General features: G+C 66.5%; 51 protein-coding genes (2 of these 51 running past the window's edge). 24 read left to right on the top strand and 27 right to left on the bottom strand.

Translation table 11 applies throughout. The features are described 5' to 3' along the window. A protein-coding gene (locus QX051_RS12875; protein WP_315776376.1) for a glycosyltransferase family 4 protein crosses the window boundary here: on the top strand, positions 1-487 show its 3' portion. Its footprint begins 584 nt before the window's first position; only the last 487 of its 1071 coding nucleotides appear in the window; the start codon falls outside the window, past its left edge; it ends in the stop codon at positions 485-487. Positions 488-531: 44 nt separating this feature from the next. Here QX051_RS12875 and QX051_RS12870 read toward each other — a convergent pair whose 3' ends face one another. The 5 genes from QX051_RS12870 to bioB all read right to left on the bottom strand — a co-directional run bounded on the left by QX051_RS12870 (position 532) and on the right by bioB (position 6747). After that, on the bottom strand, positions 532-2475 hold the full coding sequence (locus tag QX051_RS12870; RefSeq protein ID WP_315776375.1) for an alkyl/aryl-sulfatase: 1944 nt from the start codon (positions 2473-2475) through the stop codon (positions 532-534). A gap of 82 nt (positions 2476-2557) precedes the next feature. Further along, entirely contained in the window at positions 2558-3823 is a 1266-nt protein-coding gene (locus QX051_RS12865; protein ID WP_315776374.1) for an adenosylmethionine--8-amino-7-oxononanoate transaminase, read from the bottom strand. Beyond that, complete coding sequence (bioD, locus tag QX051_RS12860; RefSeq protein WP_315776373.1) at positions 3820-4452, bottom strand: dethiobiotin synthase; 633 nt, start codon at positions 4450-4452, stop codon at positions 3820-3822. Before bioD ends, QX051_RS12865 begins: the two co-directional genes overlap by 4 nt. Next, positions 4449-5594, bottom strand: coding sequence for an 8-amino-7-oxononanoate synthase (locus QX051_RS12855; protein WP_315776543.1), 1146 nt, complete (start codon positions 5592-5594; stop codon positions 4449-4451). The genes bioD and QX051_RS12855 overlap by 4 nt, the downstream gene beginning before the upstream one ends. A gap of 100 nt (positions 5595-5694) precedes the next feature. Then, positions 5695-6747, bottom strand: coding sequence for a biotin synthase BioB (gene bioB, locus QX051_RS12850; protein WP_315776372.1), 1053 nt, complete (start codon positions 6745-6747; stop codon positions 5695-5697). A gap of 120 nt (positions 6748-6867) precedes the next feature. On the opposite strand from bioB, the gene QX051_RS12845 reads away from it, so the two are divergent. The 9 genes from QX051_RS12845 to soxA all read left to right on the top strand — a co-directional run bounded on the left by QX051_RS12845 (position 6868) and on the right by soxA (position 15166). Continuing rightward, the gene (locus tag QX051_RS12845; protein WP_315776542.1) at positions 6868-7500 is read left to right on the top strand and encodes a GntR family transcriptional regulator; all 633 of its coding nucleotides are present in this window, start codon (positions 6868-6870) and stop codon (positions 7498-7500) included. Positions 7501-7630: 130 nt separating this feature from the next. Continuing rightward, entirely contained in the window at positions 7631-9031 is a 1401-nt protein-coding gene (locus QX051_RS12840) for an MFS transporter (protein ID WP_315776371.1), read from the top strand. Positions 9032-9168: 137 nt separating this feature from the next. Beyond that, positions 9169-9618: a (2Fe-2S)-binding protein gene (locus QX051_RS12835; RefSeq protein WP_315758474.1), complete on the top strand. Its 450-nt coding sequence runs from the start codon at positions 9169-9171 to the stop codon at positions 9616-9618. 10 nt (positions 9619-9628) lie between these two features. Beyond that, a complete protein-coding gene (locus QX051_RS12830; protein ID WP_315776370.1) occupies positions 9629-11812 on the top strand; it encodes a xanthine dehydrogenase family protein molybdopterin-binding subunit in 2184 nt (727 codons plus the stop codon). Between the two features lie 55 nt (positions 11813-11867). Then, positions 11868-13145, top strand: coding sequence for an NAD(P)/FAD-dependent oxidoreductase (locus QX051_RS12825; RefSeq protein ID WP_315776541.1), 1278 nt, complete (start codon positions 11868-11870; stop codon positions 13143-13145). Continuing rightward, a complete protein-coding gene (gene soxX, locus QX051_RS12820; protein WP_315776369.1) occupies positions 13129-13575 on the top strand; it encodes a sulfur oxidation c-type cytochrome SoxX in 447 nt (148 codons plus the stop codon). Before QX051_RS12825 ends, soxX begins: the two co-directional genes overlap by 17 nt. Positions 13576-13581: 6 nt before the next feature. Continuing rightward, entirely contained in the window at positions 13582-14070 is a 489-nt protein-coding gene (locus QX051_RS12815; RefSeq protein WP_315776368.1) for a SoxY-related AACIE arm protein, read from the top strand. After that, positions 14070-14390 carry a thiosulfate oxidation carrier complex protein SoxZ gene (gene soxZ, locus QX051_RS12810; RefSeq protein ID WP_315776367.1) on the top strand — a complete coding sequence of 107 codons (321 nt, stop codon included), beginning with the start codon at positions 14070-14072 and terminating at the stop codon, positions 14388-14390. Before QX051_RS12815 ends, soxZ begins: the two co-directional genes overlap by 1 nt. Then, a complete protein-coding gene (gene soxA, locus QX051_RS12805; RefSeq protein WP_315776540.1) occupies positions 14390-15166 on the top strand; it encodes a sulfur oxidation c-type cytochrome SoxA in 777 nt (258 codons plus the stop codon). Before soxZ ends, soxA begins: the two co-directional genes overlap by 1 nt. A gap of 244 nt (positions 15167-15410) precedes the next feature. On the opposite strand, the gene QX051_RS12800 is transcribed toward soxA, so the two are convergent. The 4 genes from QX051_RS12800 to QX051_RS12785 form a co-directional block, all read right to left on the bottom strand. Next, positions 15411-17066: a regulator gene (locus QX051_RS12800; protein WP_315776366.1), complete on the bottom strand. Its 1656-nt coding sequence runs from the start codon at positions 17064-17066 to the stop codon at positions 15411-15413. 75 nt (positions 17067-17141) lie between these two features. Then, positions 17142-17828 (bottom strand): isochorismatase family cysteine hydrolase, encoded by a 687-nt coding sequence (locus QX051_RS12795; RefSeq protein WP_315776365.1) that lies wholly within the window; start codon positions 17826-17828, stop codon positions 17142-17144. Positions 17829-18076: 248 nt separating this feature from the next. After that, on the bottom strand, positions 18077-18481 hold the full coding sequence (locus QX051_RS12790; protein WP_315776364.1) for a hypothetical protein: 405 nt from the start codon (positions 18479-18481) through the stop codon (positions 18077-18079). A 27-nt stretch (positions 18482-18508) separates the two neighbouring features. After that, positions 18509-19072: an MBL fold metallo-hydrolase gene (locus QX051_RS12785; RefSeq protein WP_315776363.1), complete on the bottom strand. Its 564-nt coding sequence runs from the start codon at positions 19070-19072 to the stop codon at positions 18509-18511. A gap of 1888 nt (positions 19073-20960) precedes the next feature. Between QX051_RS12785 and QX051_RS12780 the strand changes: the two genes are divergently transcribed. Then, entirely contained in the window at positions 20961-21140 is a 180-nt protein-coding gene (locus QX051_RS12780) for a hypothetical protein (RefSeq protein ID WP_315776362.1), read from the top strand. Between the two features lie 142 nt (positions 21141-21282). After that, complete coding sequence (locus QX051_RS12775; protein ID WP_315737124.1) at positions 21283-21627, top strand: hypothetical protein; 345 nt, start codon at positions 21283-21285, stop codon at positions 21625-21627. 705 nt (positions 21628-22332) lie between these two features. On the opposite strand, the gene QX051_RS12770 is transcribed toward QX051_RS12775, so the two are convergent. Further along, complete coding sequence (locus tag QX051_RS12770; protein ID WP_315776361.1) at positions 22333-23370, bottom strand: S1C family serine protease; 1038 nt, start codon at positions 23368-23370, stop codon at positions 22333-22335. Positions 23371-23526: 156 nt separating this feature from the next. Between QX051_RS12770 and QX051_RS12765 the strand changes: the two genes are divergently transcribed. Next, positions 23527-24294: a thermonuclease family protein gene (locus tag QX051_RS12765; RefSeq protein ID WP_315773089.1), complete on the top strand. Its 768-nt coding sequence runs from the start codon at positions 23527-23529 to the stop codon at positions 24292-24294. Between the two features lie 22 nt (positions 24295-24316). Here QX051_RS12765 and QX051_RS12760 read toward each other — a convergent pair whose 3' ends face one another. The 3 genes from QX051_RS12760 to QX051_RS12750 all read right to left on the bottom strand — a co-directional run bounded on the left by QX051_RS12760 (position 24317) and on the right by QX051_RS12750 (position 29002). Then, positions 24317-25648 (bottom strand): sorbosone dehydrogenase family protein, encoded by a 1332-nt coding sequence (locus QX051_RS12760; RefSeq protein ID WP_315776360.1) that lies wholly within the window; start codon positions 25646-25648, stop codon positions 24317-24319. Between the two features lie 81 nt (positions 25649-25729). Next, positions 25730-27517 (bottom strand): chloride channel protein, encoded by a 1788-nt coding sequence (locus tag QX051_RS12755; RefSeq protein WP_315737118.1) that lies wholly within the window; start codon positions 27515-27517, stop codon positions 25730-25732. Positions 27518-27769: 252 nt separating this feature from the next. Further along, the gene (locus QX051_RS12750; protein WP_315737116.1) at positions 27770-29002 is read right to left on the bottom strand and encodes an acetyl-CoA C-acetyltransferase; all 1233 of its coding nucleotides are present in this window, start codon (positions 29000-29002) and stop codon (positions 27770-27772) included. A 601-nt stretch (positions 29003-29603) separates the two neighbouring features. Here QX051_RS12750 and QX051_RS12745 point away from each other — a divergent pair. The 7 genes from QX051_RS12745 (at position 29604) to QX051_RS12715 (ending at position 40317) form a co-directional block, all read left to right on the top strand. Further along, positions 29604-30575, top strand: coding sequence for an amidohydrolase family protein (locus QX051_RS12745; protein ID WP_315776359.1), 972 nt, complete (start codon positions 29604-29606; stop codon positions 30573-30575). 46 nt (positions 30576-30621) lie between these two features. Then, positions 30622-31941: a C4-dicarboxylate transporter DctA gene (gene dctA, locus QX051_RS12740; RefSeq protein ID WP_315776358.1), complete on the top strand. Its 1320-nt coding sequence runs from the start codon at positions 30622-30624 to the stop codon at positions 31939-31941. Between the two features lie 116 nt (positions 31942-32057). After that, the gene (locus QX051_RS12735) at positions 32058-32771 is read left to right on the top strand and encodes an ABC transporter substrate-binding protein (protein WP_315737110.1); all 714 of its coding nucleotides are present in this window, start codon (positions 32058-32060) and stop codon (positions 32769-32771) included. A 477-nt stretch (positions 32772-33248) separates the two neighbouring features. Then, on the top strand, positions 33249-34169 hold the full coding sequence (locus QX051_RS12730; protein ID WP_315776357.1) for a PepSY-associated TM helix domain-containing protein: 921 nt from the start codon (positions 33249-33251) through the stop codon (positions 34167-34169). Between the two features lie 401 nt (positions 34170-34570). Then, positions 34571-36091: an efflux transporter outer membrane subunit gene (locus QX051_RS12725; protein ID WP_315776356.1), complete on the top strand. Its 1521-nt coding sequence runs from the start codon at positions 34571-34573 to the stop codon at positions 36089-36091. Then, on the top strand, positions 36091-37206 hold the full coding sequence (locus QX051_RS12720; protein WP_315776355.1) for an efflux RND transporter periplasmic adaptor subunit: 1116 nt from the start codon (positions 36091-36093) through the stop codon (positions 37204-37206). Before QX051_RS12725 ends, QX051_RS12720 begins: the two co-directional genes overlap by 1 nt. Positions 37207-37239: 33 nt before the next feature. Next, positions 37240-40317 carry an efflux RND transporter permease subunit gene (locus QX051_RS12715; protein ID WP_315776354.1) on the top strand — a complete coding sequence of 1026 codons (3078 nt, stop codon included), beginning with the start codon at positions 37240-37242 and terminating at the stop codon, positions 40315-40317. Between the two features lie 264 nt (positions 40318-40581). On the opposite strand, the gene QX051_RS12710 is transcribed toward QX051_RS12715, so the two are convergent. Further along, positions 40582-41418 (bottom strand): class III extradiol dioxygenase family protein, encoded by an 837-nt coding sequence (locus QX051_RS12710; RefSeq protein WP_315776353.1) that lies wholly within the window; start codon positions 41416-41418, stop codon positions 40582-40584. 2 nt (positions 41419-41420) lie between these two features. Next, positions 41421-41774, bottom strand: coding sequence for a protocatechuate 4,5-dioxygenase subunit alpha (locus QX051_RS12705; protein ID WP_315758446.1), 354 nt, complete (start codon positions 41772-41774; stop codon positions 41421-41423). 123 nt (positions 41775-41897) lie between these two features. On the opposite strand from QX051_RS12705, the gene QX051_RS12700 reads away from it, so the two are divergent. Then, a complete protein-coding gene (locus QX051_RS12700; protein ID WP_315776352.1) occupies positions 41898-42830 on the top strand; it encodes a LysR family transcriptional regulator in 933 nt (310 codons plus the stop codon). A gap of 24 nt (positions 42831-42854) precedes the next feature. Here QX051_RS12700 and QX051_RS12695 read toward each other — a convergent pair whose 3' ends face one another. From QX051_RS12695 to QX051_RS12685, 3 genes are all read right to left on the bottom strand, one after another. Then, the gene (locus QX051_RS12695) at positions 42855-43241 is read right to left on the bottom strand and encodes a VOC family protein (protein ID WP_315741223.1); all 387 of its coding nucleotides are present in this window, start codon (positions 43239-43241) and stop codon (positions 42855-42857) included. 77 nt (positions 43242-43318) lie between these two features. Further along, positions 43319-44596, bottom strand: coding sequence for an NAD(P)/FAD-dependent oxidoreductase (locus tag QX051_RS12690; RefSeq protein ID WP_315776351.1), 1278 nt, complete (start codon positions 44594-44596; stop codon positions 43319-43321). Continuing rightward, complete coding sequence (locus QX051_RS12685; protein ID WP_315741214.1) at positions 44589-45308, bottom strand: RibD family protein; 720 nt, start codon at positions 45306-45308, stop codon at positions 44589-44591. Before QX051_RS12685 ends, QX051_RS12690 begins: the two co-directional genes overlap by 8 nt. Positions 45309-45679: 371 nt before the next feature. Here QX051_RS12685 and QX051_RS12680 point away from each other — a divergent pair, with 371 nt between their 5' ends. Together QX051_RS12680 and QX051_RS12675 are read left to right on the top strand one after the other, a co-directional pair. Continuing rightward, positions 45680-45826, top strand: a complete 147-nt coding sequence (locus QX051_RS12680) for a hypothetical protein (RefSeq protein WP_315776350.1) — start codon at positions 45680-45682, stop codon at positions 45824-45826. Between the two features lie 132 nt (positions 45827-45958). Further along, a complete protein-coding gene (locus QX051_RS12675) occupies positions 45959-46312 on the top strand; it encodes a DUF2200 domain-containing protein (protein ID WP_315776349.1) in 354 nt (117 codons plus the stop codon). 24 nt (positions 46313-46336) lie between these two features. Here QX051_RS12675 and QX051_RS12670 read toward each other — a convergent pair whose 3' ends face one another. Next, the gene (locus QX051_RS12670; protein WP_315776348.1) at positions 46337-47254 is read right to left on the bottom strand and encodes a PaaI family thioesterase; all 918 of its coding nucleotides are present in this window, start codon (positions 47252-47254) and stop codon (positions 46337-46339) included. Between the two features lie 260 nt (positions 47255-47514). Between QX051_RS12670 and QX051_RS12665 the strand changes: the two genes are divergently transcribed. After that, entirely contained in the window at positions 47515-48183 is a 669-nt protein-coding gene (locus QX051_RS12665; protein ID WP_315776347.1) for a hypothetical protein, read from the top strand. A 55-nt stretch (positions 48184-48238) separates the two neighbouring features. Here QX051_RS12665 and QX051_RS12660 read toward each other — a convergent pair whose 3' ends face one another. From QX051_RS12660 to QX051_RS12625, 8 genes are all read right to left on the bottom strand, one after another. Continuing rightward, on the bottom strand, positions 48239-49783 hold the full coding sequence (locus tag QX051_RS12660; RefSeq protein ID WP_315776346.1) for a L,D-transpeptidase: 1545 nt from the start codon (positions 49781-49783) through the stop codon (positions 48239-48241). Between the two features lie 356 nt (positions 49784-50139). Further along, positions 50140-51012, bottom strand: coding sequence for a helix-turn-helix domain-containing GNAT family N-acetyltransferase (locus QX051_RS12655; RefSeq protein WP_315776345.1), 873 nt, complete (start codon positions 51010-51012; stop codon positions 50140-50142). Positions 51013-51374: 362 nt separating this feature from the next. Continuing rightward, positions 51375-52310, bottom strand: a complete 936-nt coding sequence (locus tag QX051_RS12650; RefSeq protein ID WP_315758434.1) for a sugar-binding protein — start codon at positions 52308-52310, stop codon at positions 51375-51377. A gap of 83 nt (positions 52311-52393) precedes the next feature. Next, a complete protein-coding gene (locus tag QX051_RS12645; RefSeq protein ID WP_315773080.1) occupies positions 52394-53491 on the bottom strand; it encodes an ABC transporter permease in 1098 nt (365 codons plus the stop codon). Next, positions 53491-54258, bottom strand: coding sequence for an ATP-binding cassette domain-containing protein (locus QX051_RS12640; RefSeq protein WP_315776344.1), 768 nt, complete (start codon positions 54256-54258; stop codon positions 53491-53493). Before QX051_RS12640 ends, QX051_RS12645 begins: the two co-directional genes overlap by 1 nt. A 46-nt stretch (positions 54259-54304) precedes the next feature. Then, positions 54305-55627 (bottom strand): xylose isomerase, encoded by a 1323-nt coding sequence (gene xylA, locus QX051_RS12635; protein ID WP_315776343.1) that lies wholly within the window; start codon positions 55625-55627, stop codon positions 54305-54307. A gap of 6 nt (positions 55628-55633) precedes the next feature. Then, positions 55634-57082, bottom strand: coding sequence for a xylulokinase (xylB, locus tag QX051_RS12630; protein WP_315776342.1), 1449 nt, complete (start codon positions 57080-57082; stop codon positions 55634-55636). 119 nt (positions 57083-57201) lie between these two features. Beyond that, positions 57202-57671, bottom strand: partial view of a LacI family DNA-binding transcriptional regulator gene (locus QX051_RS12625; RefSeq protein ID WP_315776341.1) — the 3' portion only. The gene runs 559 nt beyond the window's last position; only the last 470 of its 1029 coding nucleotides appear in the window; its start codon lies beyond the right edge, outside the window; its stop codon occupies positions 57202-57204.

Genomic DNA, 57671 nt, shown 5'->3' with positions numbered 1-57671 from the left:
CATGCGCTGCGGGATTCCGCTGAAGATCGCGGCCAAGGTCGATCGCGCTGACCAAGACTATTACGAGCAGACGATCCGTCCCTTGATCCACGACAATCCGCTCGTCGAGTTCATTGGCGAGATCGGCGATCGTGAGAAGCCGGAGTTCCTGTCTGGCGCGCTCGGACTGCTGTTGCCGATCGATTGGCCGGAGCCGTTCGGCCTCGTGATGATCGAATCGATGGCCTGCGGCACGCCCGTGATCGCCTACAACCGCGGCTCGGTTCCAGAAGTGATCGACGACGGCGTGACCGGCTTCATCGTCGAGGACGAGCTCAGCGCGGTCGCGGCCGTCAATCGCCTGCCCGACCTGAGCCGCGCCCGCGTGCGCGAGCAGTTCGAGCGCCGCTTCACCGCGCGCCGCATGGCGCTCGATTATCTCGCCGCGTATCGCAGCCTGATCGACATCGCGAAGCCGCGCATCCGGCTGGTCAGCAGCGCCGAATAGCACGAGGAGGCCGGGCAAGTCGGCAGCCCGGCCTCCGCCTCAACTCAGGTCACGGCGCCTCGCTTCGGCTCGACGATCTCGAACATGCGCGGGAACTCATCCATCAGCGACATCAGCTCGGCCAGCCGCATCGGATTGCCCGCGAAGCTGATCTTTCCGGCGGCGACCGCTTCCGGAAAGCTCGTGGCCTTGGCAATGACCGCATCAAGCGTCGAACGCGCCAGCGTGAACCCCGCATCGGCGGTCGACGCCTGCACGCCGACCGCATAGGTCAGCGCACAATTCTGCAAGGTGAGCACGAAGCGCTCGCCGGTGTCGGTGAACGTCCAGTTCAGCACGATGTGCTTGCCCTCCGCCTTGGGCCCGTTCAGCCTGACCCCGAGCACGTCCCATAGCTGCTCGGTGCGCAGCGCCGCCAGCGTCTCGCGCGGCAGGCCGGGCCGGGCCGGAACCTCCGGCATACCCTGGCGCAGCTCCTGCGCGCCGAACAGATAGGCATTGCGCCAGGTCGCACTCTCGGCGGCATAGCCGAGCTGCTCCAGCGTGTCGGCCAGCAGCGCGCGCGCCTCGGCATTGTCCGGCTCGGCGAAGACGAGATGACCCACGGCCTGCGCGACGAAGCGGAATTCGCCGTTGGCAAAGTCCGCGCTCGCCCGCGCCAGCAGCGCCTCGGCCCCGCCCATATAGGAGACGTATTTCCGGCCGGCCTCGACCGGCGGCAGCGGATCGAGATTGACCGGATTGGCATCATACCAGCCGAGATATTTCTGGTAGATCGCCTTCACGTTGTGGCGGATGTGGCCGTAATAGCCGCGCGCATGCCATGCCCCTTCGAGGCTCCGGGGCAGCCTGATCTGCTCGGCGATCTCGCTTGCGGTCAGGCCATGATTCATCAGCCGCACCGTCTGGTCGTGGGCAAACTTGTAGAGGTCGCGCTGCTCGCGGATCATGCCGTCGACACGGCTCGCGCCCCATATCGGCCAATGATGCTGGCCGCACATCACCTCCGCCTTGCTACCCCACAGTTGCAGCGCCTCGCCGAGATATTTCGACCACGCCAGCGCGTCGCGCACGTCGGCGCCGCGAAACGGCAGCAGGTTGTGGAAGTTGTGCGTGCAGTTCTCCGCGAGGTTCAACAGGCGATAGCGCGGCACGAAGAAATGCATCTCCGCCGGCGCCTCGCTGTTCGGCGCCATCTGGAATTCGAAGGTGAGACCGTCGATGGTCCTGGTGTCACCGGTCGCCATGATCAGGTCGGTCGGCCGCAGCAGCGCAACGGCCCCCGCCGCCATGGTCTTGCCGAGCCCACAATCGACATGGCCCTTCGGACCCTTCGCGAGCAGCGGCCCGAACTGATATTGCGCCCGGCGCAGCATCGCGGGGCCGGCGATGATGTTCTCGGAGACCGCATGCTCGATGAACAGGTTCGGCGCGATCAGCGGCACGCGGCCGCTGGCCAGGGCATCGTCGTCGACCACGCCGCGCGCGCCGCCCCAATGATCGGTGTGGGTATGCGTGAACATCACCGCCGTGACCGGCCTGACGCCGCGGTGCTGGTAGTACAGTTCCAATGCAGCCTGCGCGCCCTCGATCGAGGTCAGCGTGTCGACCACGATCACGCCGGTGTCCCCCTCGATCAGCGTCATGTTGGCTATGTCGAGCCCACGCACCTGGTACACGCCGGGCACGACCTCGAACAGGCCGTGATGCATGTTGAGCTTTGCCTGCCGCCACAGACTGGGATTGACGGTCGGCGGCGCCTGCTCCGCGTCGAGGAAGCCGTAAGGCGCGAGGCTCCAGACGGTGCGCCCCTGCGCCGTCGCCACCTTGGCCTGATCGATCGTGCCGAGAAAGCCGCGGGCGGCATCATCGAAATCGGCGGTGTCGCCGAACGGCAGCGCCTCCAGCAGAGCCTGCTGCGCCGCGCCCACGGCTGCGCTGGCCTCCTTGCACTCCTTGGTGCCATCTCCGCTGACCGGCGCGTTCATGACCGCTTCCTCCGCAACGACGTTGGCACGATGCTAGTGCGCGGGATCGCGGAGCGCAAATCGCGGTCCGCAGAACAGCCCCTCAGAGCACGTGATCGACGGCCTCGTCGATGGCGGCATAGACCGTCTCGACATCCCCGGCGGTGACGCAGTAAGGCGGCATGACATAGATCGTGTGGCCAAGCGGACGCAGCAGGACGTCGCGGTCGCGAAAGAAGGCTTGCAGCTTGGGGCCGACCTCGGCGAGGTAGCCGGGCTCGTCGGCGTGGAGATCGAGCGCGGTGATGGTGCCGCAGCGCCGCAGGTCGGCAAATCGCTCGTCGTAACGCAAGCGGTCGAGGCAGCGCTCCTGCGCGGCCGCGACGGCGGCGATCCGGGCGCGCGTCTGCGGCTGCCGCAACAGCTCGAGATTGGCGCTCGCCGCCGCGCAGGCGATCGGATTGGCGGTGTAGGAGCTGGAGTGAAAGAACGTGCAGGCGCGGTCGGTCGAATAGTGCGCCTCGAAGATGGCGGGACTGCACAGCGTAACCGCAAGCGGCATCGCGCCTCCAGTCAGTCCTTTAGCGTAGCAGGCGATATCGGGGGCGATGTCCGCCTGCTCGCAGGCGAACAACGTGCCGGTGCGGCCCCAGCCGGTCATCACCTCGTCGGCGATGAACAGCACGCCGAACGCCTTGCAGATCCGGTGCATCTCGCGCAGCACCGCGGCCGGATACATCAGCATGCCGCCGGCGCCGAGCACCAAGGGCTCGACGATGAAGGCGGCCGGCAGGTCCTTCTCGCAAAATGTAGCGAGCGCATCCAGAGTCGCCTGTTCCCTGCCTTGCGCTGGAAACGGGACGACGGCGACGTCGAACAGCAGGGGCTCATAGGCCGCATTGAACACGCCGCGCGCGCCGACCGACATCGCGCCGATGGTGTCGCCGTGATAGGAATGCTGCATCACCACGATGCGCGTGCGCGACTCGCCGATGTTCCTGAAATAGCCGAGCGCCATCTTCAGCGCGACCTCGACGCTGGTGGCGCCGCTGTCGGAGAAGAACACGTGCGTGAGGCTCGGCGGCACCAGCGCGAGCAGCCCGGCGGCAACCTGCTCGGCCGGCTCATGGGTATGACCGGCGAAGATGACCTGATCCAGCCGCTCGGCCTGATCCTGGATCGCGCGCACGATATGCGGATGGCAATGGCCGTGCGTGACCACCCACCAGGACGCGATCGCATCGATGATCCGCCTGCCGTCGGCGGTGAAGAGATAGGCGCCCTCGCCGCGCGCGACCGGTGTCATCTCGGGCTGGAGGGCGTGCTGCGTGAAGGGATGCCAGATCGGCGAGGCTGCGTTGCGCGTCATCCTTCGAAATCCGTGCGCTGGAATTGAGTACCGAACACGTGCTGCAGCGATCGCGCCGTCAGCGGCGTGACCCAGGGCAACCGGCCGAGGCGCCTCACCTCGCCGAACCGGCAGATCGTATCTTCGTTGTCGTCGTGGCCGTCGCCGATGAAGGCGATGCCGAGCACGTCGATGCCGCGACTGCGCAGCGCCGCCAGCGACAGCAGCGAGTGATTGATCGTGCCGAGACTGGTGCGCGCGCAGAGCACGACCGGGAGCTGCCAGCGCGCGAAGACATCGAGATAGAGCGTTCCGGAATCGAGCGGCACCATGACCCCGCCGGCCCCCTCGATCACGACAGGCTGGCCGACGGCCTGCGGAGGACGGAGGCTGAGCGGATCGATGCTGATGCCTGCGAGGCGCGCCGCGCGATGCGGCGAGGCCGGCTCGGCCAGCCGATAGGCTTCAGGCAACACGCGGTCGTCGGCGAGTTCGGCGAGCCGCTGGACACGGCGGGCATCCGTCTCCTCGGCAAGGCCGGCCTGGACCGGCTTCCAATAGCAGGCACCGAGCAGCGCCGTGAGGCCGGCGGCGAACACCGTCTTGCCGATCCCGGTGTCGGTCCCGGTGACCACGATGCGCAGCGTCATGGCCGCAGCCCTCCGATCTCGTCGGAGAGCGCATCGAGCAGCGCCGAGATGGCCGCCTCGTCGATATTCAAGGTCAGCGACAGCCGGAGCCGCGCCGTGCCCGGCGGCACCGTCGGCGGGCGGATACCGCGGACGTCGAAGCCCCGCGCCTGCAGCGCTGCAGCCAGGTTCATCGCGCGCGCATTGTTACCGACGATGCAGGGAATGATCTGCGACGGCGACCAGCTTTCACCGAAGCGCGCGGCGATCGCGCCATGGGCGAAGGCGACGAGCTGCGCCAGCCTCCGCTGCCGCTCCGGCTCTTCCCGCAGGATCGCAAGCGCTTCCGCCACCGCCACCGCCATCAGCGGCGACGGCGCCGTGCTGAAGACGAAGGGGCGGCAGCGATTGATCAGCGTGTCGCACAGCACGCGGCTTGCGGTGACCAGCGCGCCGGCGGCGCCCAACGCCTTGCCGCAGGTGTGAACGGTCACGATGCTCTCGCGTCCCTCGTAGGCTGCGGCAAGACCGCGGCCCTGCGCGCCATGGACCCCGGTCGCATGGGCCTCGTCGATCAGCAGAAAGGCATCGTGGCGCTCGGCGATCGCGATCAAATCCGCCAGCGGCGCGAGATCGCCATCCATGCTGTAGAGGCTTTCGACGACGATCCAGGGCCGGCCCACCCCGCCGCCCCTGCGCCAGATCAGGATCGCGTCCTCGGCCGACTGGGCGTTGTTGTGGCTGAACTGGCACGTCTCGGCACGGCCGGCGCGCGCGCCTTCATGGGTGCTGGCATGAACCAGCGCATCGAGCACCAGCAGGTCGTCGCGCTGCGGCAGCGTGGTGAGCACGGCGAAGTTCGCCATGTAGCCGGAGCCGAAGAACAGCGCGCTCTCGGCACCGAAGAAGCGCGCCGCTTCCGCCTCGAGCCGTTCGTGCTCCTCGCAATTGCCCCGCAGCAGGCGCGAGCCGCCGGCACCGACCGGCGTGCCGGCCTCCATGGCCGCGGCGACCGCGCGCTTCATCCGCGGAGCCTGTGCGAGACCGAGATAGTCGTTGGAGGAGAAATCGAGACCGGCCCGTGGACTGAGGCGCCGCAACCGGTCATCGGCCGCGAGTCTCTGCAGACCGTCGGAATAGATCGCCAATCTGTCGGACGGCATGGACATGGCTCCGCTCTGTTTCGGTCAGCCGCAGGCGTGGACCGGCACGACAAGGCAGTTCCGTGGGCGCGGTCGCCCCGAGATCGCGATCAGGCTCGAATCAGGCCGGGGACGGCGCGTCCGCGCTCTCTCTGGCGGCGGCCGGCACGGCCGGGCGCGCCGACAGCGACGAGGTCATGCCGAGACGCGCGAGCAGATCGGCGTCGCGCTGGGCTTGCGGATTGGCCGTGGTCAGCAGCACGTCGCCGATGAAGATGGAATTGGCGCCGGCGAGCAGGCACAGGCTCTGCAGCTCGTCGCTCATATATTGGCGGCCCGCGGACAGCCGCACCACGCTGGCCGGCATCAGGATCCGCGCGACCGCGATCAATCGCACGAGCGCAATCGGATCGGGGCGCGCGGCCGTATCGTTGACCGGCACGCCCTTGACCTCGTTCCACATGTTGATCGGCACGCTGTCGGGATGCTCAGCGAGATTGGCCAGCAGCACCAGCATGCCGAGCCGATCATCGACCTCCTCGCCCATGCCGATGATGCCGCCGCAGCACACCTTGATGCCGGCCTGGCGCACATGCGCGAGCGTGTCGATCCGGTCCTGCAGCGTGCGCGTGGTGATGATGCGATCGTAGAATTCGGGCGATGTGTCGACATTGTGATTGTAGAAGTCGAGCCCGGCCGCTTTGAGCCGCTCCGCCTGCGGCGGGGTCAGCATGCCCAGCGTGACGCAGGTCTCCATGCCGAGACCCTTCACTGCGCTGACCATGTCGCAGACCTGATCGAGGTCACGATCCTTCGGACTGCGCCAGGCCGCGGCCATGCAGAAGCGCTCGGCTCCCGCTGCCTTGGCACGCCGCGCGGTGGCGACCACCTCGTCGCGATCCAGCAGCTTCGTCGCCTTGAGCCCGGTGTCGTAGTGCGCGCTCTGCGAGCAGTAGCCGCAATCCTCCGGACAACCGCCGGTCTTGATGCTGAGCAGGCTCGCCGTCTCAACGCGGGTGGGATCGAACTGCCGGCGATGCGCCGACTGCGCCAGGAACATCAGGTCCGGAAAAGGCAGGCGGTAGAGCGCCTCGGCCTCGTCTCTGGTCCAGTCATGACGGATGGCATAGCCAACCGCCATTCGATCAGGGCCCGCGCCGCTTCGATCTATCATGCTCGCTCCACGCCAAATTATAGATTATCATAGATATTATCTATGATTTCTCTGTATTCGAGCACCGTATCGGACGAGAGCTTCCGCTGCATTGGTTTTTTCGATAGATAATCTATGACTATGCCGGACGAGAATCTCACCACCGCTCAGCGGATCGCCGAAGCCATCACCGACCGCATCGTCAGCGGTGCGCTGCCGCCCGACGCGCCGTTGCGGCAGGACCACGTCGCGCGCGAGTTCAACTCCAGCCACGTGCCGGTGCGCGAGGCATTTCGGCAGCTCGAGGCGCTCTATCTGGTGGTCGCGGCGCCGCGCCGCGGCGTGCGGGTGGCGCCGCTGGATGCGAAGTCGACCAGGGAGATCGTCGAGATGCGCGTCGCGCTCGAGGTGATCGCGCTGCGCAATGCCGCGCCGCGCTATACGCCGACGCATCTCGCCGCGATCGAGCTCGCGCTGATCGAAGCCGACAATGCCGAGACCATTCAGGAGTTCGAGACAGCGAACCGCGCCTTCCACCGCGCGCTGGTCGCGCCCTGCGCGATGCCGCGGCTGCTGGCGAGCCTCGACGGACTCCGCCTCGCGAATTCGCGCCTCGTGCTGGCGATGGCGCGCAATGCCGGCTGGCGTCCGCGCACCAACCAGGATCACCGCCTGATCCTGCAGGCCCTGCGCGCCCGCCAGATCGGCCACGCCTGCGAGCTGTTGACGCGGCACAACCAGACGATCGAGCGGTTGGCACGGCCGGGCGTGTAGCCGGCTTCAACCCGTTCCTTGCGACCGGGCGCATACCGCCATGCGCCCGCGACGGCTGGGGCGCCCGCCTGTTCGAGTGTACATGCTGATCCGGACGCGCCCCGCGAGCCGAAGGTCCCCAAAGGTCTCCATGTCCAACCGCCACCACGCTTCGAAGCTCGCCGGCGACGGCACTGCCGACGGCCTGCCGCCCGGCAAGCGGCCCTGGGCGATCGCCGCGATCTTCACGGCACTGTCGATGGCCTCGCTCGACGTCGCCATCGCCAACATCGCGCTGCCGTCGATCTCCGCCGATCTCCACGTCTCGCCGGCGGAGGTGGTTTGGGTCGTCAACATCTATCAGATCGCGCTGGTGGCGACGCTATTGCCGCTTGGCGCGCTCGGCGAGATCGTCGGCCATCAGCGCATCTATCTCGGCGGCCTCCTGCTGTTCACGCTCGCCTCGGTCGGCTGCGCGCTGGCGTGGTCGCTGCCGACGCTGGTGGTTGCCCGCGCGCTGCAGGGCCTTGGCGCCAGCGGCATCATGAGCGTCAACACCGCGCTGGTGCGCTACGTCTATCCTGGCAAAATGCTCGGCCGCGGCCTCGGCCACAACGCGCTCGTCGTCGGCATCTCCTTCACCTTCGGACCGACCATCGCCTCCGCCATTCTCTCGCTCGGCTCGTGGCCTTGGCTGTTCGCGATCAACCTGCCGTTCGGCCTGATCGCGATTGCCATCGGCCTGAAGATGCTGCCGCGCACGCCGCGCGCCGACCACGGCTTCGACTTCCTCGGCGCCGGGCTCGCTGCGCTCTGCCTCGGCCTGTTCATCACCGGCATCGGCAGCGCCGCGCATGGCGCGACGCCGGCCATGGTGGTGGCCGAGCTGGTCGCAGCGCTCGTGCTCGGCGTCATCCTGGCCCGCCGCCAGGCCGATCATCCCGCGCCGATGCTGCCGATCGACCTGTTCCGCCGCGGGGTGTTCGCGCTGTCGGCGGCGACAGCCGTCTGCTCCTTCTCGGTCCAGGGCCTCGGCTTCGTGTCGCTGCCGTTCTACTTCGAGGACATTCTCCAACGCTCGCAGGTCGAGACCGGGTTCTTCATGACGCCCTGGCCGCTCGCCGTGACGATCATGGCGCCGATCGCCGGCCGGCTGTCGGACCGCTTTCCCGCCGGCCTGCTCGGCGGCATCGGCTTGGTGATGCTCGGATCCGGCATGGCGCTGCTGGCCATGCTGCCGGAGAACCCGAGCATCGCCAACATCGTCTGGCGCATGCTGATCTGCGGCATCGGGTTCGGCTTCTTCCAGGCGCCGAACATGAAGGCCATCATGTCAAGCGCCCCGCCCCATCGCAGCGGCGGCGCCAGCGGCATCGTCGCCACGGCCCGGTTGACCGGCCAGACCACCGGCGCGGCGCTGGCCGCCCTGTGCTTCAGCCTTGCGGGGCGCGAAGGTGCCACCCTTGCCTTGGCCCTCGGCGCAGGTTTCGCCGCGCTGGGCAGCGTGATGAGCTTCCTGCGGCTTGCCGTAGCTCCGCCGCGCGGCCCATGAGCCGAAGCAACTACAACCCCGGCTCATCACAGATCTTCCCGCGCGGCAAACGCATATTCTTGATTTGAAGGATGCAAACGTTCGCGCCACATTGCAGCCTTCTGTTCAACTGGCGAGTTGAACGAAAGGGATCTGCGATGGCAAACCTCACGATCAACGGACAATCCTATGCTCTGGACGTCGAGCCCGACACGCCGCTGCTGTGGGCGATCCGCGAGAACGCCGGACTGACCGGCACCAAATATGGCTGCGGCATCGCACAATGCGGCGCCTGCACCGTGCATCTCGACGGCACCGCCGTGCGTTCCTGCGGCGTCACCGTCTCCGAGGCCGTCGGCAAGCAGATCACGACCATCGAGGGACTCGCCAGCGACGGCGGCCTGCACAAGGTGCAACAGGCGTGGCTGGAGAACGACGTTCCGCAATGCGGCTACTGCCAGAGTGGCATGATCATGGCGGTCGCCGCGCTGTTGAAGGACAATCCGAAGCCGAGCGACCAGGACATCAACGACGCCATCACCAACATCTGCCGCTGTGGAACCTTCGCGCAGGTGCGCGAGGCGATCCACGCCGCTGCCAACGCCTGAGGAGGACGGCATGAACCAGCATGTGACGCCGCGCCTCAACCGCCGGTCCTTCGTCATCGGCACCGCCGCGCTCGGCGGTGGCCTCGCGCTCGGCCTCGACATCCCGTTCGGCGGGCCGCAAATCGTGCGCGCCGCGGATGGCTCGCCCGAGGTCAATGCCTGGGTCGTGATCCGGCCCGACGACACCGTGGTGATCCGCATCGCCCGCTCGGAGATGGGCCAGGGCTCGCTCACTGGTCTCGCCCAGCTCGTCGCGGAAGAACTTGCCTGCGACTGGAGCAAGGTGACGACCGAATATCCGACGCCCGGCCAGAACGTCGCCCGCAAGCGCGTGTGGGGCGATTTCTCCACCGGCGGCAGCCGCGGCATCCGCTCTTCGCAGGACTACGTCCGCAAGGGCGGCGCCGCCGCGCGCATGATGCTGATCCAGGCGGCCGCCGACGAATGGAAGGTGCCGGTGGCCGAATGCACCGCCGCCAACAGCGTCATCACCCACAAAGCGTCGGGCCGCACGACGACCTACGGCAAGGTGGCGGAAGCCGCCGCGAAGCTGACGCCGCCTGCCGACGTCAAGCTGAAGGATCCGAAGGACTGGACCCTGATCGGCAAGGGCGTGAGACGGCTCGACACCGCCGACAAGGTCACCGGCGCGATGATCTACGGCGCCGATATGAAGCTGCCGAACATGCTCAACGCCGCGATCAAGGACTGTCCGGTCACCGGCGGCAAGCTGAAGAGCTATGACGAGGCCAAGATCGCCGGCATGAAGGGCGTCAAGAAGGTGGTGGCGATCGACGGCACCGCCGTGGCCGTGGTCGCCGACACCTGGTGGCACGCGAAGACGGCGCTCGATGCGCTGCCGATCGTGTGGGACGAAGGAGAGAACACCAAGGTCTCTTCGGCGTCGATCGCCAAATGGCTCGCGGAAGGATTGGAATCCGGGCCGGCCTTCGTCGGCAACGAGAACGGCGATGCCAAGGCCGCGCTCGCCAATGCCGTCAGGAAGGTCGAGGCGGTCTACGACTATCCGTACCAGAACCACGCTACCATGGAGCCGATGAACGCGACGGCGGTCTACACATCGGACCGCTGCGAGGTGTGGTGCGGCACGCAGAACGGCGAGGCGGCGTTCGCGGCGGTGCTGGAGGCTTCGGGCCTGCCGGCCGAGAAGTGCGAGGTGCACAAGCTGATCCTCGGCGGCGGCTTCGGCCGGCGCGGCCAGACCGACTATGTCCGCCAGGCGGTGAAGATCGCCAAGGAGATGCCGGGCACGCCGGTCAAGCTGCTGTGGTCGCGCGAGGAGGACATGACGCATGGCCGCTATCACCCGATCACGCAGTGCAAGCTGACCGGCGGCTTCGACGCCGACAACAATCTGACCGCGCTGCACATGCGCATCTCCGGCCAGTCGATCCTGTTCAGCCTGCGGCCCGACGCGCTGGTCAACGGCAAGGACCCCGCGACCTTCCAGGGGCTCGCGCCATCGGGCGAAGCCACGATCGGCTACTCCGTGCCGAATTTGCTGATCGAACACGCGATGCGCAACCCGCACATCAATCCGGGCTTCTGGCGCGGCGTCAACGTGAACCAGAACGCGATCTATCTCGAATGCTTCATGGACGAGCTCGCCAATGCGGCCGGCCAGGATCCGCTGGAATTCCGCCGCAAACTGATGGCCGATCATCCCAAGCATCTGGCGGTGCTGAACGCCGTGGCCGAGAAGATCGGCTGGGACACGCCGGCGCCGGACGGCGTTCATCGCGGGCTGGCGCAGCTCCATGGCTATGGCAGCTATGTCGCGGGCGCCGCCGAGATCTCGGTGATCGACGGCACCAAGATCAAGATCCACCGCATCGTCGCCTCGACCGATCCCGGCTACGTGGTCAATCCGGCGCAGGTGGAGCGGCAGATCGCGGGCTCGTTCGTCTACGGCCTGTCGGCGCTGTTCTACGGCGGCTGCACCGTGAAGGACGGGCGCATCGAGCAGACCAACTTCGACAGCTACAACTCGATGCGGATCAGCGAGATGCCGAAGGTGGAAGCGATCATGATCCCGAGCGGCGGCTTCTGGGGCGGCGTCGGCGAGCCGACCATCGGCGTCGCCGCGCCCGCGGTGCTGAATGCGTATTTCGCTGCCACCGGCAAGCGCATCCGCTCGGTGCCGCTGCGCGCCCAGAACATCACCTTCGCATGACCCGCGTGGCGGCAGCCGTTGGGAACAATGGCCGCCGCCGTGCTATTGCAAGATGATGACGATGTCCCGGCAGCGCACGCGCAGAGAGGTCGGCGGCCTGATCGCGGCAAGCGTTGCCATGATCGCCGCCCCTGCCGTGCTGCGCGCACAAGCGATGGCGCGCGTCATCGTGATCGGCGGCGGCTTCGGCGGCGCCAGTTGCGCCCGCGCGCTGCGCCAGGCGGATGCGAAGCTCGACGTCACCCTGGTCGAGGCCAACAAGACCTTCACGGCGTGTCCGCTCAGCAACGAGGTCATCGCCGGCCTGCGCGATATCAGTGCCCAGCAGTTCGGCTATGACAAGATCGCAGCCGAAGGCGTAAGCGTCGTGCTGCAGACGGCCACGGCGATCGATGCGCCGGCCCACAAGGTCACGTTCGCCGACGGCACCACGCTGGCCTATGACCGCCTCGTGCTGGCGCCCGGCATCGATCTCGATTTCACGGCCCTGCAAGGCTACGATGAGGCCGCCTCCGCCGTGATGCCGCACGCCTACAAGGCCGGCGAGCAGACGCTGCTGCTGCGGAAGCAGATCGAGGCGATGCCGGATGGCGGCACCGTCGCCATCGCGGTGCCGGCCAATCCGTCGCGCTGCCCGCCCGCGCCTTACGAGCGCGCCAGCCTGATCGCGCATTATCTCAAGGCGCACAAGCCGAAGTCGAAGGTGCTGATCCTCGATGCCAAGGACAGCTTCTCGCAGCAGAAGCTGTTCGAGCAGGCGTGGCAGCAGCTCTACGGCGGCATGATCGAGCGTATCCCGCTATCGCAGGGCGGCCGCGTCACCGGCGTCGACGTTGCCACGCGCACCGTCGTCACCGAGTTCGGCAACTACAATCCCGATGTGACCAACATCATCCCGCCGCAGAAGGCCGGCCGCATTGCCGCGCTCGCCGGCGCGGCCGACCGCACCGGCTGGTGCCCGATCGATGCCGCGACCTTCGCCTCGAAGCTCGTCCCGGATGTCCACGTCGTCGGCGACGCCTGTCTCGGCGGCGGCATCCCGAAATCGGCCGGCGCCGCGCAGGCGCAGGGCAAGGCGTGTGCGGCCGTGATCGTGCGCGATCTGACGGGACGGCCGTCGGAGCCGCCGCCGCTGACCGGCATCTGTTACAGCATCGTCGCGCCGGACTACGCGTTCTCGCTGGCAGGCGTTTATCAGCCCAAGGGAGACATCTTCGCCGAGGTCGAGGGCGGCCGGAGCAGCCCGGTCGACGCACCGCGCGAGACGCGCGCGCGTGAGGCCGACGCGGCGACGGCCTGGTTCAAGGCGCTGACCCATGATGCCTTCGGCTAGCTTTGTCATCGCCGCGATCGTCGCCGCCCTGCCCGCCGCTGTCGCGGCGCAGACACTCGCGCCCACTACGATCACCGGCGACGGCATCGCCTCTTCCCTCACCGGACGGCCCGGCGACGCCGCCCGCGGCCGCGCGCTGGTGGTCGCGCGCAGCTCGACCTGCATCCTCTGTCACTCCGGCCCGTTTGCGGAGGTACGCTTCCAGGGCGATCTCGCGCCCAGCCTTGCCGGCGCCGGCAGCCGTTCCACGCCCGCGCAGCTCAGGCTGCGGCTGGTCGATGCCAGCCGCGTCAATCCCGAGACGATCATGCCGTCCTACTACCGTGTCGAAGGGCTGACGCGCGTCGGTTCCGCCTGGCGCGACAAGCCGATCCTGTCGGCGGAGCAGATCGAAGACATCGTCGCCTATCTCGCGACCTTGCGCGAGTGAGCCCATATGATCGGCATGTTCGAATCGTCCCACATCTCGCGCCGCCACCTGCTGCAACTGGCGGGAACGCTGACCGCCGCCGGCGCGCTGCCGCTGGTCACGGTCCGGCCTGCGCAAGCGACGCCGGCGATGCTCGCGTCGGCGATCCGCAATCTCGTCGGCGAGGCCAATGTGACGGTCGGCAAGGTCCGGCTCGACATCCCGCCGCTGGTCGAGAACGGCAACACCGTGCCGATGACCGTCAGCGTCGATCATCCGATGACGCCTAACAGCTACGCCAAGAGCATCCACGTCTTCAACGAGAAGAATCCGCAGCCCAACGTCGCCAACTTTCACCTGACAGCGAGTGCCGGCCGCGCCCAGGTGACGACCCGCATCCGGCTCGCCGACACGCAGAAGGTGGTGGCGATCGCAAGACTGTCCGACGGCTCGTTCTGGTCGGCGAGCGTCGACGTCATCGTGACCTTGGCCGCCTGCACCGAGGAGATGCCGTGATGCCTGCCGCCCTCGTCAACGTTCCCGCCAAGGCCAAGCGCGGCGCCGTCGTCGAGATCAAGACGCTGATGAGCCACGTCATGGAGCCGGGCTATCGCCATACGGCGGCGGGCGAAGCCGTCCCGCGCGACATCATCACCAGCTTCACCTGCCGCTTCAACGGCACCGAGATCTTTCGGGCCGATCTGTTTCCCGCCATCGCCGCCAATCCGTTCCTGTCGTTCTTCACCACCGCGCGCGAGAGCGGCCGCTTCGAGTTCGAATGGATCGGCGACAACGGCTTCGTCGCCAGCGCCTCGGCGGCGATCACGGTCGAATGATGCGGAGCGCGCTTCTCGCGGTCACAGCTTTGCTGGGCGCAGCGTTGCCCGTCGTCGCGGGTGAGATTGCGGAATCCGCGCGCCGCTCCGGCTATGACTTCATGTCGTCCGACACCAGGGCGATGCAGGACGACGACACCGCCAATCCCGCGATGCTGTCGGTGCTCGATGGTGAGACGCTGTGGACGACGAAAGCGGGCACGGCGAACAAATCCTGCAACGATTGCCATGGCGAGGTCGACGTCAGCATGAAGGGCGTCGCCGCGCGCTATCCGGCCTTCAATGCCGCCAGCGCCGCTCCGGTCGATCTCGGCCAGCGCGTCAATCTCTGCCGCAGGCAGCATCAGGAAGCTGAGCCGTTCGCCCCTGAGAGCCGCGAGCTGCTGGCTCTGACAGCGCTGATCGCCCGGCAATCGCGCGGCATGCCGATCACCGCCGGCGACGATCCGCGGCTGGAGCCGTCAGTTGCGCGCGGGCGCGAGCTGTTCATGCAGCGGCAGGGCCAGCTCAACCTCGCCTGCTCCAATTGTCACGATGACAATTGGAGCAAGCATCTTGCCGGCTCCGCGATCACGCAGGGACAGCCGACGGGCTATCCAATCTACCGGCTGGAATGGCAAGGCATGGGCTCGCTGCAGCGCCGCCTCCGCGGCTGCATGACCGGCATCCGCGCGCAAGCCTTCGACTTCGACGCGCCCGACATGATCGCGCTCGAGCTCTACCTGATGTCGCGCGCGCGTGGCATGCCGATGGACGCGCCGGCGGTGCGGCCGTGAGTGCGTCGAACCAAACCACAACGCAACCAACCAAGATCGGATTGATGGGGCAACGGAGCCGCGATGCCCCGCCTCTCCTTCACCGATCCGCATGCGCAGGGACGCATCGGACCGACCCGGATGCGTCGCTGTTCGCCCTGCCGGCGTTCCACCGTCATTCCGGGGCGATCGGCAACGCGAAGCCGCAAAGCGGCTGCGCGTTGACGATCGATCCCGGAATAACGGTGCTCGTGACGTCATCGGACTACTCCGCGGGCGCCGCCTGCATCTCCGCATGCGGAACGTAGCTCTCGGACATGCCGAGCCGGCCCAGCGCGAACAATCCGCCGGCGACCACGACATAGGCCAGCGCCACCGCGGGCGTCACGCCGAGGCCGCCGCCTATGCCGACCGCTTCACCGTGCATGAAGCCGAAATAGGTCATGACGGCACCGGCGAGCGCGAACGCCGCCGCCTTGGTGAAGTCGCGCTCGATCACGAACACACCGATCGCGCCGAGCACGAGCCCGGCGAGAATCGAGCCGCCGCCCATCACCTCCAGCCCATGATACAGCACGCCCTGCTGCGGCAGCGCGGCGATCGCAGCGGTCTTGACCGCATCGACCTTGTCGGCGGCGAGGCCGCCCACGGTCTGCGCCGCCGTCACGGTCGAGGCCAGCATGGTGTCGATCTGCAGCTTGGCCCAGGCGGCGAGATGCGGCGTGAAGGCGAGCACGATCGCGGGCGCATGCTTGACCGGCGTGGTCTGGAACGCCTGCGCACCGATCAGCATGCCGATGTAGAGCAGGATCGGCGAAATCGCGACCACCGGCACGAGTGCGAGCAGCACCGAGATGATGCCGAGCCAGGACAGCACGATCACCATCAGCCCGGTCGCCGCGGAGTAGCCGATGCGGCCGCCCATCGCCTTCCAGCCGGGATGGCCGATATAGACCGCGTTGATGAAGGGGTTGCCCATCATGCAGCCGATCAGGCTGACGACGCCGTCGGCAGTCAGCACGCGCGTGGTCGGATATTCGTCGCCCGCGGCTTCCGCGCTCTCGACGTTGTCCATGGCCTCGACGAGGTCGTAGATGCCGAACGGGATCGCGGTGACCAGGATAACGCCGAGATATTCGAAGCCCGAGAACACCGTGCCGAACGCCGGCAGCGGCACCGAGAAGCCGAAATTGGCAAAGGCATCGCCAACGCCCTTGAGGCTGAGGCCACCGAGGCCGAGACCGAACAGGTTCGAGCCCCAGGCGATGACCATGCCGACCGCGATGGCGACGAGCCCGGCCGGCAGCCCCTTCGGATATTTCACGCCGCCAAACCAGCTCACCAGAATGATCGCGAAGCACACCAGGCCGATCTGCGGCGTCATGTACATCTCGAGCGCCGGGCGCATCGAGATGAAGGTGACGGAGACGCCGGCGAGCGTGCCGAGCAGCGCCGCGCGCGGCGTGATCTTGCGGATGTACGGTGCGACGAAGCCGCCGATCATAAGGATGAAGCTCTGGAAGAACACCCAGACGAGGCCGGCCGACCAGCCCTTCAGCGGATCGCCGGTCTTCAAGGTGATCGGCAGCATGATCACGAAGGTGACGATGAACATGTGCGGCACGCTGACCCCCGACGGCAGCGCGCAGACGTCGCTGCGTCCGGTCCTCTGCGCGAGGCGGTAGGCGAGGAACGCGTAGTAGAAGGTCGACAGGCACATCATCAGGCCGAGCGCCGGCAGGATGCGACCGAACACCAGGCTGTCCGGCATCTTCAGCACGAAGCGCAAGAGCCCGGTGAGCACGAGCATGTTGACGAGGATGTTGGTGCCGAAACCGAAGAATGCGTTCCAATCGCCGGGTGTCCACAGCACCGGCTTGAAATCCGCCTTGACCGCGCTTGCCGTCCCGCTTCCGCTCATCGCCTTGCTCCCCTGTTGCTGTCAGCGCCTACATCGTCGAACTCATCCGTCTCAACTCGTCTCTCGGCTCATCTCTCAGTTCATCGCCTTCAGAACCGCGGCGGAGTCAGCGACCCAGCCGAAGATGCCGCCCTGGGCCTTGATCATCTTCAGGCCTATCTCGTGGAATTCCGGGAAGTAGGACGCGCAGCCGTCGGAGATGACGACGCAGCGATAGCCGCGGTCATTGGCCTCGCGCACGGTGGTGTTGACGCAGACCTCGGTGGTGACGCCGCACACCAGCAGGTTTTCGATGCCGTGATGCTTCAGCACCTCACCGAGTTCGGTGGCGTAGAATGCGCCCTTGCCCGGCTTGTCGATCACGACCTCGCCGTCGACGGGATAGAGCGCGGGAATGATGTCGTGCCCGGCCTCGCCGCGGATCAGGATGCGCCCCATCGGGCCGGGATCACCGATGCGAAGGGATGGCGCGCCGCGCTCGACCTTGGCCGGCGGCGCATCGGACAGATCCGGCTTGTGGCCCTCGCGGGTGTGAATGACGAGCATGCCCATCTTGCGCGCCGCCCCCAGGACGTTCGCGATCGGCGTCACGGCGCGCGCGAGCTGCGAGACGTCGTTGCCCAGCGTCTCGCCAAAACCGCCCGGCTCCATGAAGTCGCGCTGCATGTCGATGATGAGCAGCGCCGTCTCGTCCCAGTCGAGCGCGATCGGCTCGGGCTCGGCGGCGATGCTCACTCCACCCGATGCAATTGAGTCCGCCATGGCGACCATTGCCTCCCCGCGAGAATGGCTCGCAAGTAACGAAGCAAGCGCTGTGCCATTGTGTACAATCGGCTCGCGCTTGCCGCGGATTTGGAAGAGACAACCGTTTCAATGACTTGAGAAAAGGACCTGAAGCTGCTCGATTGCCGGGCAGCCGCCCTCGCCGACGCCTCAGCTTATTTCTTGGGCGGCCGCTGCACGCGGCGCATGGTCCCGATGGTCAGCCCGTCGCGAAGGTGGGCAACCACCTAGGTCGTAAACGTATAGAGCGTTCCGATGACCCGCTTGAAGTAGGCATCGTCGAGCGGCGGCACGAGGTGGAAGCCACCAATCACCGCGTGAACCTTGTCAACTCCCGATGCGCGCTGGGCCTGCCTGATGGTGTTGATGACGCCACGATGGCTGCACGAGGTCAGAATCACCAGACCTTTTCCCTTCAGCAGGAAATTGGTCCCGATCTCGTGCTCGAAGTCGTCCACGACGAACTCGCCGGCGTTTTTCGCCGGCGAGACCTTGTCCGGGAAGCAGCCGAATCCATTGGCGATGCCGACCTTCTCGCGACTGGGACTGAGCGGCTTTTCAAAGCTGCTTTGCGCGATCTTGCCCGTCGTGAACGCATGATCGGCAACGACGGCCGGCCCGTCCGCCATCATCAGGATGAGGTTCGACTCCTTGATGGCCTAGCGATCGAGCGCCCCGAACTGACCACCATTCCCGACGGTCCGCGTGCAGAAACAGTCTTCACCGCCGACGAAGAAGGGCAGATCCTTCTTAAGCTTGCCCTTTGTCGCGGAGAGAAACCCCACCATGCCGCCGAAGTGATCGTAATGGCCATGGCTGAGGACGAGCGCGTCGAACTCCTCGGGCTGGATCTTCAGGATCTCCATGTTGGTCAGCAGCGTGACCGGATTGTATCCGAAATCGACGAGGATATTGCGGACCTCATTGTCACGCTGGGATTCAGCGTGCATCGAGAGGCCCCATTCCCCGACCAGGGTGGCGCGGGGCGGCGCATCCGGTGTTTCATTGCCCTGCATGCGCGCGATCGAGAGGTCACCGAGCTTTTGCGAGATCCCGAAGCGACGGACAATGATGTCGCTGACCATGCGAACCTTCAAGCGATCGACCTGCGGCACGGCTCCGCCGAGTGCCTGAGCCCTTGCGCTCCGCCCGCTCCCGACCAGCGTGCCCACCATCGCGGACACAAAGCCCGCGCCGCCGGCGCAAAGCAGGCGTCTCGACAACGACGGCGATCGAGTCATCAACCACACGGACCAAACAACATGGCGGCCTCCTCTCGGCACGACTTTCGGGTCGGGAGCTTAATCCTCTGGTCCCGGCAGCATTGACATCGGACAATGCGAGGGGCCCTGGAGGGCGATGGAGCAGCGCTTGTCGGGTTCCGTCTGGCCCAAGGCGCCGCCCGGCCCCGAACGCGATGTCCGTTCTTCAGGCCAGAGCCGATCTACCGCGGTCCAACGCCAAGCAGCGGCTTGCGCCCCAATGCGGACTACCGAGATTGAGCACGCCAAGGGCGGTTGGGGACGCCCCCCGGCGCGCATTGAGCAATGTCTGCAGGATTTGGGCACTGAAAATGGTTCTGCCTCGCGCACCGCATACCTTATAAATGATGCGTGGGAAGGCGAGGCTCGAATGACTGACTTGGAAAGCTTCATCGTCAACCAGAACCTGGTTCACTACAAAGCGCTCCTGCGAGAGGAGACGGATCCGCATAAGAGCCGCATATTGCTCCGGCTGATCGAGAATGAAATGGGGAAACTACCCGCCTCCGCGAAGCGCATCGAGATACCTAAGTCGAGATAGCCAAGATGTCCGGCTTTCAATGACCTAATTATACTTTCGTCTCCTCGGTGTGACCGCCCCTGGATCGTTCACCAGTGACACCGAACGAATTGGGCCGTCGAATGTCACATTCGACGGCCCAATTTTCGAGCGCGAGGCGCCGAGCAAAGCTCAACAGCCGATTTTCGTTTGTAAGTAGTGTGAGTTGTCTGTCTGTGGGGGAACTGATGGCGCTGACGCAGAGCGAGTGGTCGCAAACGTATCCTCGCGCCGCATTGCGGGGTGTTCTGGCGGACGCTGCAAGAACGATACCCGAAGCAAAAGCGGACACCTTCCTTGATGGCATGCCTCGCCGAGAAGATCTTGGCCTCGGCGGCTGACGGCCAAGAGACGCCGGTCGATCTATGTCGCCGCGCCATCGAGAAGGTGCAGGAATCTTGTCCTGACTGCCGCGCATGCCATGGCTTGCAAGCAGCCCACAACAGCGGTCGCTCGCACGAAAAACTGTAGATTTCCGGTCGCAGCCTGTTACGTGGAGTGACAGACATATGGGCGCATCCGAGCCACCTTGGCTTAACTGCTTCAGGCATTCATCTAAATCCCCCGCAGAGAATTGGTGCGCCTTTGAGTCGCCGGTGTGTGTCGGGTGTACGAATGCCGTGTCGTCTCACCCTTCAGTGGGCGCTCACAAAGATCCTATGAAGTCCGAGGAGATCGAAGGCTGGTTTCGCGGTCTCAAGTCGTGCAAGGTTTCTGATGGCATGAGAGATTAAGGTCACCCCGCCGATGTCGGCACGTGCCCTTTCCCGACTTGTCGACCGAGGTCCAAATGCGTCTGCTTGCCTGACCTGACCGGGCCTCATTGTTGATGGATTGACCCGGGCGGCGCGGTCCGGGGGCGGCCCATCGCCTTCCAGCTTAGAGAGTGCGCATCCGACGCACATGATTGCCCTGTTGATCTCGGTCAATGGGCGGGCTCGTATTGAGATCAAGGTCGCGCAACTTCGCAGTAGGACACTCCATGATCAAGCGATTAGTTACAATGGTGACGTGTTCTGTGCTCAGTTTGATCGGAGCCGTGGAAGTCGCCCAGTCCGACGTCATCGGGCGCTATGAATGCAACGCCCTTGGTGTCTCCACTCCCGAGCCGATAGGCGATCGCCCCGGACATGGATTGGCACAATGCCAGTTCTCATGCGTCGGCGTCGAAGGTCTGCGGAAAGGGGCGGTGCATTCTGCGATGAACGTAAGCGAGTGGGATGGTCCAACTGGAAAGCTGGTCCTCGTCGGCGGCGTCCACAGGACGCCCGGGGGTCTCGCCCTAACCAAATGCAGGAAGGAACCGCAACGATCGCGATGAAGGACGGAAGGGCAGTTGGCTTAGCCGGGTCCGGCAAGGCCCTCATCAAGTTCACGTCGGGCGCGTTGGCAGGCCTGTCCGGCAAGACCCCCAAGTTCGTAACGAAGTCAATTGGCTTCAACCGCTTCGACATCCTGTGGTCGGAGTAGCTCCGCCTATCGGTCGCTTGCGCCCCCCCGGGTCGGGGAGAGTTGCCGCCCTTGTTCCAGCGCAGGCCATGATCCGGTCCATGCAACCCAAGCTCTAGGTCTTCGGTTGCTCGTTCCTTCGAACGACGAAATGGAGAAAGGCATGAACAGCCAGCCAGCGTTCAATCGCGGATCGTCCACCGAAATCGCCGGGCAGATCGACGCCGTTGCCTGGGCCGTGTTCTTCATATGGGTCGGCATCGCCATGCTGGTGCCGGTGCCCTGGGAATGGTTTCTCATGGGTGTTGGCATCCTCATCCTCGCGGCGGAGTATGCCCGCTGGCAGATGGACATCAGGATCGAAGGCTTCTGGGTCGCTTGCGGGGTCGTGTGCTTCGCAGGGGGGCTTTGGGCGCTTCTCAACTTGCCTTGGCCACTGGCTCCGATCCTGATCATTGGTCTCGGAGTGTGGTTGCTTGCTAAGATCATCGTGGATGCTAACCGTTGACCAGCCGCCCTCTGGCCATCCTGTGTAGCAAGCCGTCTTGGGCCCAGCGGTGCATCGGTCCGGAATTTGGGCTCCAGCCGACGTTCCGGACAGCGTCCCGCAAGGTCCATGGCCACCTTGAACTTCGGGTAGAAACATGCTGCGTATTTCCAGAAATCGCGGTTGTCTGCGCGCATCCCGCCTCACTGCGGAGGAGCGTTGCGCGCGATCGTCACGACACGCGAGGCGGGGAGCGATGGCCGCGAGAGATCGCAGCATTCTCTTCAATGAGAGTGCGAGCGAACGATCGCTCGCGGACGTGAAGTCGCAGCGTCCTGACACCCCGATGCTGGTGTCACGCGCAATGCGCAAGCGTTGCAGGCGGGCCATGGGTGAGGCCTTCACCCGGCATTCCCTGCGCCCTCTGCACTATCAGGAGGGACCGAACTGATCGCAGAACTCGGGCGCGACGCGCCGCGGGAACGAGACCTTATACCAATCGCTGTTTGAAGCGTATATCCGACCCACCCACCGCTGTCGTCCCGGGCAAGCCGTGACGCGCGACAGCGCGGCGCCGACCCGGGACCCATACGCCGCGGCGGACGTGTGGCGCGAGGTGCTCACGACGCACCTGCCTCAAACTGCTCCCTGGGGTTATGGGTCCCGGCGTTCGCCGGGACGACAGCTGTGGTCGTGGCTGCAGCTCAGCACCTCACGAATGCAATGCTAAGACGCCTGCCTTGCCGCCGGCTTGCGCTCCACTGGGTGGATGTCGATGCCGCGCAACCTGCCGAGCCGCAGCACGTCCATCGCGATGGTACGGCCGATGCGGTCGCGGTCGAGCACGCGGATCAGGTCGTCGACGCCGTTGATGTCGACGCCGTCGAGCCTGATCACGACGTCGCCAGGCAGCAGGCCGGCGCGGGCCGCGGGCCCGTCCGGCTCGATCTGCATCAACAGCGCGCCCATCTTGTTCTCGACACCGGCGAGCAACGCATGTCGCCGCGGCACCGGCGCGGTCTGCCCGGACACGCCGATATAGGCGCGGCGGACATAGCCGTGGCGGATGATCTCCGACAGCACGAACTGCGCGGTGTTGCTGGCGACCGCAAAGCAGATGCCCTGCGCGCCCTGGATGATGGCGGTGTTGATGCCGATCACCTCGGCGGCCGACGACACCAGCGCGCCGCCGGAATTGCCGGGGTTGAGCGCGGCGTCGGTCTGGATGACGTCCTCGATCATGCGGCCCGACACCGAGCGGATCGAGCGCCCCAGCGCCGAGACGACGCCGGCGGTGACCGTCGATTCGAACCCGAGCGGGTTGCCGATCGCGACCACGAGCTGGCCGCGGCGCAGGCTTTTGGAATTGCCGAGCGCGGCGTAGCGCAGGTCGCGCGCGTGATTGGCGCGCAGCAGCGCCAGATCGGTGTCGGGATCGACGCCGAGCACCTGCGCATCGGTGACGATGCCCTCGACGTCGCGCAGCCGGATGCTCTTGGAGGAGCCGACCACATGGCTATTGGTCAGCACGAGGCCGTCGGGCGAGATCACGATGCCCGAGCCGAGCCCGCCGCGGGAGCCGGCGGTCGCCCCAGCCTTGGGGCCGGTTTCGACACGCACGACCGCAGGACCGACGCGCTCGGTGACATCGATGACGGCATTGGAATAGGCGTCGAGCAGCGCGCGGTCATCGGCCGGCGCAGGGTCAGACGCACGCGCCGGCGACAGCGCATCGCCGGCGAGATCGGAGGTAAAGTCCAACATGGCAAGATTTCCTTCGCCCGGTCAGATGGGTAGCAGCCGCCCCCCGCGCAAGGTGGCCGTCCGGCGGCACCGTTCCGCGCCGCCCTTGGCGAGACTCACGCGCGCTGTGATAGGACTTCGGCCGGGTATTTGATGAATGTGATTGCGGGAGGAAGCATGCGGCTGCGAGACCGGCTGTTGTCGTTGTGTGGGGCCATGGTGCTGGGAGCCGGCATGACCGGCGCGTCGCTGGCCGCAAGCGCCACGGTGCGCAGCGGCGACACGATCCAGCTCGGCGACACGGTGTTCCGGCTCGACGGCATCGATGCGCCGGAGGTCGACCAGCTCTGCATCGACGATCACGCCGATTCCTGGAGCTGCGGCGTCGAGGCGCGCGAGCAGCTCGGCAAGCTGATCGGCGGCCGCGCGGTGCGCTGCGACGATCTCGGTCCGGACAAGCCGCTCAAAACCCGCAGGATCGGCCTCTGCACCGTCGACGGCGACAGGGTCAGCCTCAACCAGCAAATGGCGCGCGCAGGTTTCGCCGTCGGCGCCGACCCGGCCGCGAAGGCGCGGGTCAAGGACGATGTCGCCGCGGCCAAGGAGGCGCTCCGCGGACTCTGGAAGGGCTGCTTCGTCGCGCCGGCCGAGTTCCGCACCGACAAGAAGGACGGCGCCCTGCTCGGCGCCGCCTGCCGCACCGACCGCGACCGCGAGATCCGTGCCGTGCTGTTCCCGGACGCGCCGAGCGCGCCGCCGGGCTGCAGCATCAAGGGCAAGTTCGCGGTGCGAGCGCGCGTCACCGGCAACATCGGCATCTATCATCTGCAGGGCTGCCCGAGCTATCCCGCGACCACCGAGCCCGATCGCTGGTTCTGCTCCGAGGACGACGCAAGGGCCGCCGGCTTCCGCCGCGCCTTCAACTGCCGCGCGCCGAAGAAGTGAGTCACAGGTGGTGGTGCGGCGCTCAGCGGCTCACGCGCCAGATCGTGCCATTGCCGTCCTCGGAAATGAGAAGGCTGCCGTCGCGCGCCACGGTGACGCCGACCGGCCGGCCCCAGACCTCGCGGTCATTGAGGACGAAGCCGGTGACGAAATCCTCGTATTCGCCGGTGGGCACGCCGTCCTTGAGCCTGACCCGGATCACCTTGTAGCCGGTGCGCTTGGACCGGTTCCACGAGCCGTGCTCCGCCGCGAAGGCGTCGCCGCGATACTCCGGCGGGAACAGATTTCCGTCGTAGAACGTCAGACCGAGCGAGGCCGAATGCGGCTGCAGCAGCACGTCGGGCACGGTGATCTTGCCCTTGAGGTCCGGGCGCTCGCCGGCATGGCGCGGGTCGGGGTTTTCGCCGATGTAGTACCAGGGCCAGCCATAGAAGCCGCCCTCCTTCACCCGCGTGACGTAGTCCGGCACCAGATCGTCGCCGAGCCCATCGCGTTCGTTGGTCGAGCACCACGGCGTTCCGGTCGTGGGCTGGATGGCGAGGCCGACGCAGTTGCGGATGCCGGTGGCGAACAGGCTGCGGTTGTTGCCGTCGGGATCGAACGCGAGCACGCCAGCACGGTCGGCCTCCCCGCCCCAGGCCGCGCCGAGCGGGTGCGCCTTGATCCAGGCACTGATTCCGCCGGCAGGCTCTCCCAGCGCTTCGCCGACATTGCCGACGGAGCCGACCGACACCAGCATGCGCTTGTCGTCCCTGGTGAAGACAACATCGCGGGTCGAATGGCCGTAGCCGGCCGGCAGATCGGGCACGACGACCTGCAGCGGCCCCTGCGCCTTCATGTCGCCGGCACGATAGGGAAAGCGCATGACGCGCTCGGTGCTCGCGACATAGACCCATTGCGGATCGGCACTCGGATAGAACGCAATGCCGAAGGGATGGCCGAGCCGGCCGGCGAAGATCTCGCTCGACGCGACCTTGCTGCCGTCCTCGCTCGGGCGCAGCACGCGGACGCGTCCTGCCCGGGTCTCGGCGACGAAGATGTCACCATTCGGCGCGGTGCGGATGATGCGCGGCCCGCTCAGCCCCTCGGCGAACAGCGCGATCTTGAAACCGTCGATGACCTTCGGCACGGCGGAGGCCGGTCGTTGCACCACTCGGGAGACGTTGGCTGCGGACGCTGTCGCACCCGGTTTGGGCAGGTCTTCGGGACGGATCAGCCTGATCGTGCCCGGTGCATCGCCCTGCCAGCTGCCGAACGCGTCCTTGCCTTTGAGCACCGCGGGCTGTGCTGTCGCCGCAGCCGTCACCAGCGCGCTCAAGGCGGCCACGATAGCCGTGCTCATCCGTCTCGTCATGCAGTCCTCACGCGTCTCGATCGGCCGTCAGCCTGCCCTGGTGCCGGCCCAGGGATCACGCGTCGCGGCGATGGGACGCGGTCACGACAGCGCCCCGAGCACGCCGCGCGTCGCCTGGTCGATCTCCTCGACATAGCGGCGGCGCGCGAAGGACTCGGTCAGGAAGCCGATCACCTTCCGGCTGTTCTCCGACTCCAGCACGGCCAGCACCTCGGCGCCGGAATCGTCGAAGATCTTCATCGCCGTCTTGACGTTCATTTCGGGCAACAGCGCGACATCGAAATATTTCGCGAGCTCGACCACCTGGATCTCGTCGGCAATGGAATCCAATTCGCCCGAGAACAAATCGGGCAAGGAGACCAGCCCGCAATAATCGTCGCTGTTGTTCACCACCACCACGGCCTGGCGCGTGCCCAGCGCGAACTCGCGCCGGCAGGCCGCGATGCTCGTCGTGGTCGGCACCTTCCCGACGTCGGAGCGCATCAGCCGCTCGACCGTGAGGTTGCGCAGCCAGCCGACATCGTTGGCGCTGCGGATGGTCTCGCCGCGCAGATGCAGGCGCCAGGTCGAGAACGAGTGGCCGAACAGGACGCGGACGCACACCGAGGTCACGATGCAGGCGGCCAGCACAACGGCGGTGACGTCGACGCTGCGGGTCATTTCCAGCACCAGGAACGACATCGTCAGCGGTCCGCCGACGATGGCGACACCGAGCGTCGCCATGCCGGTAAGCATCGCCACCAGCGGGTCGATCGCGAGCCCGAGGCCGGCCAGCGCGAGCAGGCCCGCAAACAGCTTGCCGAGCAGACTGCCGACGAACAGCGAGGCGAAGAACAGACCGCCGCGGAAGCCCGAGGCCAGCGAGATCAGGCAGGCGGCGAGCTTGAGCACGATGATGGTGGCGATCATGCCGACCGCCATCTCGCGATGCAGGTCGAGCAGCATTGCGCCGTGGCCTGCCGCCAGCACCTGCGGCGTCACGATCGCCATGGCGCCGACACAGACCCCGCCGATCACCGGGCGCAGCCACACCGGAATGCGGACGAACAGCCGCTCGACCGTCGGCGAGGCACGCATCACCACGATGCCGATGCCGGCGACGAGGAGCGCCAGCACGAACAGCGCGATGTATTGCTCGAAGCCGACCGCGCCGACCTTGGCGACCTCCAGCGAATACGGCGCGCCGGCGAGATATTGCGAGGTCAGCGCACCCGCCAGCGAGGCCGCCAGGATCGGCGCCGCGCTGCCGACGGAGTAGACGCCGACGATCAGCTCACAGGCATAGAACGCCCCCGTGATCGGCGCGCCGAAGGCGGCCGCAATGGCGGCGGCCGCACCGCAGCCGAGAATGAGGCGCATATCGTTGCGGCGGAGCGTGAGATACTGCCCAAGCAGCGAGGCGACGCCGGCGCCGATCTGGGTGTAGCCGGCCTCGAGCCCGACCGACGCGCCGGAGCCGTTGGAGACCAGGGTCTGGCCGCTCACCACGATGCTGTCGCGCATCGACAGCCGTCCGCCGCGCAGCGCATTGGCCTCGACGGGGTCGACCGCGGCCGCGATCTTCCAGCGCCGCCGCAGCCATTCCATGATGCCGAGCGCAAGGCCGCCGCAGGCGGGCGCGATCAGGGCGACCACCGGGTTGACCCAGGTATGAGCGCTGAGCCGGACATCGATCGGGATGCCGTAAATGACCACATGCGCGACTTGCGCGATCAGGCTCATCACCGTCACGATCGCACCCGTCGCAACGCCGATCACCAGGGCCAACGGTATCAGGTAGAACTCATTGCTGCGCAGCAGTGCCCGCAGCCGCGTGACCACCCGGTTCGAAGCCTTGCGATCGATGATATGCGACAGCGTCGACAGCACGGAGAGCCGTTTCTTCTAAGATGAGGCCTCGCCGTGGCAATAACCCGTCGCAACTAGCGGAACAAGCGCGAATTCCTTTCCGGTCGAAACGTGGTTGACTGGTCCGGAAAGTGGAACCGCCGCGGCTCGCGCGATCCGCTCCTCAACTGCGCCACCGCCGAGGTCACAAGCGGCCCAGGTGCAAAACGACGGCGCCCGCCACGGGAGACTCCGCAACGGGCGCGCGCAACTCAAATCGAGGAGATGTACCGTTCAGACCCGCTCGATGATGATCGCGGGTGCCATGCCGCCGGCCGCGCACATCGTGACCAGGCCGCGCTTGAGATCGCGCCGCTCGAGCTCGTCGAGCAGCGTCCCGATCAGGATGGAACCGGTGGCGCCGATCGGATGTCCCAGCGCGATCGAGCCGCCGTTCACATTGACCTTGGCGCGGTCGAGCTCGAGGTCGCGGATGTACTTCTCGGCGACGACGGCGAACGCCTCGTTGATCTCGAACAGGTCGATGTCATCAAGCTTGAGCCCGGCCTTGGCCAGCACCTTGCGCGTCGCCGGCACCGGGGCGTTCAGCATCAGGGTCGGGTCATCGCCCATATTGGCCATCGCCACGACGCGTGCCCGCGGCTTCAGGCCATGGGCCTTGGCATAGGACGGCGACGCCAGCAGGATCGCCGCCGCACCGTCGACGACGCCGGAGGAATTGCCGGCGTGATGCATGAAGTCGATCTCGAGGCCGGGATAGCGCTGCAGGATCAGGTTGCGATAGGTCGTGCCCTTCTCGTCCAGCGCGTAGTCGGCGATCGCCGGAAACGCCGGCTTCAGCCCGGCCAGCGCCTCGGCCGTGGTCTGCGGCCGGGGGTATTCCTCGTGGTCGAGCGCGAGGCTGCCGTCCTCGCGATGCACCGGCACCAGGCTCTTCTTGAAATGGCCGGCAGCGATCGCAGCCGCCGCGCGCTTCTGGCTCTCCAGCCCGAGCGCGTCGACGTCGGCGCGGGTGATGCCTTCCATGGTGGCAATGGCGTCGGCACAGACGCCCTGGTGCGACTGCGGATGCAGCGCGCGCAGATGCAGATTGCCGGCGTCCATCATCAGCGGCCCCTCGCCGCGCCGGCCGTCCATCGACATCATCTCGCAGCCGCCGGCGACGACGAGGTCCTCCTGCCCGGCCATGATCGAGCTTGCTGCGATGTTGACGCTGGTGATGCCGGAGCCGCAGAAGCGATCGAGCGTGACGCCCGAGGCGCGGATGTCGTAGCCGGCGTCGAGCGCCGACATGCGGCCGAGATCACCGCTCTGCGGCCCGCGCTGCGACGAGCAGCCCCAGATGACGTCCTCGACGTCGCCGGTGTTGATGCCGGTGCGATCGGCCAGCGCGCGCAGCACGGTGGCGCCGAGATGCTGCGGGTGCAGTCCTGCGAGCGCGCCCTTGCCGGCCTTGCCAATACCGCGCGGCGTTCTGCAGGCATCGATGATGAGCGCGTCGACCATGGTGTTTCCTTTGCCCGATACCGTTGTGAACTGACAGCCGCGCAGCGTCTCGGTGCCCCGCGCGCCCCTCTTTGCTGTCGCATAGCATTGCGCATGTGGTCTCCACAACGGCGCTCGAAGCCGCCGGCGCATGACCAAAACGCACGCCATGGCGTTGACGCAACTCACCTTTCCGTCGCACGAACAATTCCGCGGATCGGCGCGCTCGGGCTGCCTTCTCGCAGACTGGTTGAAGAGCAGCCCATCTCGCCCAGTCGCGCTGCAACGCAGCTCGAACGGAGGGTCTCAGCAACGTTGGCAGTAGGACTGCAGAGCATTGTCCAACCAAGCGAACTGACCGTTCACCCAATGCTTCTTGTCATGCTGCAGAGGCTGCAAGATCCTCGAACCCAGGAACTGACTGGGATCACGGCGGTCGGCTGCCCCGCTGCAATGCGGACGCCACACGGCTCCGGATCGGGAGCACGCCATGATCACGACGCCATGTTGTGAGGTCGCCTGATCTCTCCATCGTGGCGTGACGATAGCAAACACGAACGATGCCGGAGCCTGGCAGGCAACGCCTGCCCGCGACCACGGCCATTCCGAGGAGGACGCTCTGATGATGAGACGATATCTGCTGGCCACCATGGCCGGACTGGGAGCGGCGACGGTGCTCGGCGCCGTCCCTGCGCAAGTTGCTGCCCAAGAGGGCAAGATCCCCAGCATTCCCGGCCCCGATCCGGCCACCCGGACGCCGAGCTTCAAGGCGCCGCCAGGCAGCGTCGATACCCACACGCACATCTTCGGGCCGGCCTCGACCTATCCGTTCTCGCCCACCCGCCCCTACACGCCGCCCGATGCGTCACTGGAGATGTTCCGGGCGCTGCACGCCAAAATCGGTGTCGAACGCGCCGTCATCGTCAACGCCACCGTCCATGGCACGGACAATCGCGTCGTCACGGACGCCATCGCGCAGAGCAACGGCAACTACAAAGGCGTCGCCAACATCAACGCGGCGATGTCCGACGCCGACCTCACGGCGCTCGGCAAGGCCGGCATCTGCGCCTGCCGGTTCGCCTTCCTCCGCCGCCTCGGCGGTGTCGGCGACATGAACGTCTTCCGCACCCTGGTGGACCGCGTCGCGGCGATCGGCTGGCACGTCGACATTTATCTCGAGGCCGGGACAATCCAGGAATTCGTGCCGATCCTGAAGGCGCTGCCGGTCACCTATGTGATCGACCACATGGGCACGATCAGCGCCGCCAAGGGCATCGACGATGCGGAGTTCAAGGCGCTGCTCGACCTGCAGGCCAGCGACGGCAAGTGCTGGATCAAGATCACCGGTCCCGAGCGCGCCTCGGCCTCCGGACCACCGTTCCACGACGCCGTGCCGTTCGCCCGGAAACTGATCGAGAATGCGCCCGATCGCGTCATCTGGGGCACGGACTGGCCGCATCCGAACGTCAAGATCATGCCCAATGATGGTGATCTGGTCGATCTGATCCCGCTCTACGCCCCGGATCCGGCCATGCAGCGAAAGCTGCTTGTCAGCAATCCCGAACGGCTGTTCAAGTTCGAGCCCAAGAGCTGAGTCACCGCCAGCTGCAACTTCGAGCCCTTCAGCGACAGGACCGATCATGACTGCCACGACCCTCACCGCCGACAGCAAGGCAGGCGCCCGCCGCGGCTGGTGGAAGGAGCTTTGGGTCCAGGTCATGATCGCGATGGCAGCGGGCATCCTGCTCGGTGCCGTCAAGCCGGATCTCGGCGCCCAGATGCAGCCGCTCGGCGACGCCTTCATCAAGGCGATCCGGATGCTGATCGCGCCGATCATCTTCTGCACGGTGGTCAACGGCATCGCCCACATGGCCGACATGGCCAAGGTCGGCCGCGTCGCGATCAAGGCGCTGATCTATTTCGAGGCGATCACGACGCTGGCGCTGATCATCGGCTTGACCGCGGTGAACCTGTTTCAGCCCGGCGTCGGCATGAACATCGACCCGGCGACCATCAACTCCGCGACCATCGAGCCCTATGTCAAGCAGACCGCGGCGGTCGGCTTCGTGCCGTTCCTGCTCAACATCATCCCGCAGACCTTCGTCGGCGCGTTTGCGGAAGGCAACATCCTGCAGGTGCTGTTCATCTCGGTCATGTGCGGCTTTGCGCTGATCTGGCTCGGCGACCGCGCCAAGCCCGTGACCGACGTGATCGATGTCGCCGGCCAGATGATCTTCGGTGTCGTTCGGATCGTGATGTGGGCCGCCCCGCTCGGCGCATTCGGCGCCATCGCCTTCACCGTCGGCAAGTTCGGCCTGGGCTCGCTGGCCAAGCTCGGCCTGCTGCTCGGCAGCTTCTATCTCACCTGCCTGATCTTCATCGCCGCCGTGCTCGGCCCCATTGCCGCCCTCACCGGCTTCAGCCTGTGGAAGCTGATCCGCTACATTCGCGATGAGGTGCTGGTCTGCATCGCCACCACGTCATCGGAGACCGTGCTGCCGCGCATGCTGGCGAAGCTCGAAGCCGCCGGATGCGAGCGCGGCATCGTCGGCCTGGTCATCCCCACCGGCTACTCGTTCAATCTCGACGGCACCTGCCTCTACCTCGCCACCGCCGCGGTGTTCCTGGCGCAGGCGACCAACACTCATCTCGACATCAGCCACCAGATCGGGCTGCTGCTGATCCTGCTGGTGACGTCGAAGGGCGCAGCCGGCATTGCCGGCGCCGCTTTCGTCGTGCTGGCCGCGACGCTCGCCGCGACCGGAACGATTCCGGTCGCCAGCGTCGCACTGGTGCTCGGCATTCACCGGTTGATGTCGCAGGGGCTGACGCCGACGAATTTGATCGGCAACGCGGTCGCCACCATCGTCATCGCAAGGTGGGAAAACGCGCTGGACAAGACGCGTCTCCAGCAGGTGCTCGATGGCGAAGCCGGCAGCGAACTGACCGAATCAGTCTGATATCAGCGAGGCGACCGATGGACTGCGCAGCTACCATCCTGAGGCAGGCCGTCATTGTCGCTTTCGTCGCGTGCGCGACGCTCGCTCCGGTTCGAAGCTATTCCGCTGATGTCGACGTGGCACGCACTCTCGCGCCGACCGGACATCTGCGCGCGGGACTCTATCCGGGCACGCCGACATCGATCCTGCCCGACGGGACCGAGAATCCCCGCGGCGTCGGCTACACCATCGGCAAGGAAATGGCGCGCCAGCTCCATGTCGACTACGAGCCGGTCGTGTTCGCCAAGAACGCCGAGGTGCTCGAGGCCGTCAAGACCGGCGCGGTCGACGTCGCCTTCACCAATGCTTCGCCGGCGCGCGCAAAGGAGATGGATTTCGGTCCTGTCTATCTCGAGATCGAGCTTGGGTATCTCGTGCCCGACGGCTCCCCGCTTTCCGACGCCGGCGATGTCGACGCGAGCGGCCGCAAGATCGGCGTCACGACCGGCAGCACGTCGGATGCGACGCTCGGGCGCGAGCTGAAGAACGCGACGCTGGTCCGGGCGCCGACCTTGAAGGATGCGGTCGCCATGCTGACGAGCCGCCAGATCGATGCCTTCGCCACCAACAAGGCGACGCTGTTCGAGATCGCCGAGCAGGTGCCAGGATCGCGCGTGCTCGACGGGCGCTGGGGCGAGGAGCGCCACGCCATCGCGATCCCCAGGGGCCGCGACGCCGGGCTCGACTTCCTGCGCAGCTTCACGGCCGAGATCCAGTCGTCTGGCCTCGTCAGCGCCGCTGCTGAGCGCGCCGGACTGAAGGGCATTGTGTCGCCAGGGAAATCGCCCTGACGCGTCGGCGCGCAGTGCCGCCGGGGATCGCGGTGTTCTCCGCATCGGACAGCGACAGACTGCGGATCAGTGCGACACCGACGTGAGAAGCGAAGCGCATCGCCAAGGGCCTCTCACAATGACGCGCTGAAGTCCGAGATGAGCGCGTCATCCTGAGATGCCGCCGCTATCTCGTTTCAGCCGGTCACCGAGAAACGTCAGTCGTGAATTGACATCATTTGCATAGACACCGATTTGCTTTCGCCGCATTGACGCCGATCAAACGGCGCATGACCTAAAATTAATAGTTATCTCCTTTCGTATGAGTGGTGCGCTCGGCTAATGAAAGCGCAACGGCGGCGGACTGATCTCGCAGCGTCGTCCAGCAAGAAACGATCTGAAACTACGGAGTGAGCGCCTGCGGACAACAGTCACGCCGCGTCGTTCGTGTGTGTGACGATCACTCGACGATCACTTGGCGAATACTTGGAGACGATCATGAACAAGCAGCTTCTGCTCAAACTTCACCGCTGGATCAGCCTCGTCTTCGCGCTGCCGCTGCTTGTCATCATCGTGACCGGACTGATCCTCTCCTTCGAGCCGATGGCGCAGGTCGCTGCCGTCAAGCCGCAGAGCGTCGATCCGGCGCGCGTGATCGCGCTGATCAAGCAGCATGATCCCGACGGCAAGGCACGCGGCCTGTCGATCGATGCGTCCACACAGCACCTCACCTTGCAGGGTACGCCGGGCGCCGAGGTCGACATCACGACCGGCGCCGCGGTCGAGAAGCCCGCGATGGCGAGCGTCTTCCTGTGGGCGCGCAGGACCCACGAGCATCTGATCGGAATCCCCGGCCTCACCTTGATCTCGACCATCGCAATGGTCAGCATCATGATCATCGGCATCCTGATGGGACTGCCGCGGCTGCGCAACACGCTGTCCGGCTGGCACAAGGGCACGGCCTGGTTCACGCTGCCTCTGATTCTGCTCAGCCCGCTCACCGGACTCTGTCTCGAGCTCGGCCTGACCTTCGCAGGCAGCGCTCCGCCCACCGCAGCCAAGCGCATCTCGCTGCCTGACGCCGTCAGCATCGTCTCCAGGGACCACGACCTTTCGTCGGTCAACTCGATCGGCAATCGCGGCGGGCGGATGATGGCGAGGATCATCGAGGACGATGAGCTCAGGGCCTATGCCGTGACGCCCGACGGGCTCTCCGCATTGCCGCGCAACTGGCCGCGCCTGCTGCACGAAGGCAACTGGTCGCTGATCGGCAGCGCGGCCAACGTGCTGATCTCGATCGCGCTGTTCGCACTGCTGATCACAGGCGTGCTGATCTGGGCGCAGCGCCGGCTGCGGCGCCCGAATCGCGCGCGCACCGTGCTGGCAAAGCCGGTGGTCGCATCCTCGATGCCGTCCTGACGAGCGGCGACCGTCCACGGAGCCGGCTCGACGCCGCGAGCCGGCCTCTAACTCCGTCTCGCACGCTGCTTCGCCAAAGGCCGGCCCGCGCCGCGCGAGCTCGGCGGCAGACCTTTTTCGATCATTGTGACAAGAACGACGTCGCTGCCCGACCGCTGCGGAAATGGAAGCGGCGCGTTGTCTACTCTCACCTCAAAAATTTGATGCGCCCGTCCGGTGCAAGCGAGCACCGGCGCCGCACAGGACGAAGCTGTGCGCATCACCGCCCTGTCATCAACGTGACTTGACTACGTCTGTGCTGCCCCGCATGGTCCCGATGGAAAACGAAACGGTTTAGTTTTATGTCCGATCATGTCCGAATGTTTCCCGCGCGTTTGAGGGGGGTCCCGACAGGCCGCGCGATGTCCGTCCCGCTCGGCCTTTTTGGCTGCAGCGTGCTGCTCGCATCCTGCGCCGTCGGCCCGGACTTCATGTCCCCCGAGGCGCCGGTCGCGACCGGTTACGTCGCCGAGCGACGCCTCGCCGCGACCGCCAGCGCCTCGACGCCGGGCGGCAATGTGCAGAGCTTCGCACCCGGAGGCGATCTGCCCGGCACCTGGTGGGCGCTGTTTCATTCCCGGCAGATCAACGCCTTCGTCGAGGAAGCGATTCGCAACCACCCGGACATCGAAGCCGCGCAATTGGCGCTGCGTGCTGCGCGCGAGAACGCGCTGTCGCAACAGGGCGCGCTGTTTCCGCAGCTGAGCGCGAGCGGATCCGCCGAACGCACCCAGGGCTCCACCACACAGAACGGGCAATGGCCCGGCCAGACCTCGCTCTACACGCTCTATGGCACGTCGGTAAGCGTCAGCTACGCGCTCGATCTGTGGGGCGGCACGCGACGCCAGGTCGAGGCGCTGCAGGCGCAGGCCGACTACCAGGCGTTCAAGCTGGAGGCGACGCATCTCGCGCTGACCGCCAATGTCGTCACCGCCGCGATCAGCGACGCCTCACTGCGCGATCAGATCGCAGCGACCGAGGAGATCATCAAGGCCGAGACCGACCAGCTTGGCCGGATCCAACACCAGTTTGATGTCGGCGCCATCTCCAAGTCGGACGTGCTGGCGCAGGAGGCGACGCTGGCGCAGGCCAAGGCGACCTTGGCGCCGCTGCAGAAGCAACTCGCGCAGCAACGCAATCAACTGATGGCCTATCTCGGCCGGCTGCCGAGCCAGGACCGCGGCGAGCATGTGACCCTCGCGGAGCTGCGGCTGCCGCGCAAGCTGCCGGTGTCACTGCCCTCCTCGCTCGTCCGGCAGCGTCCGGACATCCGGCAGGCCGAGGCTACGTTGCACCAGGCCACAGCGACGGTCGGCGTCGGCGTCGCCAATCTGCTGCCGCAGGTGACGTTGTCGGGCAGCTACGGCGCAAGCGGACCGGGCCGGCTGTTCTCGCCGACGACCATCGTGTGGGATGCGGCCTCGAGCGTCAGCCAGAAGCTGATCGACGGCGGCACGCTGTATCACACCAAGGAGGCTGACGTCGCCACCTTCGAGCAGGACTTGTCGCTCTACAAGAGCACGGTCATCACCGCGTTCCAGAACGTTGCGGATTCGCTGCGCGCCATCCAGTACGACGCCGAGGCGCTGAAGGCCCAGGCTGCCGCCGAGAAAGCCACGGCCGACAGTCTCGCCATGGCGGTCGAGCAGTTCAAGAGCGGCGCCGTACCCTACGCCAACGTCATCAACGCGCAGCAATCCTATCTCAACGCACGCGTCTCCCGCATCAAGTCGCAGGCCACCCGCTTCAGCGACACCGCGGCGCTGTTCCAGGCGCTCGGCGGCGGCTGGTGGAATCGCCAGGACGAGACCCCGGCGGCGCTGCCCCGCGCCAATCCCGGCTACTTCGCCGGTCCCAATCGTACGACCCAGGAAGCAATGTAATGAAGAAACGCATGACGATCATGCTGGCCGCCATGGCGGTGCTGTTCGGCGGCCTCTACGGCTTTCAGACATTCAAGGGCATCATGATCGCCAAGGCGATCGGCGCCATGGCCAACCCGCCGCAGACGATCTCGACGGTCGTTGCGGCGACCGCACCATGGCGCTCCAACCTCACCGCGGTCGGCTCGCTGCGCGCCGTCAACGGCGCCGATCTGGCGCTGCAGGCCGCAGGCATCGTGCAGGGCATCCAGTTCAATTCGGGCGACACCGTCGAAGCCGGCCAGCAATTGCTGCAGCTGGTCGCGACCGACGACGTCGCCAAGCTGCAGTCGCTGCAGGCGACTGCCGAGAACTATGCCATCGTCGTCAAGCGCGACGAGGAGCAGATCAAGTTCAACGCGGTCAGCCAGGCCACGCTCGATAGCGATCGCGCCAACCTGAAGAACGCGCAGGCCCTGGTGACGCAGCAGAAGGCGATCGTCGAGCAGAAGACGCTTAAGGCGCCGTTCGCCGGCCGGCTCGGCATCCGCGCCGTCGATCTCGGGCAGTATCTCGGCGCCGGCACCACCATTGTCACCCTGCAGAGCCTCGATCCCATCTTCGTCGACTTCTATCTGCCGCAGCAGTCGCTCGCCGACATTCGGATCGGCCAGGACGTCGCCATCACGGTGGATGCCTTCCCATCCGAGCGCTTCACCGGCCAGATCTCGGCGATCAACGCCAAGGTCGATTCCACCAGCCGCAACGTCCAGATCCGCGCCACCCTGCACAACGAGGCCGCCCGGCTGTTGCCGGGCATGTTCGCCAAGGTCGAGATCGCGACCGGCAGCCCGGAGCAACTCGTCACGCTGCCGCTGACGGCAATCGTCAGCAACCCCTACGGCGATCTCGTCTACGTCGTCGACGATCTCAAGGACGGCCAGGGCAAGGCGCGGCAGATGTTCGTCAAGAGCAAGCCGGCCAAGGGCGACCGGATCGCGATCACCGACGGCGTCAAGCCGGGCGAGGCGGTCGTGATCGCGGGACAGATCAAGCTGCGCAACGGCAGCCCTGTGAGAGTCGACAACTCACACGTACCGGTCGCGGAAGCCGCGCCGGATGTCGTCGATCAATAATCCGGCCAGCCCGCGCCCACCAGAGTCATCACCATGCGTTTCACAGACATCTTCATCCGCCGGCCGGTGCTGGCGCTCGTGGTCAGCGCCCTCATCCTCGTGCTCGGCCTGCGCTCGATGACGACGCTCGCCATCCTGCAATATCCGCGCACGCAGAACGCCATCGTCACGGTGAGCACGGCCTATGCCGGTGCCGATAGCGACATCATCGCCGGCTTCATCACCACGCCGCTGGAGAACGCGATCGCCCAGGCCAACGGCATCGACTACATGACGTCGACCAGCGTCACCGGCAGCAGCACCATCACCGTGAACCTGCGGCTCAACTACGATTCCGGCAAGGCGATGACCGAGATCAACGCCAAGGTGAACTCGGTGCTCAACCAGCTACCGACCGGCACGCAGCAGCCGACCCTGACCTTGAAGGTCGGCCAGACCATCGATTCGATGTATATCGGCTTCGCCAGCGACGTGCTGGCGCCGAACCAGATCACCGACTACCTCACCCGCGTGGTGCAGCCGAAGCTGCAGGCGGTCTCCGGCGTGCAGACCGCCGAATTGCTCGGCGCCAAGAAATTCGCCCTGCGCGCCTGGCTCGACCCCGACAAGCTCGCGGCCTATGGCCTGACCGCGACCGACGTGTCGACGGCACTGTCGGGCAACGACTACATCTCCGGGCTCGGCACCACCAAGGGCCGCCTCGTGCAGGTCGACCTCGCCGCCGCGACAAATCTGCATTCGCTGGAGCAATACCGCAATCTCGTCGTCAAGCAGGTCAATGGCGCCATCATCCGCCTGCGCGATGTCGCCAATGTCACGCTCGGCAATGACGACTACGACAGCGCGACGCGCTTCAACGGCAAGACTGCAGTCTACATCGGCATTCAGGTGGCGCCAACGGCGAACCTGCTCGACGTCATCAACGGCGTGAAGGCCGTTTATCCGGAGCTGCAGCGACAGCTGCCGAACGGCATCACCAGCGAGATCCTGTACGACTCCACCGATTTCGTGAACTCGTCCATCGACGAGGTGATCCATACGCTGGTGGAGGCGATCGGGATCGTAATTGTCGTCGTCTTCATGTTCTTGGGATCGTGGCGCTCGGTGCTGATCCCGGTGATCGCCATTCCGCTGTCGCTGATCGGCACCTTCGGCCTGATGCTGCTGATGGGCTTCTCCATCAACCTGCTGACCTTGCTGGCCCTGGTGCTGGCGATCGGCCTGGTCGTCGACGACGCCATCATCGTGGTGGAGAGCGTGCACCGCCTGATCGACGAGGGTGTACCGCCGGTCGAAGCCGCGATCCAGTCGGCGCGGGCGCTGGCGAGCCCGATCATCGCGATGACCGTGGTCCTGATCGCGGTCTACGTGCCCGTCGGCTTCCAGGGCGGCCTGACCGGGGCCCTGTTCACCGAGTTCGCCTTCACGCTCGCCGGCGCCGTCACCGTCTCGGCGGTGATCGCGCTGACGCTCTCGCCAATGAACTGCGCCTGGCTGCTGCGCCGGACCGAGCGCGACGCCACCACGTTCGAGGCGCGTTTGGTGAGGACGATCGACCATGTGCTCGAACGGCTCGCCCACTTCTATCGCCGCTGGCTCGAAAGCGTGTTCGCGACCAAGCCGGTGGTGGTGGTGTTCGCGCTGCTGCTGCTCGCGATGATTCCCTGGCTCTATGTCAGTTCCACCAGCGAGCTTGCGCCGGACGAGGACCAGGGCATCGTGCTGTCGCTGACGAATTCGGCGCCCTCGGCCACGCTCGAGCAGCGCCAGTTCTACGGCCAGCAGCTGTATGGCTTGATCGCCCAGCGCCCGGAGACGCGCACCGTGTTCCAGATCGACACCTCGACACAGGTGATCGGCGGCTGGGTTCTGAAGCCCTGGGATCAGCGCAAGGCGACGACCAAGACCCTGCAGCCGGAATTCCAGCAGCTCCTGAACGGCATCGCCGGCGCCCGCTCGGTGGCGTTCCAGCCCTCGCCGCTGCCGGGCAGCAACGGCCTGCCGGTCCAGTTCGTGATCGGCACCACCGGCGCGTTCGGCGAACTCAACGACGTGTCGCGCGATTTCATGGCCAAGGCGCTGGCGAGCGGCCGATTCATCTTCCTCGACAGCGATCTGAAGATCGACAAGCCGCAGACCACCGTGGTGTTCGATCGCGACAAGGCCGCCGATCTCGGCCTCAAGATGAGCGATCTCGGCGGCGCGCTCGCGACCATGCTGGGCGGCAATTATCTCGACTATTTCAGCCTGGAGGGCCGCTCCTACAAGGTGATCCCGCAGGTCCGGCAGAACGACCGCCTCACCGACAGTCAGTTGCTCGACTATTCGATCCGCACCAGCGGCAATGCCATGGTGCCGCTGTCGACCGTGGCCCGGCTCGAGCGCAAGACGATCCCTGAGTCGCTCAATCACTTCCAGCAGATCAATGCGGCAACCATCTCCGGCGTGGCGATGCCGGGTATCGCGATGGGCGACGCGCTCGCCACCTTGAAGGAGATCGCGAAGTCGCTGCCATCGGGTTACTCGATCGACTATGGCGGCGCGTCGCGACAGCTCGAGCAGGAATCCGGCGGCTTCGTCACCACCTTCGTGTTCGCGCTGATCATCATCTTCCTGGCGCTCGCCGCCTTGTTCAACAGCTTCGTCGATCCGATCATCATCCTGGTGTCGGTGCCGATGTCGCTGGCGGGCGCGCTGATCTTCATCAGCCTCGGCATCGGCGGCGCCAGCATCAACATCTACACCCAGGTCGGCTTGGTCACCCTGATGGGCCTCGTCAGCAAGCACGGCATCCTGATGGTCGAGGTCGCGAACGAGCTGCGCGAACAGGGCAAGGACCGCACCGAGGCGATCATCGAAGCGGCCACCGTCCGCCTGCGGCCGATCCTGATGACCACGGCGGCGATGGTGCTCGGCGTGATCCCGCTGATCACGGCGAGCGGTGCCGGCGCGGTGTCGCGCTTCAACATGGGCCTGGTGATCGCCACCGGGCTCGCCATCGGCACCCTGTTCACGCTGTTCGTGGTCCCCGTCGCCTACGCGCTGATCGCTCATCGCGGCACGACGCATGAGATGACGGTTCATGGCGGCGAGGCGGCGGCCGTGCGTTGAGATGCAGATGAAATGTGTGAGTTAGTCGGAGATCTTGGAAGTCACATCGACCGTCATCGATGCGGGTGACGGACAGCAACGTTCCTCGATAGCATCCGCGGTATGGGTCCCGGCGTTCGCCGGGACGACACCGGTGATGTGGCGCGGTCGTGCCAAACACACTGCTGTCGTCCCGGCCTTGCGCCGGAACCCATACCGCGTGATGGTCGTTGGCGGAATAGCTCTCGGTCATCACCTTCCGCACCAAAAATCCCGCTGGAGCCGCTACACCGGCTCCAGCACCATCAATCCCGTCGCCGTGTTCGAGATCGGGATGTGATAGTTGGAATGCTCCTTGCGGACCTTCTCCGGCAGGGTGCCGCGCGCGACCATCCAGTTCAGCAATTCGACGCCCTGGGTGCCCGACAGCTCGACCAGCTCGGTGGTCGAATACTTCGTCGCCCAGGCGGGATCGTCGACCAAGCTGGCCATGAACTTCTCGTCGAAATCCTTGTTGATGAAGCCGGCGCGCTCGCCGTCGAGCTGATGCGACAGGCCGCCGGTGCCCATGACGACGACGCGTTCGTCCTTCGGCCAGGATTCGATGGCCCGCGCCAGCGCCTGGCCGAGCCTGTAGCAGCGCGCGGCCGACGGCAGCGGCGCCTGCACCGTGTTGACGACCACGGGCACCACCCGCACCGGCCATTTCTGATCGGGCCAGCACAGCGCCATCGGCAGCGTGAAGGCGTGATCGACCACCATCTCCTGGCAGGTGGTGAGGTCGAAATCCTCCTTCACCAGATGCTCGATCAAATGCCAGGACAATTCGCTGTCACCCTTGAACGGCGCGGTCTGCGGAATGCCCCAGCCTTCGTCGGCATTGCTATAGCTGTCGGCCGCGCCGACGGCGAAGGTCGGCATCTTGTCGAGGAAGAAGTTGAGGCCGTGGTCGTTATAGACGAGCACGACCACATCGGGTTTGACCTTGGCGAGCCATTCGCGCACATGCGGGAAACCGTCGAAGAACGGCTTCCAATACGGGTCCTGCTGCAACCCCTTGGCAATCGCGCCGCCGATGGCCGGAACGTGGGACGTGGTGATGCAACCTACGATCTTCGCCATGATCACCCCCTTGCCGCCAGAAGCTTGGCCTTGAACTGCTCTTTCGTCAGCCCGGTCTGCTGCGCGCCGATGTCCTGCATGTCCAGACCGAAGATGCCGGCGAACTTGGCGAGGTAATAGGCATTGCCGCCGGCTTCGATCAGCTCGAGCACATTGCGATTCTTGATCGCCGCGCGCTGCTGCGCGTTGAGGCCATATTTGGCACAATAGCCGTCCTCGTCGGCGACGAAGGCCTTGCGGTTGGCGGCATCGTTGAACGAGTAGCACATCTTGTTGAGGGCGTAGCCTTTGCGGGCCTGCTCGCCGTCGAAGATGGTGGTGCCGGGCACGGGCTGCCGGGCTGACGTGGTGGACATCTGAGCCTCCCCTGGTCGTGTTTCGGACGGCCGCGCTTGATCTGGATCAAACGCGGCGCCGTTCGTGCCCGCCAGTATCGCCGACAGACACCGTCAATAAAGGCCGCGCGACCGATCCGATCCATGAGCCAATTCGATCATTTGGACCTCGACGGCCATCTGCTGCAGCTCCTGCTCGCCGTCATCGAGGAGGGCTCGGTCACCCGCGCTGCGCAGCGGCTCGGCGTCACGCAGTCGGCCGTCAGCCATCTGCTCGACAAGCTGCGCGCGATCACCGGCGATCCGCTGTTCGTGAAGTCCGGCCGCGGCATCGTGCCGACCGCGCATGCGCAGCTCTTGGCGCTGCGCGCCCGCGCGCTGCTCGACGACCTCCGGAGCTTCTCGCACACCGCTGCATTCGAGCCGGCGAAAATCTCCGCGCAAGTGACGATCGCGGCCAATGATCTGCAGCGCGACCTGCTGCTGCCGTCCCTGCTCCGCTACGCCCGCGCGCAGGCGCCGGGCCTCAGCCTGCGCGTCATCCCCTCCGGCGCACCGACGCCGGAGATGCTACGGGAAGAGCACTGTCAGCTCATCATCACGCCGCGCCCGCCCGAGGGCAGCGACATCCTGCAGAAGCGGCTGTTCGAGGACAGCTATCGCGTGTTCTACGATGCGGGCCAACGCGAGCCGCCGCAGAGCCTTGAGGACTATCTCGCCAGCGACCACGTCACGGTACTGTACGAGCCGAGGCGCCGCCTCGACATCGACGAGATCATGGCCGAGCGCGGCATCGTCAGGCGGTTCGCGGCGCAGGTGCCGGGCTTCGGCGGCATCGGCCCGTTCCTGCGCGGCAGCCGCATGATCGCGACGCTGCCGAGCCTCCTGCGCGCCTACATGCTGCGCGGCCTGGCGGTGGCGCCGGTGCCGGTCCCCTGCCCGGCGATGCCGATGTACATGGTCTGGCACCTGCGCCACCAGGACGACCCGCTGCACCGCTGGCTGCGCCAGCAGCTCGAGATCGTGGTCGCGCCGAGCTTGGCCGCGGCCGCCGAGCACATGCCGGTGATGGCGTGACTCATCCCGAGGGGTGAGCGGCCCTCACGCCGGCGCGTGGCACACCGCCTCGATGTTGTTGCCGTCGGCGTCGCGCACGAACGCGCCGTAATAGTTCGCGTGATAATGCGGCCGCAGTCCAGGCGCGCCGTTGTCCCGTCCGCCTGCCGCGATCGCCGCCTGATAGAACGCATCGACCGTGGCGCGATCCTTGGCGTGGAATGCGACATGCGTCGAGGTCGCGGCCGTCCCGCCGGTGCCGATCCAGAAATCCGGACGACCGTCGCCGAAGCCGGCGTGATCACCGTGGCCGCCGGTCTGCTCGTTGGTGATCTCCATCATCAGGACGTAACCCAACGGCGCCAGGGCCGCCGCATAGAAAGCCTTGGCGCGGACAAAGTCGGAGACAGGGAAACCGACGTGATCGAGCATGACGATCCTTTCCATGGTGATCGGCGAATGCTAGCGCCGTGGGCCTACGGGCGCAACATCATGCACGCGGCGCGCGATCACATCGCGAGGATGCGCCGCGCCGTCTGTTGCCCGCTGGCCAGCGCCGCCTCGACCGTTCCCATGTCGCGCCCGCGATACAGCGCCTCGCCGGAGATCAAGACACGACCGCCATCCCAGCGCGAAAGCGTATCCTGCGCCTCGCGGGATCCTAGCGTCGCATAGGAATAGGCCCCGCGCGCGAACGGATCCTTCGCCCAATCCGTGACATGCGACGCGAGGAGCTGCTGCCTCAGCGAGTCCACCGGCTGCGAGAAAATGCTCGCAAGCGCCGAGAGACCCGACTCTATCAAGGCGACATCGTCGAGCGCGACGAAAGCGCTGGCCGGCGGCCCGGCGAGCCAGCCGGTCAGCACCGCATCATCGTTCGGATGCTGCGTCCACCACACCGGCACGTCGGCATCGGACAGCACGAACAGCATGTCGGAGAGGTCCTCGGTCCGAGCCTCTCGCCACCACCGGCGCTCGAAGCGCAGCAGCAGCTTGATGACGTTGCCGAAGCCGATGGCTTCGGCTGCGGCCAATTGCGAGCGCATCGCCGGCGGCAGCGCGATGGTCCGCAGCAGCGGCAGCGGCACGGTCAGGAGGACGATATCGCCGCGCTGCGCGCGGCCGTCGGCGCAGCGCACGACGACGCCATCATCGGAGCTCTCCACCGCGCGGACCACCGCCTCGAGCTTCATCGCCACGCCATGCGCCCGGCACTCCGCCACCAGATGATCGAGCAGCGCCGCGTAGCCGCCGACGATGCGTGCCTGAGCACCGCGGTCGCCGCCCATCCACTCGTCGCGCAGCGCGAACACGCTGGCACGACCAGGATCGGCGGCATCATAGCCCTGCACCATCCCGAGCACCGACTTGCGCAGGGCGGCAAACTCCGCGCCGCCGAAATGACGCTCGAGCAGCGCCGTGACGGTCATATCCTGATCGAGCTGCCGCGCCACGCGGTGCAGTTGGCGCATCTGCCGATCGGCAGGATCCTCGCGCGAGAACGCGCCGTCCATCACGTACCAGCGCGCGCCATCGACCGGCGTCGAGGTGAGCCCCGCCTCGGCCATCAGCGCGTGGGTGACCGGCGCCTCGCCATGGATGAATTCCGCGCCGGCATCCGCGCGATATCCAAACCTGCTCGCGGGCAGCGGATGGATGCGCCCCCCGCAGCGGTCGCGCGCTTCCAGCAGCGTCACTTGCTTGCCGGCGCGGGCCAGCTCACGCGCCGCCATCAGGCCCGCGGCACCGCCCCCGACGACGATGACGTGCATTCGCCGCTCAGCCATGACTTGCCTGGGCCGGCAAGGGCGAGCCGTTGGTGATCTTGTAGCGCAGCCACAGCGCGCCGCCCTCCAGCGCCGTGCTGCTTTCGAGCGTCATCGCCGTGATCGGCGCGCGCTCGCCGGACTCGGCTTCGGTCGAATCGAACACGCTGGGTGCCCCCTTGGCGCCGTCCACGGCCGGACATAGAACGAGGTTGAACTCGTCGACCAGACCCGCGCGCAGAAACGCGCCGTTGGCGCCGCCGCCGCCCTCGAGCAGCAGGCGCTTCACGCCGAGCTCCTGCGCGACGATCTCCAGCACGCGTGAGAGATCGAGTTTCGACTGGCCGGCGAAGACGTAGGAGACACCCTCGCCGCGCAGGCCCGCGAGATGTGCATCCGACACGGCCTCGGTCAGCACGACGACGATCGGATCGCCGCCGATGTCGGCGCGGCCCCAGCAGATCTTGCCATGGGGATCGAGCACGATGCCGTAGGCCTTGGCGCCGCGTCGCGCGATCCAATGGGTGCGCGGGATTCGCTCCGTGGTCTCGGCCGGATAGGCCGAGCCCTTGGCGAACTCCTGGCCGGTGACGCGGCCGATCAGCCAGGCATCGCCCCCGAGCTGGTCATGCACCTGCTCGAACAGATCGCCCGATCCCTTCGGACGCCAGCGGCTCGGCAATGTCCGGCCGTCGACGCTCGACGCCATCAGGCAGATGACTTCCGGTTTCATGCATCCTCCTTGTCGCCGCTGAACGGGGTCACCGAATATCGCCTCGGCGGCGTTGTCAACGAAACGGCGTGCGTTTCGTTCGATCGCGGCCGCAACGCTCGCCTGCGCCGTCGCTGTAACCGCACGAGTTCCTGCGCTAGTTTCGGGATTGAAACGGAGCCGATCATGGACGCTGCGCCGCGCAGACGAGACGCCATCGGTTTGCGCAGGGCACGGCGCGGTGCCCTGCATGCTGGCCGACAGCATCGCCAACCAGGGCGGCCACGCCGCGCCGTGGCGCTCCGTGTGGATTCGCCGCCTTCCTGGCCTCGCTGGGCGGGGCAGTCGCGCTCGACCTCAAGCGGCTGTTCTTCCTGCTCATCATCATCCCCGTGATCGTGCTGTTCCTCATCGTGTTCGGCGTGATCGGCGGCTGTGTCGTTCGTAGGACGTGCTCGCCGCTGGCCGAAGGCTTGGGTCTCGGCCTGATCCTGGCGTGGTCGCTTGGGGTGTCGTTTCCGATGTTCCCGCCGGGCTAGCGCGCGTTTCCGACGTGTGCGAACGAACGTGCTGTACTACGATCATGAACGCGGACATGAAGCACGCGCTTCGGGCGCGCCGTCGCCCCTTTCCGACCCGACATGCGTCGCCTACGATCCGATGGAGCCAGCATGGCAAAACACCGCATCTACACGACGAGCTTCGCGAGCGTGTACCGATTGTACGTCGCGAAGGCCGAGAAGAAGGGACGCACCAAGGCAGAGGTCGATCAGGTGATCTGCTGGCTGACGGGCTATGGCCAAAACGAGCTTGAGTCCCGGTTGGAACGTCAGACGGACTTCGAGACCTTCTTCGCGCAGGCGCCTGCGATGAATCCCGCGCGGACCTTGATCAAGGGCATGATCTGCGGCGTCCGCGTGGAGGATGTCGAGGAACCGACGATGCGGGAGATCCGCTACCTGGACAAGCTGGTCGATGAGCTGGCGCGGGGAAAGGCAATGGACAAGATCCTGCGCAAGGCATGATCGCAACCCGCGACGCGATCTTCCTCAGTCCTGCTCCTGCCCTGGCGCCTGCCGCAGCATGAAATGGCCGAAGGCGGTGGCGATCGGCTTCGTCGCATCGTCCTGCCAGGCGCGGGCCTCGAAGGCGACGACGCGGCGGCCCTGCTTGACGATCGACGCTGATGCGATGGTGTCGAGCGCACGGCCCGACCTCAGATAGTTGATGGTGAGGCCGACCGGCTTCGGCGGCGCCGTGGCGCCGAGCTCGCGCATCACGGTGACGATCGCCGCGGTTTCGAGAAACGCACCGGTCATGCCGCCATGGATCGCAGGCAGCACGGGATTGCCGATGATCCGGCGCGAGAACGGCATCACCAGCGTGTCGTTCTCGGCGAAGCGGATGCCGAGGCTGCGCGCGAACGGACTGGTGGGAAACGGCCCCATCGGATCGTCCGGTGCGTCGAGCGGCGGTGGCACGCCGTCGAAGGCCGCCCGGTCGGTCAGCATGTTGGTGCGGTTGGCGCCAATCATGAAGCAGGCGGTCGCGGTGGCGACCGGTGCGGTCTCCTCCTCCTGATAGGCGGTGGCGCGCACGAACGCGATCGAGCGGGTGACGCGGAAGCATACCGCATGGGCCTTGACGTCGAGACCGGGGGTCGCCGGCTTCTGATAGTCGATGCGCAGATCGAGCGTGGCGATCGCCCGGCTGCCGTCGAGCGCGAGTTGCACCGCCATGCCACAGCTCTCGTCGAGCATCGCGGTGACGACGCCGCCATGGATGACGCCGGTCTCGCTGTCGCCGACGAACACCGGACGATAGGGCAAGGTCGACCAGGCCTCGCCGGGCGCGAACCGGTCCATCCTGAGCCCGCTGATATGGCCATAGACCGAGCGGCGCTGCCTGATGGCCTCGGCGAGCTCGTCGAATGCCGGCGGTGTGGCGATGGGCGGAATGTTGGACATGCGCGATTTAGATCACGATCCCGAGGACGCACGAAGCCTTTTCCGACGGATTCGAATTGTGTGCCGGCGATCCAGGCCGGATCATCGCCGTCCTGCATCCGCACGATTGAGCGCCGCCGATCGTGCTCACGACTCAAGGCTGCGAGCCTGCATTCCCGCAAAACTACGTGGATGAAATGTTCCGCCGGCGCGGCGCGCTTAGAACATTGGCAACCTTAATATGATCATAATTGCTGCCATCAAATCCCGGAGACCTGTCGATGCGCAGACCCACCAAGACGCCGGACGCCCCGCCGAGCAGCGGCACGGCCTCTCTACGAATTGTCCTGAGCCTGGCGCTCGCAGCCAGCGCCGGTGCGATGTGGTGGAGCAGCGGCGGCGCCAACAGCTTCTCCTTCGGGACCGGAGCGCCTTCGCTCGAGACCCGCGTCGCCGCCCTGACATCGGAGCTGACGCAGCTCAAGGCCGAGACCGCCCAGTTGCGCGACCGCCAGAGCGACACCTCCGGCGAGCTTCTGCAATTGCGCGCCAGCCTCACCACGGCCGAAACGGGCCTGGCCGCCTTGCGCACCACCGCCGACGAGACCGAGGCGCGCCGCCGCGATACGGCCGACAAGATCGAGTCCGATCTCGCGCTGCTGAAGCGCCAGACGATCCGCCTCCGCGGCGCCCAGGAAGATGCGGCGACCGAGCTGAGCGGGCTGCGCACCGCGGCCGCGAACAGCGACGTCACCATCGAGCAGCTCCGGACCTCCACCGGCGAGATGCGTCAGCAGTTGGCACGCATCGAGACCGCCCGCGAGGCGACCAGCTCGATCTCCCGCAGGCCTCACCGTGTCAGGCGCGTGGCGCGCGCGACCGAAGCGCAACATGAGCCGCAGCCTTTCCTGATGCAGTGGCCCGGCGTCATCCCCGCAGGTCGCAACTGATTTGAAGTGCCATCCGGCCTGACCCGCGAACCCAGTCAGGCATCAGGCCGGCTGGTCACCACCAGCCCGGCTGCACCGGCCGGTAATAGGTCGGAGGCGGACCGCGACGGCGCGGCGCCGCGACGGGCTGGCCATCCCAGCTGCGCTGGAAAAAGCTGCCGAAGCCATCGTCATATTCGTCGCCGCTGGCAACGTCGACATTGGTCGTCGGCCGGCGCGTGATGAAGCCGCCCTGCGGCTGGTTGCTCAGCACCGCGACGAACTCGGTCCGATAATTGGTCTCGCTCGACAGCGGCTCGTCCGAGACGATGATCGAGGAGCGCGGCACGGCCGTCGGCGCGATCCGGGCGAGCACGTCCTTCGGAATGGTGATGCGGTCGAGCGCGTCCTTGGCGGTGTCGCCGTCGTCGATGGTCACCGCCGTCCAGCGCAGCCCCGCGCCGTTCTGTGCCACTGCGGTGAACACATGCGTTCCGATCGGCCGGTCGGGATCGCGGATGGTCACCGGCGCCTCGATCGAGGTGTCGAACACCTCGCCGCCGCCGTCGGGGGCCGGCTTGTGCGTGTTGCGCCTGACATAGAGCATCTGCGTGGAACGGCTGATATAGACCGAGACCGGCTCGGTCGCGAGCCTGGCGTCCGTCGCAGCCTTGCTCGTATCGACCTTCCTGGCCGCAGCCGCCTTGGCGGCATCCTTGGTCGAGGTCGCCGCAGCGAGCTTCGCGGTCGCGTCCGACTTGGCGGCCTCGAGCTGCGCCGCCGCGTCGGTCGCCTTGGCGGCGGCCTTCTGATTCGCATCCTCGGCCAGCGTCCTGGCCTGATCGGTCTTGGCGGCGGCCAGCTTCCTGCCGGCGAATTTGAGCTCGGCCTCGGCGCGCGCCTTGGCCTGCTCCAGCTTGCGCAAGGACGCCTTCAGAGCCTTGGCCTCGCGCTCGGCCGCGGCAGCCGCCGCCTTGGCCTCGTCGGCGAGCCTGGCGGCGTCCTCGGCTTCGCGGCCGAGCGTCGCGGCGCGCGAGGGCACCGCGGCGAGCGCCTCTGCGGTCGGCACGAACAAGGCGGGATGGGAGAACTCGACCGGCGCCGGGTCACCGGGCGCGATGATCACCCGCATGCCGATCCAGGTCCGGTCGAACAGCTTCTCGGCAAAGCCATAGGGCATGCGGACGCAGCCATGCGAGGCGGCATAGCCGGGCAGCGGCCCGCCATGCAGCGCCACCCCGTTCCAGGTGATGCGCTGCATGTTCGGCATCCAGGCGTCGTCATAGAGCGTTGAGCGGTGGTCCTTGTCCTTTTCCAGCACGGCGAACACGCCGGCCGGCGTCTCGCGGCCGGAGACGCCGGTCGACACCGGCGCCCGCCAGATCCAGCCGTCGGCGTCGTAGAACGTCACCTTCTGGGCCTTGATCGATACGATCGCCATGATCGGATCGCCATGCGCGCGCGGCGCCGTCGCTTCGGTCGCCGGCGCGGGGCGCGCCTGCCGCGCGTTGGCCGCGGAGCTGGGCATCGCCAGCGCCGCCAAGGCCGCAAGGGTCATCAAGACCGGTCCGCGACGCCGCATCGCTGCAAGGTTCTGAGCCGCCGTGGATCGTGTCACCATGCCTTGTCCCGATTCGTCATTGCTGTTCCGCCCGCGCCGGCGCGATCGGCGCAGGACGATCTATACGCTCGATCAAGTCTTGGGGTGAAGTGAGGCGAAGAAGCGTCCCCGAATCACGAGGCCCTCGCCGCAATTGTGTCAGGCTCAGGCAACAAATTAGACTCAAAGCACGCCCGTCTGCCTCTCATCGCTGGAACCCAACGACCCTCATCCAATCACCCGCCGGTTGCCCATCGCTTAACGCCGAGCAGGCCGACGGGGTCCGTCGCAGAGGTCCCCTAGCAATTCGCCGACCACAAGGCGCTCGCGTTCCTGAAGCCCGATGCACGAGCGCCGAGCGTCACGGGAGATCGACCTCAAACCTGCTTCTCGAAGAACAGATCCGGATATGGATCGTCGTTGAAGCGGTCGATCTCGGTCCAGCCGGTGCGGCGATAGAGCTGGACGGCCTCGGTCAGCGCGCTGTTGCTGTCGAGGCGGAGCGTCGTGATCGACAGCTTTCGCGCGGCGTCCTCGGCCGCATCCATCAGCCGCCGGCCGAGGCCAAGCCCGCGCGCCGCGGGCGCGACCCACAGCCGCTTGATCTCGGCGACATCGCCGCCGCTGCCCTTCAGCCCGACGCAGCCGAGCGGCAGGCCGTCGGACAGCGCGACGAAGAAGGCGCCGCGCGGGGGCGTCATGTCGGCGGCGTCGGGATCGCGCGACAGCGAAACGTCGAAGCCGCGTTCGAACCGTCTCGACAGCTCGGCGTAGTACTCGCCGAGGCAATAGCGCGACTGCTCGCTCCTGGGATCGGTCTCCTCGATTTTGATGCGGCTGCGTCCGAGCGCGGCCGCGACCAGGTCCATCGCCGCCAAGAGCGCCTCGGGCTGCCCGTGACGCGCCAGCATCGATTCGGCCTGAGCGTTGGAGAGCGTCTCATAGGCCTCGAATTCGCGCCGCCCGGCGGCTGTGAGCCTGGCGATGCGGCGGCGCGCGTCGTCGGGATGCGGCCTGGTCGTCACCAGCCCCTCCTCCTCCAGGCTGCGCAGCAGCCTGCTCATCAGCCCGGAATCGAGCGCGAGATAGTCGCGCAGATCGGCGACGTCGCTGCGGCCATGGCCGATCGCATTGAGCACGCGGGCCGCCCCGAGCGGCCGCCCGCGCCCGAGAAACGAGGTGTCGAGCGCGCCAACCTCCGAGGTGACGGCGCGGTTGAAGCGGCGGACGCGAGAGATGGGGTCGAGCATGATGTCTGACTTTAGTCAGATATATCCCTCTGTCAATCGTCCGGGCCCGTGTTGCCCGCACTGTCATCATCCGCCACCGGGTCTCGCCTTCGGCGAGCCCAATGACAGGCTCCGGCGGATGATCCAGCACGCCGCGGCGTCGCGATTGCCCACGACCGTCTCTGGAATACTGGATCGTCCGCCGTCGCGGACGATGACAGTGTGGTGGAGACGATCAGCAGCGTCTTCGTGGAGCGAGACAACGCAAACGCAGGCCGTCTTTGGTGCCCGCTCCACGCGACAAAAGCATCCCAAACAAAAAGGGCGGCCCAGCCGCCGGCCGAAGCCGGATGCCGGACCGCCAGGTTTTCCCCGGGAGGAACTCAGTTCAGAAGCTTGGCGACGTTGTCCTTGGTGACGAGATCGAGGCCGGTGTAGATCACGTCCGGCACCTTCTCGCCCTTCTTGATCGCGAGCAGCGTGTCCATCGCCTTCTCGCCCATCTCGAACGGGCGCTGGCCGGTCAGCGCGTTGGAATAGCCGTCACGCAGCAATTCGAGCTGCATCTTGAGCGTGTCGGCGACAACCAGCGTCAGCTTGCCGGCGTCGATGTCCTTGCGGTTCTTGTTGACGAAGGCCTTGTAGCCCTCGGGCGCGAACATCGGCCAGCCGCCGATCGGCACGATGGCGCCGAGATCCGGCGTCGCGGTGCGCAGATCGGCCATCTGCTGCACGGCGAGCGCGGGATCGTCGTTGCAGAAGGTCGGCGAGCCCGCCACCTCCGTCCACTTCGAGCCCTTCAGCGCCTCACGCACGCCATCGACGCGCTCGGCGAGGTTCTTGGCGCCGGGGCCGCCGGAGACGACGGCATATTTGCCGCCGTCGGGTCGGAGCTGCAGCAACTGCTTGCCGAGCGCCAGCCCGAAATCCTTGTTGTTGGTGCCGATATAAGCGATGCGCTTGGAGCCCGGCGCATCGGCATCGAAGGTGATCACCGGAATGCCGGCGGCGGTCGCCGCCTCGATCGACTTCGTCATCGCGGCAACGTCGGCCACCGAGATCGCCAAGCCGTCGACCTTCTGCGTGACGAAGTCCTGGATGATCTGCGCCTGGGTGGCCGGCTCGTGCTCGACCGGACCCTTGTAGATGCACTCGACGTTGCCGAGCTCCTTGGCGCGCTTCAGGCAGCCGTCGCGCGCGACGTCGAAGAACGGATTGTTCATCGCCTTCGGCACGATGGCGAAGCGGTATTTGGTCTCGGCCTGCGCCGGGGCCAGCATGATCGCGAGCGATGCGACCGCATAGAGCAGCTTCTTCATGGGTTTCCCTCCTCCATGTCTATCCCTGATGATTGTCTGTTCCGGGTGAGGATAGACGCGCTTGTCATCCCGGCCAGTATTCGTCACAGCAGGCGTGCGCGGATACGATCCACCAGCACGGCGGCGATGATGATCACGCCGACCAGAGTCTGCTGCCAGTAGGAGTTGACCTGCGCCAGCACCAGCCCGTTCCTGATCACCTCGAGCAGCACGCAGCCGACGATGGCACCGAGCGGGCCGCCGAGACCGCCGGCGAGGTTGGCGCCGCCGATCACGGCCGCCGCGATCACGTTGAGCTCGTAGGACGTCGCCATGTTGGCGGGCGCGGAGCCGAGCCAGCCGGAGATGATGATGCCCTGCAGGCCGGCGGCGAGCGCGCCGATCACATAGACCTCGATTTTCACGCGGGGCACCGAGACGCCGGTCAGCTCCGCCGCCTTCTCGTTGCCACCGATCGCGAACACGTGGCGGCCGAACGCGGTGTGGTGCAGCACCAGCGCCATCACCAGCGCCAGCGCAATCAGATAGATGAAGGGCGCCGGCACGCCGTAGACATCGCCCTGCGTCAACGCATAGAAATAATCGGCGTCGGGGCCGCCGGGGAAGCTGCCCTTGCCGTTCGAGATCACGTAGCTGAGACCGCGCACGATCGACAGCATGCCGAGCGTGGTCACGAACGGCGACAGCCCGAGCAAGGCGATGCAGACGCCATTGATCAGGCCGACGACGAGCGAGACCGCAAGGCCTGCCAGCACCGAGACGATCAGGATCAGGCCGGGCACGTTGGCGACCACGGTCTTGCCGTCCGCGGCGAGATGCACGAACAGCGATGACAGCGGCATCCCCGGTGTCGACAGCGTCGTCATCACCATCGAGGTGATCATCGCCGCGAAGCACATCATCGAGCCGACCGACAGGTCGATGCCGCCGGTGATGATCACGAAGGTGATGCCGAGCGTCGCAATGGCGATGAAGGAAAAGTTCTTGGCGACGTTCTGCAGATTGCCCTCGGTCAGGAAATAGGGACTGGCGAAGCTCATCACGATGATGAGGGCGATGAGCGCCAGCGTGACATAAGCGGTCTGCGAGGCGAACACGCCGCGGTGCCACCATCTGATGGCGCCGACATTGGTGAAGGTGACTTCGGTGCCGGCGGAGCGGGTCTCGGATGGAACGGACATCACGCCGCCTCCTTGGCGCCGGTGATCAGCGCAGTCACTTCCTCGGGGCTGGTCTCGCCGACCGGCTTGTCGGCCTTCTTCTCGCCGCGACGCATCACCACGACGCGATCGCACACCGCGAAGATGTCGGGCATGCGGTGCGAGATCAGGATGACGGCGATGCCCTGCTCCTTCAGCCGATGGATCAGGCTCAGCACCTGCTCGACCTGGCGCACCGAGATCGCCGCGGTCGGCTCGTCCATCATCACGAGCTTGGCATTGGACAGCCGCGTGCGCGCGATCGCCACCGCCTGGCGCTGGCCGCCCGACATGTCCTTGACCAGATCATGCGGGCGTGTCTCCGAGCGCAGCTCGCGGAACAGCTCGAGCGCGCGCGCCTCCATGCCCTTGTGGTCGAGCAGCACCAGCGGGCCGAAATTGCGCTTCAGCTCGCGACCGAGAAACACGTTGGCGGCGGCGGTGAGATTGTTGGCGAGCGCCAGGTCCTGGTAGACGACCTCGATGCCGACGCTGCGCGAATCCATCGGACGATGGAAATGCACATCGCGGCCGCCGAAACGGATGGTGCCCTGGCTCGGCGGAAAATTGCCGGCGATGATGCGCACCAGGGTGGACTTGCCGGCGCCGTTGTCGCCCATCAGGCCGACGACCTCGCCGGCGTCGATCGAAAGATCGACGCCGTGCAGCGCGCGGATCGCGCCGAACTGCTTGCCGAGGCCCTTCAGCTCCAAGACTGGCTCCAAGACCGGCTGCGCGGCGGTGCTCATCACGGCTCGCTCAGCCTCATTCGTCATCGTGCGCAGGCTGCTGTCATCAGACATAGCGATTTACCACGCTTTCGAGATATTCCTGCCGGCCGGAGCGCGGCTGCGGATCGAGGCCGGTGTTGACGGCGCGGTCGGCGAGCTCGGCGAGCGAGCGGCGGCCGGCGAGGATCGCCTGCCCCTCCTCGCCGTCCCAGCCGGCGTAGCGCTGCGCGAGCGGCGCCGTCAGGGCACCGTCCTCGAGCATCTGATCGGCGGCGATCAGCGCACGCGCGCAGGCGTCCATCGAGCCGACATGGGCGTGCAGCAGATCATCCGGATCGATCGACTGCCGGCGGATCTTGGCATCGAAGTTCAGGCCGCCCGTGGTGAAGCCGCCGCCCTTGAGCATGTCGTGGAACACCAGCGCCAGCTCCGGCACGTTCATCGCGAACTGGTCGGTGTCCCAGCCCAGCAGATCGTCGCCGCGGTTGATGTCAAGCGAGCCGAACACGCCGAGCGCCTGCGCCAGCGCGATCTCGTGCTGGAACGAGTGGCCGGCGAGGATGGCGTGGTTCTGCTCGATGTTGAGCTTGACGTCATCGAGCAGATCGTAGCGCCGCAGGAAGCCGTAGCAGGTGGCGACGTCGAAGTCGTACTGATGCTTGGTCGGCTCCTTCGGCTTCGGCTCGATTAGCAGCGGCCCCTTGAAGCCGATCTTGTGCTTGTGCTCGACGACCAGCGCGACGAAACGGCCGAGCTGGTCGAGCTCGCGCTTCATGTCGGTGTTGAGCAAGGTCTCATAGCCCTCGCGGCCACCCCACAGCACGTAGTTCTGCCCGCCGAGGCGGTGCGTCACTTCGAGCGCGGCGCGGACCTGCCCCGCCGCATAAGTGAAGACATCCGGATCGGGATTGGTCGCGGCGCCCGCCATGTAGCGGCGATGCGAGAACAGGTTGGCCGTGCCCCACAGCAGCCGCACCTTGGCAGAGGCCATCTTCTGCTCGAACAGGTCGGCGATGGCGTTGAGATTGGCGACCGACTCCTTCAGCGTCGCGCCTTCCGGCGCGGCGTCGACGTCGTGGAAGGTGAAGAACGGCACGTCGAGCAGCCGGAACAATTCGAACGCGACGTCGGCCTTGGCGCGCGCCATTGCCAGCGCATCATCGCCATGCTGCCAAGGCCGCAGGAAGGTCTCGCCGCCGAACGGATCGCTGCCCGGCCAGCAGAACGAATGCCAGTAGCAGACCGCGAAGCGCAGATGATCCTCCATCCGCTTGCTCCTGATCAAGCGGTCCTTGTCGTACCAGCGGAACGACAGCGGGCTGCGCGACTCGGGCCCGCCATAGGTGACGGTTGCGCCGGTCTGGAAGAAGGGAGCCTGAACGTTCACGAGGGTCTACTCCTTGAGAGCGGGATAGAGCTTGCGCCATTGCGCGTAGGCAGCGTCGTATGCCGCGCGCTGCGGCGCGCGGGGTTCGAAACTCTGCAGCCGCTGTGGCCTGCGGCAGACATCGGCCGGTGCTTCGCCGGTCGCGGCGAGACGGCCGAGCCGCGCGGCGCCGATAGCGGCGCCGACCTCGCCCTCCTCGACCCGGTGTACGGTGACGCCGAGCACGTCGGCCATGATCTGCGCCCACAACAAGGAGCGCGAGCCGCCGCCGACCAGATCGAGCTCTTTGATCGGCTGCGCGCTACGCGCGAGCGCGGCGAACATGTCGCGTGAGGCAAACGCCACGCCCTCAAGCACCGCCTGCACGAGATCACCGCGGCCGGCGGCGCTGCGCAGGCCGACGAAGGCGCCGGCGGCATGGGCATCGTTGTGCGGGGTGCGCTCGCCGTCGAGATAAGGCAGGAACTGCACCGGGCTCGGACGTTCGACGCGCGTGCCGAGCGGCGCCAGCAGCGCGGCTTCCGGCGTCTCGAGAATGCGCGCCAGCCACGCCAGCGAGGCCGCGGCCGACAGCATCACGCCCATCTGATGCCACAGCCCGCCGAGCGCATGGCAGAACGCATGCACGGCCGCTTCCGGCGCCGGCGCGAAGCGGTCGGTCACCCGGAACAGCACGCCTGATGTGCCGAGCGACAGGAAGGCATCGCCGGGCGTGATGGCACCGAGTCCGATTGCGCTCGCCGCGTTGTCGCCGGCGCCGCCTGCGATCACGACATCAGCGCCCATGCCCCAGCGCCGCGCCAGTTCGGGCGACAACACGGCGCTCCGCTCATTGCCCTCGACCAGGCGCGGCATGTGATCGAGACCGAGCCCGGTCGCCGCCAGCAATTTCTCCGACCAGCGCCGCGCGCCGACGTCGAGCCACAGGGTGCCGGCCGCATCCGACATGTCCTCGACCATCTCGCCGGACAGCCGATAGCGCACATAGGCCTTCGGCAGCAGCACCGTCGCGACCTCTGCAAAGATCTTCGGCTCGTGCTTCGCCACCCAGACGAGCTTCGGCGCGGTGAAGCCGGGCATCGCGAGATTGCCGGCGATCGTGTGCAATTCGGGGCAGCGGCGTTCGAGCTCGGCGCATTCGGCTTGCGAGCGGCCGTCATTCCACAGGATCGCGGGACGCAGCGGCCGGCCGTCGCGACCAAGCAAGGTCGCGCCGTGCATCTGGCCGGACAAGCCGATGCCGCGCACCGCTGACGTCTCACGCGGACGCTCACGCGCGAGATCATCCACCGCGCCGATGACGGCCTCGACCCAGTGATCCGGATTCTGCTCGGACCACAGCGGCTGCGGATGCGACAGCGACAGCGGACGCGAGGCGTTCGCGATCAGCGCGCCCGTCTCGTCCTCCAGCACGGCCTTCACGCCGGATGTGCCGACATCCAGTCCGAGAAACACGACTCCACTCCTCCCACACGGACCGCCAGGCGCCTCGGCGATCTGCGTCGCCTCGAAACCAGCGCCTCGGTCGTTTCTCATTCCGTGTTCGGGCCGACCGCATCACCGCGGCCATCCGCTCACGGCAGATTGTCCCGCATCACGATGTCGATGCGGATCGTCTCCTGTTCGCTCAGGATCGGCTCGCCGCGCGCCAGCGCCAGGAGCACGCGCACGGCAGAGCGCGCCTCGTGTCCCGGGTTCTGCGAAATCGCCGCATCCATCACGCCGTTCAACAGCAGCTTGCGCGTCAGCGCCGTCACATCATGGCCGACGAACACGATGTCATCGACCCTCCCCGACTCGGTCAGCGCCTTGGCGACGCCGGCCGTGCCAGCGCCGACATTGTAGAGCCCGACGATGTCGCGATACTCGGTCAGCAGCTCGCGCATGAGGTGCTCCGAGCGATCGTCCACATCATGCCCCTCAGCAACCGGCAAAACCTCAAGTTGCCGAAACTCCGCCGCCAGAACCTGGCCGAAGCCGAAGATGCGCTCGGCATGATCGCGCAGGCCTTGCGAGCCGGCCATGATCGCGACCCGCCCCGCCC

Origin of the sequence: Bradyrhizobium sp. SZCCHNR1053 (assembly GCF_032381235.1) — a bacterium.
Classification (GTDB): domain Bacteria; phylum Pseudomonadota; class Alphaproteobacteria; order Rhizobiales; family Xanthobacteraceae; genus Bradyrhizobium.
Note: the sequence above shows the minus strand (reverse complement) of the source record. Positions and strands in the feature narration are given on the sequence as shown.

What these genes read in the sequence shown, in the direction of transcription:
- QX051_RS12640 (WP_315776344.1), bottom strand. Translation starts at nt 54,258, where the DNA reads ATGAGCACCGCCGCGCAGCCGGTCTTGGAGCCAGTCTTGGAGCTGAAG.
- QX051_RS12855 (WP_315776543.1), bottom strand. Translation starts at nt 5,594, where the DNA reads ATGCCGTCCGACAGATTGGCGATCTATTCCGACGGTCTGCAGAGACTC.
- QX051_RS12700 (WP_315776352.1), top strand. Translation starts at nt 41,898, where the DNA reads ATGAGCCAATTCGATCATTTGGACCTCGACGGCCATCTGCTGCAGCTC.
- soxA (WP_315776540.1), top strand. Translation starts at nt 14,390, where the DNA reads ATGCGGAGCGCGCTTCTCGCGGTCACAGCTTTGCTGGGCGCAGCGTTG.
- QX051_RS12690 (WP_315776351.1), bottom strand. Translation starts at nt 44,596, where the DNA reads ATGGCTGAGCGGCGAATGCACGTCATCGTCGTCGGGGGCGGTGCCGCG.
- QX051_RS12770 (WP_315776361.1), bottom strand. Translation starts at nt 23,370, where the DNA reads ATGTTGGACTTTACCTCCGATCTCGCCGGCGATGCGCTGTCGCCGGCG.
- QX051_RS12825 (WP_315776541.1), top strand. Translation starts at nt 11,868, where the DNA reads ATGACGATGTCCCGGCAGCGCACGCGCAGAGAGGTCGGCGGCCTGATC.
- QX051_RS12865 (WP_315776374.1), bottom strand. Translation starts at nt 3,823, where the DNA reads ATGACGCGCAACGCAGCCTCGCCGATCTGGCATCCCTTCACGCAGCAC.
- QX051_RS12840 (WP_315776371.1), top strand. Translation starts at nt 7,631, where the DNA reads ATGTCCAACCGCCACCACGCTTCGAAGCTCGCCGGCGACGGCACTGCC.
- QX051_RS12655 (WP_315776345.1), bottom strand. Translation starts at nt 51,012, where the DNA reads ATGCTCGACCCCATCTCTCGCGTCCGCCGCTTCAACCGCGCCGTCACC.
- QX051_RS12660 (WP_315776346.1), bottom strand. Translation starts at nt 49,783, where the DNA reads ATGGTGACACGATCCACGGCGGCTCAGAACCTTGCAGCGATGCGGCGT.
- QX051_RS12730 (WP_315776357.1), top strand. Translation starts at nt 33,249, where the DNA reads ATGAACAAGCAGCTTCTGCTCAAACTTCACCGCTGGATCAGCCTCGTC.
- QX051_RS12780 (WP_315776362.1), top strand. Translation starts at nt 20,961, where the DNA reads ATGCAGGAAGGAACCGCAACGATCGCGATGAAGGACGGAAGGGCAGTT.
- QX051_RS12800 (WP_315776366.1), bottom strand. Translation starts at nt 17,066, where the DNA reads ATGAGCGGAAGCGGGACGGCAAGCGCGGTCAAGGCGGATTTCAAGCCG.
- QX051_RS12830 (WP_315776370.1), top strand. Translation starts at nt 9,629, where the DNA reads ATGAACCAGCATGTGACGCCGCGCCTCAACCGCCGGTCCTTCGTCATC.
- QX051_RS12715 (WP_315776354.1), top strand. Translation starts at nt 37,240, where the DNA reads ATGCGTTTCACAGACATCTTCATCCGCCGGCCGGTGCTGGCGCTCGTG.
- QX051_RS12765 (WP_315773089.1), top strand. Translation starts at nt 23,527, where the DNA reads ATGCGGCTGCGAGACCGGCTGTTGTCGTTGTGTGGGGCCATGGTGCTG.
- bioB (WP_315776372.1), bottom strand. Translation starts at nt 6,747, where the DNA reads ATGATAGATCGAAGCGGCGCGGGCCCTGATCGAATGGCGGTTGGCTAT.
- QX051_RS12760 (WP_315776360.1), bottom strand. Translation starts at nt 25,648, where the DNA reads ATGACGAGACGGATGAGCACGGCTATCGTGGCCGCCTTGAGCGCGCTG.
- QX051_RS12670 (WP_315776348.1), bottom strand. Translation starts at nt 47,254, where the DNA reads ATGTCCAACATTCCGCCCATCGCCACACCGCCGGCATTCGACGAGCTC.
- QX051_RS12725 (WP_315776356.1), top strand. Translation starts at nt 34,571, where the DNA reads ATGTCCGTCCCGCTCGGCCTTTTTGGCTGCAGCGTGCTGCTCGCATCC.
- bioD (WP_315776373.1), bottom strand. Translation starts at nt 4,452, where the DNA reads ATGACGCTGCGCATCGTGGTCACCGGGACCGACACCGGGATCGGCAAG.
- QX051_RS12790 (WP_315776364.1), bottom strand. Translation starts at nt 18,481, where the DNA reads ATGATGGCGGACGGGCCGGCCGTCGTTGCCGATCATGCGTTCACGACG.
- QX051_RS12675 (WP_315776349.1), top strand. Translation starts at nt 45,959, where the DNA reads ATGGCAAAACACCGCATCTACACGACGAGCTTCGCGAGCGTGTACCGA.
- QX051_RS12835 (WP_315758474.1), top strand. Translation starts at nt 9,169, where the DNA reads ATGGCAAACCTCACGATCAACGGACAATCCTATGCTCTGGACGTCGAG.
- QX051_RS12745 (WP_315776359.1), top strand. Translation starts at nt 29,604, where the DNA reads ATGATGAGACGATATCTGCTGGCCACCATGGCCGGACTGGGAGCGGCG.
- QX051_RS12815 (WP_315776368.1), top strand. Translation starts at nt 13,582, where the DNA reads ATGATCGGCATGTTCGAATCGTCCCACATCTCGCGCCGCCACCTGCTG.
- QX051_RS12720 (WP_315776355.1), top strand. Translation starts at nt 36,091, where the DNA reads ATGAAGAAACGCATGACGATCATGCTGGCCGCCATGGCGGTGCTGTTC.
- QX051_RS12795 (WP_315776365.1), bottom strand. Translation starts at nt 17,828, where the DNA reads ATGGCGGACTCAATTGCATCGGGTGGAGTGAGCATCGCCGCCGAGCCC.
- QX051_RS12870 (WP_315776375.1), bottom strand. Translation starts at nt 2,475, where the DNA reads ATGAACGCGCCGGTCAGCGGAGATGGCACCAAGGAGTGCAAGGAGGCC.
- QX051_RS12705 (WP_315758446.1), bottom strand. Translation starts at nt 41,774, where the DNA reads ATGTCCACCACGTCAGCCCGGCAGCCCGTGCCCGGCACCACCATCTTC.
- QX051_RS12685 (WP_315741214.1), bottom strand. Translation starts at nt 45,308, where the DNA reads ATGAAACCGGAAGTCATCTGCCTGATGGCGTCGAGCGTCGACGGCCGG.
- QX051_RS12750 (WP_315737116.1), bottom strand. Translation starts at nt 29,002, where the DNA reads ATGGTCGACGCGCTCATCATCGATGCCTGCAGAACGCCGCGCGGTATT.
- soxX (WP_315776369.1), top strand. Translation starts at nt 13,129, where the DNA reads ATGATGCCTTCGGCTAGCTTTGTCATCGCCGCGATCGTCGCCGCCCTG.
- QX051_RS12845 (WP_315776542.1), top strand. Translation starts at nt 6,868, where the DNA reads ATGCCGGACGAGAATCTCACCACCGCTCAGCGGATCGCCGAAGCCATC.
- QX051_RS12695 (WP_315741223.1), bottom strand. Translation starts at nt 43,241, where the DNA reads ATGCTCGATCACGTCGGTTTCCCTGTCTCCGACTTTGTCCGCGCCAAG.
- QX051_RS12775 (WP_315737124.1), top strand. Translation starts at nt 21,283, where the DNA reads ATGAACAGCCAGCCAGCGTTCAATCGCGGATCGTCCACCGAAATCGCC.
- soxZ (WP_315776367.1), top strand. Translation starts at nt 14,070, where the DNA reads ATGCCTGCCGCCCTCGTCAACGTTCCCGCCAAGGCCAAGCGCGGCGCC.
- QX051_RS12645 (WP_315773080.1), bottom strand. Translation starts at nt 53,491, where the DNA reads ATGTCCGTTCCATCCGAGACCCGCTCCGCCGGCACCGAAGTCACCTTC.
- QX051_RS12710 (WP_315776353.1), bottom strand. Translation starts at nt 41,418, where the DNA reads ATGGCGAAGATCGTAGGTTGCATCACCACGTCCCACGTTCCGGCCATC.
- QX051_RS12650 (WP_315758434.1), bottom strand. Translation starts at nt 52,310, where the DNA reads ATGAAGAAGCTGCTCTATGCGGTCGCATCGCTCGCGATCATGCTGGCC.
- dctA (WP_315776358.1), top strand. Translation starts at nt 30,622, where the DNA reads ATGACTGCCACGACCCTCACCGCCGACAGCAAGGCAGGCGCCCGCCGC.
- QX051_RS12665 (WP_315776347.1), top strand. Translation starts at nt 47,515, where the DNA reads ATGCGCAGACCCACCAAGACGCCGGACGCCCCGCCGAGCAGCGGCACG.